62 protein-coding genes (2 of these 62 only partly in view) are annotated in these 55,331 nt (G+C 59.8%); 33 read left to right on the plus strand and 29 right to left on the minus strand.

The window, feature by feature from the left end; genetic code table 11:
* The 5 genes in view from AC2A6O_RS05530 to uxuA are tightly spaced (at most 26 nt apart) and all read left to right on the plus strand, a layout consistent with a single transcriptional unit that may run on beyond the window.
* A protein-coding gene (locus tag AC2A6O_RS05530) for a cupin domain-containing protein (RefSeq protein WP_148582684.1) crosses the window boundary here: on the plus strand, positions 1-48 show its final stretch. 270 nt of this gene lie to the left of the window's left edge; only the last 48 of its 318 coding nucleotides appear in the window; its start codon lies beyond the left edge, outside the window; it ends in the stop codon at positions 46-48.
* A 26-nt stretch (positions 49-74) separates the two neighbouring features.
* Positions 75-899, plus strand: coding sequence for a 5-dehydro-4-deoxy-D-glucuronate isomerase (gene kduI, locus AC2A6O_RS05535; protein WP_148582683.1), 825 nt, complete (start codon positions 75-77; stop codon positions 897-899).
* Positions 896-1,624: a 2-dehydro-3-deoxy-D-gluconate 5-dehydrogenase KduD gene (gene kduD / locus AC2A6O_RS05540; protein WP_498926074.1), complete on the plus strand. Its 729-nt coding sequence runs from the start codon at positions 896-898 to the stop codon at positions 1,622-1,624. The genes kduI and kduD overlap by 4 nt, the downstream gene beginning before the upstream one ends.
* Positions 1,614-3,068: a mannitol dehydrogenase family protein gene (locus tag AC2A6O_RS05545; protein WP_498926075.1), complete on the plus strand. Its 1,455-nt coding sequence runs from the start codon at positions 1,614-1,616 to the stop codon at positions 3,066-3,068. Before kduD ends, AC2A6O_RS05545 begins: the two co-directional genes overlap by 11 nt.
* Positions 3,065-4,252, plus strand: a complete 1,188-nt coding sequence (gene uxuA / locus AC2A6O_RS05550) for a mannonate dehydratase (RefSeq protein ID WP_498926076.1) — start codon at positions 3,065-3,067, stop codon at positions 4,250-4,252. The genes AC2A6O_RS05545 and uxuA overlap by 4 nt, the downstream gene beginning before the upstream one ends.
* A 117-nt stretch (positions 4,253-4,369) precedes the next feature.
* Here the strand turns inward: uxuA and AC2A6O_RS05555 are convergent, their stop codons facing one another.
* On the minus strand, positions 4,370-5,476 hold the full coding sequence (locus AC2A6O_RS05555) for a YeeE/YedE family protein (protein WP_498926077.1): 1,107 nt from the start codon (positions 5,474-5,476) through the stop codon (positions 4,370-4,372).
* Positions 5,477-5,601: 125 nt separating this feature from the next.
* Between AC2A6O_RS05555 and AC2A6O_RS05560 the strand changes: the two genes are divergently transcribed.
* Complete coding sequence (locus tag AC2A6O_RS05560; RefSeq protein ID WP_498926078.1) at positions 5,602-6,540, plus strand: MBL fold metallo-hydrolase; 939 nt, start codon at positions 5,602-5,604, stop codon at positions 6,538-6,540.
* 32 nt (positions 6,541-6,572) lie between these two features.
* Here the strand turns inward: AC2A6O_RS05560 and AC2A6O_RS05565 are convergent, their stop codons facing one another.
* The 3 genes from AC2A6O_RS05565 to AC2A6O_RS05575 form a co-directional block, all read right to left on the minus strand.
* The gene (locus AC2A6O_RS05565) at positions 6,573-7,679 is read right to left on the minus strand and encodes a YeeE/YedE family protein (protein WP_148582677.1); all 1,107 of its coding nucleotides are present in this window, start codon (positions 7,677-7,679) and stop codon (positions 6,573-6,575) included.
* A gap of 144 nt (positions 7,680-7,823) precedes the next feature.
* The gene (locus AC2A6O_RS05570) at positions 7,824-8,174 is read right to left on the minus strand and encodes an ArsR/SmtB family transcription factor (RefSeq protein WP_148582676.1); all 351 of its coding nucleotides are present in this window, start codon (positions 8,172-8,174) and stop codon (positions 7,824-7,826) included.
* Between the two features lie 92 nt (positions 8,175-8,266).
* Positions 8,267-8,641, minus strand: a complete 375-nt coding sequence (locus AC2A6O_RS05575) for a thioredoxin domain-containing protein (protein ID WP_148582675.1) — start codon at positions 8,639-8,641, stop codon at positions 8,267-8,269.
* A 92-nt stretch (positions 8,642-8,733) separates the two neighbouring features.
* Here AC2A6O_RS05575 and AC2A6O_RS05580 point away from each other — a divergent pair, with 92 nt between their 5' ends.
* The 11 genes from AC2A6O_RS05580 to AC2A6O_RS05630 all read left to right on the plus strand — a co-directional run bounded on the left by AC2A6O_RS05580 (position 8,734) and on the right by AC2A6O_RS05630 (position 18,425).
* Positions 8,734-9,468: a cytochrome c biogenesis CcdA family protein gene (locus tag AC2A6O_RS05580; RefSeq protein WP_148582674.1), complete on the plus strand. Its 735-nt coding sequence runs from the start codon at positions 8,734-8,736 to the stop codon at positions 9,466-9,468.
* A gap of 33 nt (positions 9,469-9,501) precedes the next feature.
* Positions 9,502-10,095, plus strand: a complete 594-nt coding sequence (locus AC2A6O_RS05585) for a SoxW family protein (RefSeq protein WP_148582673.1) — start codon at positions 9,502-9,504, stop codon at positions 10,093-10,095.
* A gap of 177 nt (positions 10,096-10,272) precedes the next feature.
* Complete coding sequence (gene soxX, locus AC2A6O_RS05590; RefSeq protein ID WP_498926079.1) at positions 10,273-10,752, plus strand: sulfur oxidation c-type cytochrome SoxX; 480 nt, start codon at positions 10,273-10,275, stop codon at positions 10,750-10,752.
* A 23-nt stretch (positions 10,753-10,775) separates the two neighbouring features.
* On the plus strand, positions 10,776-11,225 hold the full coding sequence (soxY, locus tag AC2A6O_RS05595) for a thiosulfate oxidation carrier protein SoxY (protein WP_148582671.1): 450 nt from the start codon (positions 10,776-10,778) through the stop codon (positions 11,223-11,225).
* Positions 11,226-11,322: 97 nt separating this feature from the next.
* Positions 11,323-11,649 carry a thiosulfate oxidation carrier complex protein SoxZ gene (gene soxZ / locus AC2A6O_RS05600; RefSeq protein ID WP_148582670.1) on the plus strand — a complete coding sequence of 109 codons (327 nt, stop codon included), beginning with the start codon at positions 11,323-11,325 and terminating at the stop codon, positions 11,647-11,649.
* A gap of 173 nt (positions 11,650-11,822) precedes the next feature.
* Positions 11,823-12,653, plus strand: coding sequence for a sulfur oxidation c-type cytochrome SoxA (soxA, locus tag AC2A6O_RS05605; protein WP_148582728.1), 831 nt, complete (start codon positions 11,823-11,825; stop codon positions 12,651-12,653).
* A 194-nt stretch (positions 12,654-12,847) separates the two neighbouring features.
* A complete protein-coding gene (soxB, locus tag AC2A6O_RS05610; protein ID WP_498926080.1) occupies positions 12,848-14,542 on the plus strand; it encodes a thiosulfohydrolase SoxB in 1,695 nt (564 codons plus the stop codon).
* A 33-nt stretch (positions 14,543-14,575) separates the two neighbouring features.
* Positions 14,576-15,850, plus strand: a complete 1,275-nt coding sequence (soxC, locus tag AC2A6O_RS05615) for a sulfite dehydrogenase (RefSeq protein ID WP_148582668.1) — start codon at positions 14,576-14,578, stop codon at positions 15,848-15,850.
* Positions 15,834-16,970, plus strand: coding sequence for a c-type cytochrome (locus AC2A6O_RS05620; RefSeq protein ID WP_498926081.1), 1,137 nt, complete (start codon positions 15,834-15,836; stop codon positions 16,968-16,970). The genes soxC and AC2A6O_RS05620 overlap by 17 nt, the downstream gene beginning before the upstream one ends.
* Positions 16,971-17,056: 86 nt before the next feature.
* Positions 17,057-17,500: a DsrE family protein gene (locus AC2A6O_RS05625; protein ID WP_148582666.1), complete on the plus strand. Its 444-nt coding sequence runs from the start codon at positions 17,057-17,059 to the stop codon at positions 17,498-17,500.
* Positions 17,501-17,678: 178 nt separating this feature from the next.
* Positions 17,679-18,425 (plus strand): Crp/Fnr family transcriptional regulator, encoded by a 747-nt coding sequence (locus AC2A6O_RS05630; protein ID WP_498926082.1) that lies wholly within the window; start codon positions 17,679-17,681, stop codon positions 18,423-18,425.
* A gap of 54 nt (positions 18,426-18,479) precedes the next feature.
* Here the strand turns inward: AC2A6O_RS05630 and AC2A6O_RS05635 are convergent, their stop codons facing one another.
* On the minus strand, positions 18,480-18,848 hold the full coding sequence (locus AC2A6O_RS05635; RefSeq protein ID WP_209000926.1) for a response regulator: 369 nt from the start codon (positions 18,846-18,848) through the stop codon (positions 18,480-18,482).
* A gap of 180 nt (positions 18,849-19,028) precedes the next feature.
* Here AC2A6O_RS05635 and AC2A6O_RS05640 point away from each other — a divergent pair, with 180 nt between their 5' ends.
* Entirely contained in the window at positions 19,029-19,334 is a 306-nt protein-coding gene (locus tag AC2A6O_RS05640) for a hypothetical protein (RefSeq protein WP_148582663.1), read from the plus strand.
* A gap of 279 nt (positions 19,335-19,613) precedes the next feature.
* Here AC2A6O_RS05640 and AC2A6O_RS05645 read toward each other — a convergent pair whose 3' ends face one another.
* The 4 genes from AC2A6O_RS05645 to AC2A6O_RS05660 all read right to left on the minus strand — a co-directional run bounded on the left by AC2A6O_RS05645 (position 19,614) and on the right by AC2A6O_RS05660 (position 22,085).
* Positions 19,614-20,738, minus strand: coding sequence for an AI-2E family transporter (locus AC2A6O_RS05645; protein ID WP_148582662.1), 1,125 nt, complete (start codon positions 20,736-20,738; stop codon positions 19,614-19,616).
* A 42-nt stretch (positions 20,739-20,780) separates the two neighbouring features.
* On the minus strand, positions 20,781-21,158 hold the full coding sequence (locus AC2A6O_RS05650) for a hypothetical protein (RefSeq protein WP_148582661.1): 378 nt from the start codon (positions 21,156-21,158) through the stop codon (positions 20,781-20,783).
* Positions 21,159-21,214: 56 nt separating this feature from the next.
* Positions 21,215-21,559, minus strand: coding sequence for an ElaB/YgaM/YqjD family protein (locus tag AC2A6O_RS05655; protein WP_148582660.1), 345 nt, complete (start codon positions 21,557-21,559; stop codon positions 21,215-21,217).
* Positions 21,560-21,824: 265 nt separating this feature from the next.
* The gene (locus AC2A6O_RS05660; RefSeq protein ID WP_498926083.1) at positions 21,825-22,085 is read right to left on the minus strand and encodes a DUF7218 family protein; all 261 of its coding nucleotides are present in this window, start codon (positions 22,083-22,085) and stop codon (positions 21,825-21,827) included.
* A 432-nt stretch (positions 22,086-22,517) separates the two neighbouring features.
* On the opposite strand from AC2A6O_RS05660, the gene AC2A6O_RS05665 reads away from it, so the two are divergent.
* Positions 22,518-23,033 (plus strand): Dps family protein, encoded by a 516-nt coding sequence (locus AC2A6O_RS05665; protein WP_498926084.1) that lies wholly within the window; start codon positions 22,518-22,520, stop codon positions 23,031-23,033.
* 113 nt (positions 23,034-23,146) lie between these two features.
* Complete coding sequence (locus AC2A6O_RS05670; RefSeq protein ID WP_498926085.1) at positions 23,147-23,383, plus strand: hypothetical protein; 237 nt, start codon at positions 23,147-23,149, stop codon at positions 23,381-23,383.
* A 72-nt stretch (positions 23,384-23,455) separates the two neighbouring features.
* On the opposite strand, the gene AC2A6O_RS05675 is transcribed toward AC2A6O_RS05670, so the two are convergent.
* Positions 23,456-25,258 carry a sensor histidine kinase gene (locus AC2A6O_RS05675; RefSeq protein WP_498926086.1) on the minus strand — a complete coding sequence of 601 codons (1,803 nt, stop codon included), beginning with the start codon at positions 25,256-25,258 and terminating at the stop codon, positions 23,456-23,458.
* A 179-nt stretch (positions 25,259-25,437) separates the two neighbouring features.
* Here AC2A6O_RS05675 and AC2A6O_RS05680 point away from each other — a divergent pair, with 179 nt between their 5' ends.
* A complete protein-coding gene (locus tag AC2A6O_RS05680) occupies positions 25,438-25,635 on the plus strand; it encodes a CsbD family protein (protein WP_498926087.1) in 198 nt (65 codons plus the stop codon).
* A 156-nt stretch (positions 25,636-25,791) separates the two neighbouring features.
* Here the strand turns inward: AC2A6O_RS05680 and AC2A6O_RS05685 are convergent, their stop codons facing one another.
* A complete protein-coding gene (locus AC2A6O_RS05685) occupies positions 25,792-26,592 on the minus strand; it encodes a response regulator (RefSeq protein WP_498926369.1) in 801 nt (266 codons plus the stop codon).
* Between the two features lie 187 nt (positions 26,593-26,779).
* Between AC2A6O_RS05685 and AC2A6O_RS05690 the strand changes: the two genes are divergently transcribed.
* From AC2A6O_RS05690 to AC2A6O_RS05700, 3 genes are all read left to right on the plus strand, one after another.
* Complete coding sequence (locus tag AC2A6O_RS05690) at positions 26,780-26,986, plus strand: NepR family anti-sigma factor (protein ID WP_148582655.1); 207 nt, start codon at positions 26,780-26,782, stop codon at positions 26,984-26,986.
* Complete coding sequence (locus AC2A6O_RS05695; protein WP_498926088.1) at positions 26,983-27,537, plus strand: sigma-70 family RNA polymerase sigma factor; 555 nt, start codon at positions 26,983-26,985, stop codon at positions 27,535-27,537. The genes AC2A6O_RS05690 and AC2A6O_RS05695 overlap by 4 nt, the downstream gene beginning before the upstream one ends.
* A 169-nt stretch (positions 27,538-27,706) precedes the next feature.
* The gene (locus AC2A6O_RS05700; RefSeq protein WP_148582653.1) at positions 27,707-29,017 is read left to right on the plus strand and encodes a DUF2254 domain-containing protein; all 1,311 of its coding nucleotides are present in this window, start codon (positions 27,707-27,709) and stop codon (positions 29,015-29,017) included.
* 205 nt (positions 29,018-29,222) lie between these two features.
* Here AC2A6O_RS05700 and AC2A6O_RS05705 read toward each other — a convergent pair whose 3' ends face one another.
* Complete coding sequence (locus AC2A6O_RS05705) at positions 29,223-29,393, minus strand: DUF1328 domain-containing protein (RefSeq protein ID WP_006937216.1); 171 nt, start codon at positions 29,391-29,393, stop codon at positions 29,223-29,225.
* 158 nt (positions 29,394-29,551) lie between these two features.
* On the opposite strand from AC2A6O_RS05705, the gene AC2A6O_RS05710 reads away from it, so the two are divergent.
* Positions 29,552-29,737, plus strand: coding sequence for a PLD nuclease N-terminal domain-containing protein (locus AC2A6O_RS05710; RefSeq protein WP_148582652.1), 186 nt, complete (start codon positions 29,552-29,554; stop codon positions 29,735-29,737).
* A gap of 123 nt (positions 29,738-29,860) precedes the next feature.
* On the plus strand, positions 29,861-30,790 hold the full coding sequence (locus AC2A6O_RS05715) for a PRC-barrel domain-containing protein (RefSeq protein ID WP_498926089.1): 930 nt from the start codon (positions 29,861-29,863) through the stop codon (positions 30,788-30,790).
* A 228-nt stretch (positions 30,791-31,018) separates the two neighbouring features.
* Here AC2A6O_RS05715 and AC2A6O_RS05720 read toward each other — a convergent pair whose 3' ends face one another.
* The 17 genes from AC2A6O_RS05720 to AC2A6O_RS05800 all read right to left on the minus strand — a co-directional run bounded on the left by AC2A6O_RS05720 (position 31,019) and on the right by AC2A6O_RS05800 (position 47,376).
* On the minus strand, positions 31,019-31,606 hold the full coding sequence (locus AC2A6O_RS05720) for an exopolysaccharide biosynthesis protein (protein ID WP_498926090.1): 588 nt from the start codon (positions 31,604-31,606) through the stop codon (positions 31,019-31,021).
* 127 nt (positions 31,607-31,733) lie between these two features.
* Entirely contained in the window at positions 31,734-32,219 is a 486-nt protein-coding gene (locus AC2A6O_RS05725; protein ID WP_209000925.1) for a DUF992 domain-containing protein, read from the minus strand.
* A 107-nt stretch (positions 32,220-32,326) separates the two neighbouring features.
* Positions 32,327-33,610, minus strand: coding sequence for a TRAP transporter large permease (locus tag AC2A6O_RS05730; RefSeq protein WP_148582648.1), 1,284 nt, complete (start codon positions 33,608-33,610; stop codon positions 32,327-32,329).
* A complete protein-coding gene (locus AC2A6O_RS05735) occupies positions 33,610-34,158 on the minus strand; it encodes a TRAP transporter small permease subunit (RefSeq protein ID WP_148582647.1) in 549 nt (182 codons plus the stop codon). The genes AC2A6O_RS05730 and AC2A6O_RS05735 overlap by 1 nt, the downstream gene beginning before the upstream one ends.
* A 17-nt stretch (positions 34,159-34,175) precedes the next feature.
* Entirely contained in the window at positions 34,176-35,213 is a 1,038-nt protein-coding gene (locus AC2A6O_RS05740; protein WP_498926091.1) for a TRAP transporter substrate-binding protein, read from the minus strand.
* A 25-nt stretch (positions 35,214-35,238) separates the two neighbouring features.
* The gene (locus tag AC2A6O_RS05745) at positions 35,239-36,060 is read right to left on the minus strand and encodes a putative hydro-lyase (protein WP_498926092.1); all 822 of its coding nucleotides are present in this window, start codon (positions 36,058-36,060) and stop codon (positions 35,239-35,241) included.
* Positions 36,061-36,133: 73 nt separating this feature from the next.
* The gene (locus tag AC2A6O_RS05750) at positions 36,134-37,042 is read right to left on the minus strand and encodes a LysR family transcriptional regulator (RefSeq protein ID WP_498926093.1); all 909 of its coding nucleotides are present in this window, start codon (positions 37,040-37,042) and stop codon (positions 36,134-36,136) included.
* A 229-nt stretch (positions 37,043-37,271) separates the two neighbouring features.
* Positions 37,272-38,846: an acyl-CoA dehydrogenase family protein gene (locus tag AC2A6O_RS05755; RefSeq protein ID WP_498926094.1), complete on the minus strand. Its 1,575-nt coding sequence runs from the start codon at positions 38,844-38,846 to the stop codon at positions 37,272-37,274.
* A 219-nt stretch (positions 38,847-39,065) separates the two neighbouring features.
* Positions 39,066-39,521, minus strand: a complete 456-nt coding sequence (locus AC2A6O_RS05760) for a DUF3237 domain-containing protein (protein WP_498926095.1) — start codon at positions 39,519-39,521, stop codon at positions 39,066-39,068.
* A complete protein-coding gene (locus tag AC2A6O_RS05765; protein ID WP_498926096.1) occupies positions 39,518-40,390 on the minus strand; it encodes an amidohydrolase family protein in 873 nt (290 codons plus the stop codon). Before AC2A6O_RS05765 ends, AC2A6O_RS05760 begins: the two co-directional genes overlap by 4 nt.
* Before the next feature lie 16 nt (positions 40,391-40,406).
* The gene (locus AC2A6O_RS05770; protein ID WP_498926097.1) at positions 40,407-42,221 is read right to left on the minus strand and encodes a feruloyl-CoA synthase; all 1,815 of its coding nucleotides are present in this window, start codon (positions 42,219-42,221) and stop codon (positions 40,407-40,409) included.
* A gap of 25 nt (positions 42,222-42,246) precedes the next feature.
* Positions 42,247-42,717, minus strand: coding sequence for a MarR family winged helix-turn-helix transcriptional regulator (locus AC2A6O_RS05775; protein ID WP_209000923.1), 471 nt, complete (start codon positions 42,715-42,717; stop codon positions 42,247-42,249).
* A gap of 19 nt (positions 42,718-42,736) precedes the next feature.
* Positions 42,737-43,504, minus strand: a complete 768-nt coding sequence (locus tag AC2A6O_RS05780; RefSeq protein WP_148582638.1) for a crotonase/enoyl-CoA hydratase family protein — start codon at positions 43,502-43,504, stop codon at positions 42,737-42,739.
* Between the two features lie 10 nt (positions 43,505-43,514).
* Positions 43,515-44,279 carry an SDR family NAD(P)-dependent oxidoreductase gene (locus tag AC2A6O_RS05785; protein WP_498926098.1) on the minus strand — a complete coding sequence of 255 codons (765 nt, stop codon included), beginning with the start codon at positions 44,277-44,279 and terminating at the stop codon, positions 43,515-43,517.
* Between the two features lie 89 nt (positions 44,280-44,368).
* Positions 44,369-45,685, minus strand: a complete 1,317-nt coding sequence (locus AC2A6O_RS05790) for a TRAP transporter large permease (protein ID WP_498926099.1) — start codon at positions 45,683-45,685, stop codon at positions 44,369-44,371.
* Positions 45,682-46,269, minus strand: coding sequence for a TRAP transporter small permease (locus tag AC2A6O_RS05795; protein WP_498926100.1), 588 nt, complete (start codon positions 46,267-46,269; stop codon positions 45,682-45,684). The genes AC2A6O_RS05790 and AC2A6O_RS05795 overlap by 4 nt, the downstream gene beginning before the upstream one ends.
* Before the next feature lie 66 nt (positions 46,270-46,335).
* On the minus strand, positions 46,336-47,376 hold the full coding sequence (locus tag AC2A6O_RS05800; RefSeq protein ID WP_498926101.1) for a TRAP transporter substrate-binding protein: 1,041 nt from the start codon (positions 47,374-47,376) through the stop codon (positions 46,336-46,338).
* A 697-nt stretch (positions 47,377-48,073) separates the two neighbouring features.
* On the opposite strand from AC2A6O_RS05800, the gene AC2A6O_RS05805 reads away from it, so the two are divergent.
* The 7 genes from AC2A6O_RS05805 to AC2A6O_RS05835 form a co-directional block, all read left to right on the plus strand.
* Complete coding sequence (locus AC2A6O_RS05805) at positions 48,074-49,150, plus strand: coiled-coil domain-containing protein (RefSeq protein WP_148582633.1); 1,077 nt, start codon at positions 48,074-48,076, stop codon at positions 49,148-49,150.
* 11 nt (positions 49,151-49,161) lie between these two features.
* Positions 49,162-50,295, plus strand: coding sequence for a hypothetical protein (locus AC2A6O_RS05810; protein WP_498926102.1), 1,134 nt, complete (start codon positions 49,162-49,164; stop codon positions 50,293-50,295).
* A 9-nt stretch (positions 50,296-50,304) separates the two neighbouring features.
* Complete coding sequence (locus AC2A6O_RS05815; protein WP_498926103.1) at positions 50,305-52,254, plus strand: AAA family ATPase; 1,950 nt, start codon at positions 50,305-50,307, stop codon at positions 52,252-52,254.
* Entirely contained in the window at positions 52,251-53,618 is a 1,368-nt protein-coding gene (locus AC2A6O_RS05820) for a DUF6638 family protein (protein WP_498926104.1), read from the plus strand. The genes AC2A6O_RS05815 and AC2A6O_RS05820 overlap by 4 nt, the downstream gene beginning before the upstream one ends.
* The gene (locus tag AC2A6O_RS05825; protein WP_498926105.1) at positions 53,615-54,283 is read left to right on the plus strand and encodes a DUF1523 family protein; all 669 of its coding nucleotides are present in this window, start codon (positions 53,615-53,617) and stop codon (positions 54,281-54,283) included. Before AC2A6O_RS05820 ends, AC2A6O_RS05825 begins: the two co-directional genes overlap by 4 nt.
* A 195-nt stretch (positions 54,284-54,478) precedes the next feature.
* Positions 54,479-55,159 (plus strand): HAD family hydrolase, encoded by a 681-nt coding sequence (locus AC2A6O_RS05830; protein WP_209000922.1) that lies wholly within the window; start codon positions 54,479-54,481, stop codon positions 55,157-55,159.
* A gap of 1 nt (position 55,160) precedes the next feature.
* On the plus strand, positions 55,161-55,331 hold the start of the coding sequence (locus tag AC2A6O_RS05835; RefSeq protein WP_148582627.1) for a sugar-binding transcriptional regulator. The gene runs 786 nt beyond the window's last position; only the first 171 of its 957 coding nucleotides appear in the window; its start codon is at positions 55,161-55,163; its stop codon lies beyond the right edge, outside the window.

Raw genomic sequence — 55,331 nt, forward strand, 5'->3', positions numbered from 1 at the left:
GGACGGCTGATCGACACCTTCACGCCCCGCCGCGACGACTTTCTTTAAAGACAGCCTTCTCCAAGGATTTTGCCATGCTGACCGTTGAAACCCGCTACGCCATCGACCCGGACACCGCCAAGACCCTCGACACCGCTGGTCTGCGCAAACACTTCCACGCCTCGGGCCTTTTCGAGGATGGCAGGATCAACCTGATCTACACCCACTATGACCGGCTGATCCTGGGCGGCGCCGTGCCAGGTTCCGGCGAACTTGTGCTGGACGAGGTCAAGGAAGCCGGCACCCCGTCCCTTCTTGACCGCCGCGAGCTCGGCATTCTCAATATTGGCGAAGCGGGCACCGTGAAGGCGGGGGGCGAAACCTACGAGGTCGGCAAGGGCGATGTGCTTTACATCGGCATGGGCGCGGGACCCGTCACCTTTTCCGGGTCGGGCCGTTTCTACATCCTGTCCGCCCCCGCGCACCGCACGTGCCCCAACCGGCTGATCACTGTCCAGGACGCCCGCCGGGTGGAACTCGGCTCGGCGGAAACTTCCAATGAACGCGTCATCCTGCAGTTTCTGCATCCGGAAGTCGCCGAAAGCTGCCAGTTGCTGATGGGCTACACCCAGTTTGCGCCTGGTTCGGTCTGGAACACCATGCCGGCCCATGTCCATGACCGCCGCATGGAAGCCTACCTCTATTTCGAACTTGGTCCGGACCAGCGTGTGTTCCACTTCATGGGCAAGCCGGACGAGACCCGGCACCTCGTGATGGCCAACGAGGACGCAGTGGTCTCCCCGCCGTGGTCCATCCATTGCGGCGCCGGCACGGGCGCCTACACCTTCTGCTGGGCCATGGCCGGCGACAATGTCGACTTCACAGACATGGACATGGTTGCAATGGGAGACCTCAGATGACCCCCTTTTCTCTTGAGGGCAAACGCGCGCTGGTAACGGGTGCCAACACCGGCATCGGTCAGGCCATCGCCATAGCCATGAGCAATGCGGGTGCCGAAGTTCTGTGCGCCGCCCGTCGCGACTGTGACGAAACCCTGGCCCGGATCGCCAAGGGCCGTCATGTGCCGCTCGACCTGTCCGACCCGATGGCCGCAACGCCGTTGTTCGAAGCGGAACAGATCGACATCCTGGTCAATAACGCAGGCATCATCCGCCGCGAGAACGCGGTCAGCTTCAGCGAGGCCGACTGGGACGACGTCATGGACGTGAACCTGAAGGCGGTGTTCTTCTCCTGTCAGGCCTTCGGCAACGCGGTGTTGAACGCTGGCCGCACGGGCGCGGTCGTCAATATCGCCTCGCTGCTGTCATTCCAGGGCGGCATCAAGGTGGCGTCCTACACTGCCGCCAAACATGGTGTCGCCGGCCTCACAAGGCTGCTTGCAAACGAATGGGCTGCAAAGGGCATCAACGTCAACGCGATTGCCCCCGGCTATATCGCCACCAACAATACCGAAGCGCTGCGCAAGGACCCCGAGCGCAGCCGCCAGATCCTGGAACGCATTCCGGCCGGCCGCTGGGGCGAAGCCAGCGACATCGGCGAGGCCGCAGTCTTTCTCGCCTCACCGGCCGCCAAATACATTCACGGCACCGTCCTGAACGTTGATGGAGGCTGGCTTGCACGCTGATCTCCCACGTCTTTCCAGAACGACACCAATGGCGAAAGCCGGCATCGTTCACCTCGGTCTCGGCGCATTTTTCCGGGCCTTTGGAGCCATCTACATCGAAGAAGCCATGAAGGCATCAGGCAGTGCCGGAGGGGACAATTGGGGCATCATAGGCGTCAGCCTGCAAAGCCCGCGCATGCATGACCAGCTGGCCCCGCAGGACTTTGTCTACACCGCGCAGGAACTCGGCCCGGAGGACGAAACCCTGCGCCAGGTGGAGATCATCCGTGATGTGCTGGTGGCACGGGAGAACCCGGAAGCTGTCCTGGCCGCGATGGCTGACCCTGCCATCCGGATCGTCACGCTGACCGTGACGGAAAAGGGCTATTGCCACGACCCGGCAACCGGCAGGCTCAATGCCACCCATCCAGACATCGCACATGATCTCAAGGCAGCGCAGCCCGTCTCCGCGCCGGGATATCTTGTCCGGGCACTCGCAAGGCGGAAAGCGGCCGGCGTTCCGCCCTTCACAGTTCTTACCTGCGATAACCTGCCGGACAACGGCCGGCTAGTCCGCCGTATCGTACTGGACCTTGCCGAAAGGCTCGATCCGGATCTGGCCACCTGGATTGAAGCCGAGGGCCGTTTTCCGGCGACCATGGTCGACCGGATCGTGCCGGCCACGAAACCGGAAGATGTCGAAGCCCTCGCCCGGAAGACAGGCCGGTACGATGCAGCGCCGGTGATGCACGAACCGTTCCGGCAATGGGTGGTGGAAGACGACTTCGTCCCGGCCTACGGCGCGGACGCCAGACCGGATCTTGGAGCGGTTGGCGTCGAACTTGTCGACAGCGTCACGGTCTTCGAGCACATGAAGCTGCGCATGCTCAACGGCACCCATTCCGCGCTTGCCTATCTCGGCTATCTCGCCGGGCACGAGACGATTGCCGAAACCGTCGCCGATCCGTTGTTCGCCCGTTTCGTCAAAGACCTGTGGCGCCGCGAGATCATTCCGTCCCTCGAAGCGCCCCCGGGAACGGACCTGGAAGATTATGCGGATGCGCTGTTCGCCCGCTACGCCAATCCCGGCATCCGGCACCGCACCTGGCAGATTGCCATGGACGGCAGCCAGAAACTGCCGCAGCGCATTCTGGGAACCGTGCATGACAACCTTGCAGGCGGGCGAAGCTGCCCGGGGCTTTGCCTCGCCATTGCTGCCTGGATGATCTATGTCGGCGGCACCGATCTTGGCGGCAAGCCGATTGACGTGCGCGATCCGCTGAGCGATCGCCTGAAGTCTCTTGTCAACGATGGCGATGGCGACGCTGGCAAGGTAGACGCACTCCTGGGTGTCACTGAGATCTTCGACGCCAAACTGGCCGCAGCCTTGCGGCCGTCCATCACCTCCGCCTACGCTGCCTTGAAGGCCGACGGCGTCCGCAACACAATCGGGGCTCTGTCATGATCGAAGGCTGGCGCTGGTATGGCGGCTATGACCGCATCTCGCTTCGCGAAATCGCCCAGACCGGTGCTGTCAGCATCGTCACGGCGCTGCACGAAATCCCCTATGGACAAATCTGGCCGCGCGAGACCATCGCGAACACCTGCGCGCAGCTTCACGCGGCTGGCTTCGACTGGACGGTGGTGGAAAGCCTGCCGGTTCACGAGGCCATCAAGCGCGGTGAAGGCGATCTGTCCGAGCTCTTCGCCAACTATCGGCAGTCCATGGCCAACCTGGCTGCCGAAGGCATCAAGGTCATCTGCTACAACTTCATGCCGCTGCTTGACTGGACACGAACGGATCTGACTGCCCCGGTCGCGCGCGGAGGCACCTGCCTGCGATTTTCCGCCGCCAAGATGGCAGCCTTCGAGCTCTACATGGTCAAGCGGCCCGGAGCGGAAGAAGACTATTGTCCGGAGCTCCTGACCAAAGCGAAACGCTGGTTCGACAGCGCGACCCAGCCGGATCTCGACCGGTTGACAACAGCCATCATGGCCGGCCTTCCCGGCGCTTACGACCGATACGACGCCAATGGCCTGCGTGAGGCGCTCCTCCCCTATCAGGGGCTCGACCGCGCCGCACTCAGGCAGAACCACAAGCGTTTTCTTCAGGAAGTCGTTCCCACCGCGGAAGAGCTTGGCCTGAAGCTGGCCGTCCACCCGGACGATCCGCCCCGGGATCTTCTGGGCCTGCCCCGTATCGTCTCGGATGCCAACGACATCGACTGGATCCTCTCGGCGGTGGAGAGCCCTTCCAACGGTTTGACGCTCTGCTCCGGCTCCCTTGGTGCCAACCCGAAAAACGATGTGCCCGCAATTGCGCAACGCTTTGCCGGCAAGATCCACTTCGCCCATCTGCGCAATGTCGCAAAAGACCCGGACGGCTCGTTCGAGGAGGCCGCCCACCTTGGCGGCGACACCGACATGCCCGCACTGCTCGGTGTTCTGCTCAGCGAAGAAGCCAGACGCCGGCACGAAGGCCGGTTAGATGCCGAAATCGTCTTCCGGCCCGATCATGGTCACGAGCTTCTGACCGATGCCGAACGCGGGGCGCATCCGGGCTATCCCCTGATCGGGCGAATGCGCGGCCTCGCCGAATTGCGCGGCGTGATCGCGGGTCTGACGGCAGCCCGAGCCGTCCCGGCCTAGCCGCTACACCGGGGGTGCCCGCGAACCTCGTCTTTAGGGCATACGAGCGCGTTCAAAAACGGCGGGTCGATGACAACAGGGTTCGGCGCGGTTCAGCGATTGCTTACTTGCCTGCGGTTACGAGGCCGCTTTCACCGGTTCCACAGCAGACGCTACCCCGGCCACTTGGCCACGCGCATCATAGCTGGTCAGCAGGCGGTCGGCGACGCCGGCGGACAGCCAGATCGCGGTCAGGGTGATCCATGCCGTCAGCGCGAAGATGGAGGCCCCGGTGATCCCCGCCCCGACGGCACAGCCACCGGCCAGCATGCCGCCGAAGCCCATGAGCGTTGCTCCGGTGAGATAACGCGCCATCGACTTGCCACCCTCAAAGCCCTGAAGGGCCAGTTCCCGCGTCAGGAGAGCCGCCAGGAACGACCCAAGAAATACGCCCGGCACCAGGCCGACATCGAAGTCGAGCAGATCGCCCGGCGGGGACAGAACCAGCATCAGGGCGTCGGCGGAGGGACCGGTGAAGGTCACCCCTTCCACCTGCACGGGATCGAACGCCTGCCGCGCCATGGCCGACGTGAACCACCAGGCCAGAGGGATTGCCAGCCCCGCGCCTGCCGCCGCCACAAGCTGCCAGAGCTTCACCCGCGAGCGCCAGGCAAAGACAAGCCCAGCTGCCAGCCACAGGGCGGTGAAACCAAAGGTCACGGATGTGCTCAGGCCCAACATCTCGGTCAGGTCGTTGCCGCCGATGTCCCCTGTCGTCCAAAGGCCCGCGAACCATTCGCGCAACGGCTTCAACAGGCCGCGTAGGCTGGCCTGGGCAACAACGGCAAAGACCAAACCGGACAGGAGCGCTCGCAGGTTGCCCGTGGCCGACAGCACCAAAAGGCGGCTGGCGCACCCGCGCGCCAGCACCATGCCGGTGCCGAACATCAGCCCGCCCAGAAGCGCTCCGGAGAGGCTCTGCGGCGACGCAAGCTGACGCGCTTCATTGGCCTGTATCTCGCCCAGATGGATCAGAAGCTGCGTGCACAGAACAGCAGCGGAAAAGGTCAACAGCCAGACCGGCAGCCGGTCCTTCGGTGCACCGCGCGAGAACTCCAGACTGGCGGCGCGCAGGCAGAAGCGGCTTTGCTGGGCAAAGGCGCCAAACAGGATCCCGACAACGAGACCGCCGATGGCCAGCAGCCAGGGCTCGGAAAATTCATCCAGAAGAAATGTCAGATCCATGAGCCTCTCCCGGCCACATTGCGTCCTCACGTTCCGCCAGCTTTGTGCCGTTTCCTAGCGGCAGGCATTGACCTCTCTCAATGAAACATAGATAAATTCAAAAGTTTGAATGTGTGGAGGATGCCATGTCCGGACAATTTCGGAAAGATCTGACGAGACGCAACGTTCTGGCCGGAGGCCTCGCGCTTGCGGCCACGGGACTGGCTGGACGGATAACACCTGCCTTTGCCACCGCGAACATGACCCTGGGCCCACTCGACATCACGGTCTTTTCCGACGGCCACCTGACCTTGCCGATGAGCTTCATCCTGCCCGAACAAGACGAAGCGGAGATCGCGGCGCTGCTGAAACCTCATGGCCTGGCCACAGACGCGCTGACACCGGACTGCAACATCACATTGCTCCGGACCGGCGACCGCACAGTGCTGTTCGATGTCGGTTCAGGGGCCAACTTCCAGCCAACAGCTGGTGACTTGCCGGACCATCTGGCGGAAGCCGGCATCGACCCGTCGGACATCACCGATGTCATCTTCACCCATGCCCACCCCGATCATCTGTGGGGCATTCTGGACGATTTCGACGACCCGCTTTACCCGGACGCCCAGATCTGGATGCCGCAGGCCGAATGGGTCTATTGGCGCGCCGACGATACGCTGGCCAAGACGCCAGATGAGCGCAAGAGCTTCGTGGTCGGGGCGCAATCTCGTTTCGACGTGATCGAGGATCGGGTGAACATGATCAAGCCGGGTCAGGAAGTGCTGCCGGGCGTTGAGGCCGTCGACACGGCGGGGCACACCCCGGGGCACATGTCCTACATGCTGCACGGCGGCTCCGAGAGCCTTCTGGTGGTGGGCGACGCGATTTCAAATACGGTTATTTCGTTCGAAAAACCCGGCTGGGCTTCCGGCTCCGATCAGGACCGCGACATGGGCATTGCCACGCGCAAGGTGCTGCTCGACCGGCTGGCGCAGGATCAGACCCGCGTCATCGGCTACCACTTCCCGCACCCCGCCGGGGGGCACGTGGAACGATCAGGCGATGCCTACAGGTTCGTTGCGGCGTAAACGCCCACGCCCGCATGAAAGGCGGCGGGGAGTCATTCTGCCGCTGAGTGATGCACACTGCCCTGATTGCGCTGGAAGGCGGCGAGAACGTTGCCTTCCACAAGCCAGGCAAGCCCGACCCGCGCACCGAGCGCCATCGACACCATCACGATCGGCGCCGAGACCGCCAGCGCGGAAAAGCCGGTGATGCCCTGCCCCACCGTGCAGCCCATGGCGAATACACCGCCAACGCCCATCAGCGTGCCACCCAGAAGATGCCGGCCAAGTTCGCGGGCATCGTCGCACGCCTCCCAGCGGATATCCCGCTTCCAAAGGGCAGCTATCACGGCACCGAAAAGCGTCCCGACGATCAGGCCGACGCCATAATCCGGCAGGGTTCCCGTGTAGGTGATCAGCTGCATGATGGTGTCGCCCACTGGCACCACGAAAGACCCGGCTTCGATCTGAATGGGATCGAAGGAACGCCCGGCAAGGAAGGTCGTCGCCCACCAGCCGAAGGCAATCACACTGCCAATCGCGACACCGGTTCCGATCTTGCTCCATTGACGGCGATAGGATGCCGACTTGAAGATCCAGACCAGCCCCGCAAGCGCGATCACGATGGCGACCACGCCCTGCAGCCTCATGCCGAACAGGTTGGAAACAATATCGCCCATGGACTGGCTGCCGCTTGCGCCGAAGGAAACGGCGAGATCATCGACCAGCGGCACCCGCAGCATGCCGACAATGCCGCGTTGGGCAGCGAGTGCCGACAGGCCGATCACCGTCAGCACCACCAGCGCCCGCAGACTGCCGCCGCCCAGACGCAGGACGGCGCCAAAGCCGCAGGTGCCGACAAGTGCCATGCCGATGCCAAACATGAACCCGCCCACGATGGCGCCGGTCCAGCCAAATTCAGGTGACAGATAGAAGGAGGCAGCCGTGTCGGCCAAACCGAAGGCAACAAGCAACTGCGTGCCGACGAGGGCCGATACGGACGCAAGCACCCAGGTTCTGAGCGCGCTGCTGTCGCCCGCATACCAATGTCGCTCCAGCGCGGACAGGGTGCAGAAATGGTTCGACCGGGCAACGAACCCCAATACGCACCCCGCAAGCACACCGAGAATCGGTGTCAGCATCACCGGATCGAGATTGACCATGCGCGTCCTACCCTTCGCCGGATTACCCGGCCGCGTTTCCAGTCATCGCTCTGTCGGCGATTTTCATGAACCGTAGCAGGCTGCTAAAATCGCAGCAATCGGAGACCTTGCTGCAACGCACGCGTGCAGGCACATTGCCTGTGCTTATTTCTCCGGGGCGCGCACGTCCTTGCAGAACAGATCGTAGAGGCTCGAGATGATCGAACTCACTTCGTCATTCATCAGGCTGTAGTAGATCATGCGCCCGTCGCGCCGCGACTGCACCAGACCTTCCAGCCGGAGCCGGGCAAGCTGCTGGGATACCGCCGCCTGAGGCATGGTCAGGATTTCCTCAAGCTCGGAAACCGACTTTTCGCCCTCCGACAGCAAACACAGGATCACGAGCCGTACCTCGTGCGAAAGGGCCTTGAGCAGATCGCTCGCCTTCCGCGCCTGCTCCATCAGCAGGTCGAGGTCCTTCGCATCCAGGTTCTTGTCCATGGCCGGCAGTATCATCCGGAACCCACACCCTCTTCAAGCAACCGCCATTGCAGCGCACAATTCACATTACCAATTCATGCCTTAACTTCAGCAGCGGATCAACAACCTCACTTCGTCGCATCCGGAAGCTTTCCCAGCATATCGTCCAGCATGGGCCAGAAGAAGTTTTCTCCCGGGTAGCCGCGCAGCCGGTCGATCTCAACGCCGTCGGCCAGCAAAATGAAGGTTGGCGTCATGCGCTCCTTTGCGATGCCGGAAAGATCCTGCGGCCAGGTGTCGGTAATGTCGACACGGCGCAACGGGGCCTGCCGGCCTTCCGCCGTTTTCGGATAGGCAATGCCGATTTCCTCATTCCAGCGTTTGCACCATACACACCCAGGTTGTTCCAGCATCACCAGTTCGGCACTCCATGCCGGAAAGGCCTGAAACAGGCCGGAAATCAGCGCTCCGGCAAGGATCATCGCACGAGTCGCGACGGACATTTTGCAATCTCCACATTTCTTCCATTGCAATATATAGGAACTTTTGAATATTTTAAAGCAACCAAAGATCGAGTTTCACTGGGAGGAAATGAATGCTCGATGTTTCTCTGGGCGCTGCCTTTCTGGCAGGTCTGCTCTCGTTCATTTCACCCTGTGTCTTGCCGATTGTGCCGCCCTATCTGTGTTATCTGGCCGGTGTCAGCGTCGATGAACTGAAGGGCGAAACGGCAACCGCGGAAACGGGGCGCCGGGTGATTCTGGCCGCCATCGCTTTCGTGCTCGGCTTCTCGCTGGTCTTTGTCGCCCTTGGCGCGACGGCCAGCGTCATTGGCCAGTCGATTGCCCGCTACTACGATATCCTGTCGTATGTGGCCGGCGCGATCATCATCGTCATGGGCCTGCATTTTCTCGGTGTCTTTCGCATCGGCCTCCTGTTTCGCGAAGCACGCATCCATGTGGAACGCAAGCCCGCGGGCCTTGTGGGGGCCTTCGTCATGGGTCTGGCATTTGCCTTCGGCTGGACACCCTGCGTCGGCCCGGTTCTGGCTGCGATCCTGTTCGTGGCCGGGTCGTCGGACACCATATGGAACGGTGCCGGCCTGCTCGCGGTCTATGCGCTCGGCATCGGTCTGCCATTCATCCTGGCAGCGGCCTTTGCCAGCCGCTTCCTGAAGGTGGCCGGCCGTTTTCGCAAACACATGGGCACGGTGGAAAAGATCATGGGTGGCCTTCTGGTGCTCACCGGCCTGCTGTTCATCACCGGGCAGATGTCGGCCATCGCCTTCTGGTTGCTCGAAACGTTCCCGATTTTCACGCAAATCGGCTGACCGGCCGATATCCGGTCCAGGGAGGACAATGACATGCGTATCTGGAAACATATGATTCTGGCAGTCGAACTCTTGGCGGCCCTGACCACGACGGCGCTCGCCGCAACGCTCGGCGACGATGGCCTTCACAAGCAGCCGTGGTTCACCGTGACTTTTCGCGACATTGGCGAGGACATTGAAACCGCCGCCGGAGAAGGCAAGCGTCTGGCGATCATCTTCGAACAACGCGGCTGCATCTATTGCCGCCAGATGCACGAGAAGATCCTCTCCGATCCGGAGGTGACCGATTACATCAAAGAGAACTTCATGGTCGTTCAGTACAACATGTTCGGCGATGAGGAGGTGATCGATCTGGACGGCGAAGAGCTGACCGAAAAGACCGCCGCCCGCAAGTGGGGCTATGTTTTCACACCGACCATCGTGTTCCTGCCGGAGGACGTTCCAAGCGAAGGAACCGTTTCGGAAGTGGCCGTCGCAACCATGCCCGGCGCCTTCGGCAAATGGACATTCCTGGACATGTTCCGCTGGGTCCGAGAAAAAGGCTACGAGGGCGACGAGCATTTCCAGAAGTATCATGCCCGTAAAATCAACGAGTTGCGCGCAGAAGGCCGTCTCGACGCGGAATGACAGGCAAGGAGAATTCAGGTTTATGCCTCATATGGCAAAAGGCCTATTGCATAACATATGCAAAAAATCATATCTTTTAATATGAGGAGGACAGGCAGGCTGGGGAATCGGACCTGCCGAAGGAACGTAAACGGCACCACAGCCGGCCGTTCCGCACTGAGGAGGAAAGCCGACACAATGTTCAAGGGCGCGACACAATTCAGCCTGCCGGCGGCCTTTGCCGGCCTGGCCATTCTGGCCGCTTCGGCAGCGGCCGCCGGGACGGTTGCTCCGGACAGCGTTCCCATCGAGGATATGGAAATGTCCCAGTCCCTGACGGGCGTTCCGGGAGACCCGCTGGCCGGGCGCGAAGCCTTCGCCGACCGCAAAAAGGGCAATTGCCTGGCCTGTCATGCCAATGCCGATCTCAGCGCGCAGCTGTTCCACGGCGAAGTTGGCCCCGTCCTGGACGGTGCTGCCGACCGCTGGAGCGAGGCGCAACTGCGCGCCATCGTGGTCAACAGCAAGGACGTCTTTGGCGACCAGACCATCATGCCCGGTTTCTACACCCTGAAGGTGGGCATCAACGTCGACGAAAAATTCGCCGGCAAAACCATCCTGTCAGCGCAAGAGGTAGAGGACGTCGTCGCCTATCTCCTGACGCTGAAAGAGAATTGATCTCGGGTTTCAAGGAGCAAGAGATGAGCTTTACAAGACGCCAGGTGTTTGGCCTCACGATCGGAGCCGCCGCATTCGTGGCTGCCGGGTCGCGGGTTTCCTTCGCCGCCACCGACCAGACCGAAGAAGCAATCAAGGCCTTTACCGGCGGAGCTGAGCCCAAGAAGGGCACGGTGTCGCTCGATACGCCGGAAATCGCCGAAAACGGCAACACGGTGCCGGTCGGCGTATCCGTCGACAGCCCCATGACAGCAGACAACTATGTTGAATCCGTCCTGATCCTTGCAGACGGCAACCCGAACCCCGCTGTCGCGACATTCCACTTCACCGCCATGAGCGGAGCTGCAGAAGCCAAGACGCGTATCCGGCTGGCCAAGACGCAGAATGTCATTGCAGTCGCCAAGATGAACGACGGGTCCTCCTTCATCGACAGCAAGGAAGTGAAAGTCACAATCGGCGGCTGCGGCGGCTGATCCGCAACAGTGCAAGCGGCTTGCCCGCAGGACCGGCACCGGCGTTCAGCCGAACTGCCGCCCGGCAAGCAGATCAGGGACACGAAGGAATAAAGTCATGGCAGAACCGAAACCGCGCGTGAAAGTGCCCAAGAAGGCAGCTGCGGGCGAAGTCATCACCATCAAGACGCTTATCAGCCACCCGATGGAATCCGGTCAGCGCAAGGACAAGCAGGGCAACCTCATTCCGCGCCAGATCATCAACAAGTTCACCTGCGAGTTCAACGGACAGGTGGTCTTCTCCTGCGACATGGACCCGGCAGTCTCGGCAAACCCCTACATGGAGTTCAGTGCCAAGGTGAACGAGCCCGGCACATTCAAATTCACCTGGGTCGATGACGACGGCAGCGTCTACGAAACCGAAAAAAAGATCACTGTTGAATAGGCAGCGGCCCAGGATCTGCGGCTGTGCCACCGGAACCGGTTGCGCAGCTGGAAGCAGATTTCTTCGGGAGTGTCGGAACATCCCATCTGCCATCGTTTGACGACGGGCTGTTCCTGGGGTCGCTGAAATCGGGAGGAGACGATTTGGCCAATAGAACGAAACGCATAGCCACCATGTTCGCAGCAATGATGGTCGGCACAAGCGCTAGCCTGGCCGGGGGGCCGGTTGACGATAAGCTCGTTATCGACGGTGAACTGGAAATCAACACCCGGGTTCCGGCACCGGAAGGACACCCTTTCGATGAACTGATCTCCGGTTGGCATTACCGCACGCCCGAGACCCGTGACCTTGAAGCCGACAGCTTCCAGAACCCGGGCATGCTCTATGTCGAGCGCGGTGAGGAAATCTGGAACACGGTGGATGGCGCTGCAGGAAAATCCTGTGCGTCCTGTCACGAGGATGCCGAAACCTTCCTCAAGGGCCTTGGTGCCAGCTATCCCAAGTGGAATGAGGAGGCCGGCAAGCCGTTCAACATCGAGCTGCAGATCAACCAGTGCCGCGAACAGAACATGCAGGCAGAGCCCTACAAGTTCGACGCCGACGATCAGAAGGCTCTGACGACCTACATCAAGCACCAGTCGCTCGGCATGCCGATGCACGTCGACCTGAGCGAAGGCGAGATGCAGGACTGGTGGGAAAAAGGCAAGGAACTCTACTACACCCGTACGGGTCAGTTGAACCTGGCCTGCGCCACCTGTCACGAGAACTACAACGGCAACTACATCCGGGCCGATCATCTCAGCCAAGGCAACGTCAACGGCTTCCCGACCTACCGTCTGAAGCAGAGCGCGATGGTGTCCCTGCACAACCGCTTCCGCGGCTGTATTCGCGATACCCGGGCAGCCTTCCCGCCAGCCTTCTCCGACGATCTGATGGCTCTGGAGGTCTATGTGACCTGGCGCGGGACCGGGCTCGACATCGAAACCCCGGCGGTTCGCCAATAGGCTGACCGTTCCCCTCCGGCGCGGTCACAGTCACCGCGCCGGTTTCTTCTCTGTTGTGGCAACAGGCTGAAAGTGCAGGCTGAAAAGATCACCGTCCCCCACGTGGGATATCCGGGGTGCACGGCGTTGCCGCGCACCAACGGGAAAACTGTGCAACCGGTCCGTCAGTGGCCGTTGGTTTGGAGAAACTGAGAATGTTCTCAAGACGTGAGTTCCTGATGGCGGCAACCGCGACAAGCGCCTTGCTCGGATCGGGCATGGCGGGTTCTTGGTCGCGGCTGATGGCGCAGCAAGCCCTGACAGAGGACCAGCTCCTGGGAATGGAGGCCAAGGGCACGCTCACGCTGGTGCACATCACCGACATCCACGCCCAGCTGAAGCCGATCTATTTCCGCGAGCCGTCCATCAACCTGGGCATCGGCGCTGTCAAAGGCAAACCACCCCATGTGACCGGCGCGGATTTCCTGAAGCTCTACAACATCGAAGCCGGGTCTCCGGATGCCTATGCGCTCACGTCTGAAGACTTTGTCGCCCTGGCCAGAACCTACGGCAAGATGGGGGGCATGGACCGGGTCGCGACGGTCATCAAACGCATTCGTGCCGAGCGTGGCGCTGATAACGTTCTTCTTCTGGATGGCGGCGACACCTGGCAGGGCAGCTACACGTCGAATGTGACCGAGGGCGAAGACATGATTACGATCATGAATTCGCTGGAACCGGACGCCATGACCGGCCACTGGGAATTCACCTATGGCACCGACCGCGTCCAGGAAGTCATCGACAGCCTGCCCTTCGCCTTCCTCGGCTCCAACATCTACGACAACGAATGGGACGAACCGGCCTTCGAAGCCTGGAAGATGTTCGAGCGCGGCGGCTCAAAGGTTGCCGTCATCGGCCAGGCCTTCCCCTATACGCCCATTGCCAATCCGCGCTGGATGATCCCCGGCTGGTCTTTCGGCATCCGTGAAGAAGACATTGCCAAACATGTGGCCGAGGCACGCGACGAAGGCGCTGAGATCGTTGTGCTTCTGTCGCACAACGGCTTTGACGTCGACCGCAAGCTGGCGTCGCGTGTCGACGGCATCGACGTCATTCTGACGGGGCACACCCACGACGCCCTGCCCGAGCCGGTGATCGTCAACGACACGCTGGTGATCGCCTCCGGCTCCAACGGCAAATTCGTGTCCCGGGTCGATCTCGATGTTCAGGACGGCAAACTGGCGGGCTATGCCTACCGCCTGATCCCGATCTTCTCCGACGTGATCACGCCGGATGCGGATATGGCAGCGCTGATCGATGAGGTCCGCGCACCCTACGAAGCGGATCTCGCCCGCGTTCTTGGCAAGACCGAGAGCCTTCTCTACCGGCGCGGCAACTTCAACGGCACCTTCGACGATCTGATTTGCCAGGCACTCTTGAGCGAACGCGACGCCGAAATTGCCCTGTCGCCCGGCTTCCGCTGGGGGACATCGGTTCTGCCGGGCCAGGACATCACCTTCGAGGACGTCCACAACGCCTGCGCCATGACCTATCCGGCGGCCTACCGCTCGCCGATGACGGGTCAGATGCTGAAGGACATTCTGGAAGACGTCGGCGACAACCTCTTCAACAAGGACCCCTACTACCAGCAGGGCGGTGACATGGTCCGCGTGGGTGGCATGGGCTACACCATCGACCCCAACAAGGACATCGGCGAGCGCATTTCGGGTATGACCCTGCTTGCCACCGGCGAGCCCATCGACCCGGCCAGGGAATATGTCGTTGCCGGCTGGGCTTCGGTCAACGAAGGCACCGAAGGCCCACCCATCGCCGAAGTCGTCGAAGCCTATCTCACAAGCAATCCCGTGGTCAGCCTGCCGGACAACCAGTCCGTCAAGCTGGCAGGATGACGCCTTTTCTTCAGAGATCCTGAGGACACGATCATGACTGACAAAACCATTTCCAAAGTGCCGGGCCTGTCCAGGCGCTCCCTCCTGAAAGCAGGGTTCGCAGCGGGAGCCGTTGCAGGCACCGCAGGTGCGGCGCGTGCCGCCGGTGATCCGCTGATCACCGAGATACAGGACTGGAACCGCTATCTCGGCGACGGTGTTCAATCGCGCCCCTACGGCATGCCCTCGGAATTCGAGGCCGATGTGGTCCGCCGCGATGTGGAATGGCTGACAGCCTCCACCGAAAGCTCGGTGAACTTCACCCCCTTGCACGATCTGGACGGCATCATCACGCCCAACGGCCTGTGTTTCGAGCGTCACCATGGCGGCATTGCCGAGATCAACCCGGCCGATCACCGGCTGATGATCAACGGACTTGTCGACACGCCGCTGGTCTTCACCATGGAAGACCTGAAGCGCTTCCCGCGTGAGAACAGGGTCTACTTCCTGGAATGCGCCGCCAATTCCGGCATGGAGTGGCGCGGCTCCCAGCTCAACGGCTGCCAGTATACCCACGGCATGGTCCACTGCGTCATGTATACCGGCGTTCCGCTGAAGCTGATCCTGGAAGAGGCAGGCCTCAAGACCAACGCCAAATGGGTGATGCCGGAAGGTGCCGATGCCTCGGCCATGACCCGCTCCATCCCGATGGAAAAGGCCCTCGACGACTGCCTTGTCGCCTTCAAGATGAACGGTGAGGCCCTGCGCCCCGAACAGGGCTATCCTCTGCGCCTGGTCGTGCCCGGCTGGGAAGGCAACATGTGGGTGAAATGGCTGCGCCGGATCGAAGTCGGCGACGAGCCCTGGCACCAGCGCGAGGAAACGTCCAAATACACGGACCTTCTGGAAAACGGCAAGGCCCGCCGCTTCACCTGGGTGATGGATCCCAAATCCGTCATCACCTCGCCGAGCCCGCAGGCCCCGATCAGCCACGGCAAGGGACCGATGGTCATCTCCGGCGTCGCCTGGTCCGGCAACGGGCGGATCAAACGGGTCGATGTCTCGCTTGATGGCGGCCGGAACTGGAAGACGGCCCGTCTGGACGGACCGAGCCTGTCCAAAGCCATGCACCGCTTTTACCTCGACATCGACTGGGACGGCTCGGACATGTTGATCCAGTCCCGCGCGATGGACGAGCATGGCTTCTTCCAGCCGACCAAGAACGAGCTGCGTGCCGCCCGTGGTGAAAACTCGATCTACCACAACAACGGCATCCAGACCTGGTATGTCAAAGCAGACGGAATGGTGGAAAATGTCGAAGTTTCTTAAAGCCCTCAGCCTTGGAACCCTGATCGCCACCCTGCCCCTGCTTGCCGCGACAGCCCATGCGGGAGACGCCCAAAAGGGGGAAAAGGTCTTCAAGAAATGCGCTGCCTGCCACGCGGTGGGCGAAGGCGCAAAGAACAAGGTCGGACCGGAACTGAACGACGTTTTCGGCCGCACCGCCGGGTCGCTCGGCGACTACAAATACTCCAAGGCGATGATCGAAGCCGGTAACGGTGGCCTTGTCTGGGACGAAGCGACACTGACCACCTATCTGGCCAAACCCAGGGACATGGTCAAAGGCACCAAGATGGCCTTCGCCGGTTTGAAGAAGCAGGACGATCTGGAAAACGTGATCGCCTATCTGGCCACATTCTCCAGCGCCGCCGCCCCGGCTGACCAGCAGGGCGCCGCAGAACCGGCTGCCGAGGAAGCGGCGGCTGGCGAAACGGAAACCGCAAGCGCAGACACTTCAGCGGCAGCTCACGCAGCGCCCGTGTCCGAAACCCGTGATGGCGGTGTCTTGGGTCTCGGCCGCGTGGCGACAGACGACGAGGTTGCAGCCTGGAACATCGACATTCGCCCCGATGGCACCGGCCTGCCGGAAGGCTCCGGCACGGTTGCCGAGGGTGAAGTGTTGTTCACCGACAATTGCGCTGTCTGTCACGGCGACTTCGGCGAAGGTGTCGGCCGCTGGCCGGTTCTGGCAGGCGGGCAGGACACGCTTACCGAGGAACGCCCGGAAAAGACTATCGGCTCCTACTGGCCGTATCTGTCCACGGTCTATGACTATGTCCGCCGCGCCATGCCTTACGGCAATGCCCGCTCCCTGTCGGACGACGATGTTTATGCGTTGACGGCCTACCTCCTGTATCTGAACGACCTCGTTGACGACGAGGACTTCGAATTGTCGAAAGACAACTTCCTGGAGATCCGTCTTCCCAATGAGGAAAATTTCATTGCGGACACCCGGGCCGAAGAGCCGCATTATGCTGCCAAGGCCGAACCTTGCATGAGCAACTGCAAGGACAGCGCTGTCGAGATCACCATGCGTGCCCGCATTCTCGACGTCACTCCCGGCTCCGTCGATGATGACGACGCCTCAGGCATGGGAAGCGTCGACTGACATCGTTTTGCGGCAACGGCCCACGAAAGAAAGGCCGCCCGCGCAAGGCCGCCGCAGGACACCCTGCGGCGTTAGGAGGAAAAACGATGGGACTGTTTTCAAGACTGGCAGTGGCCGCTTCGGCCCTGCTGATGCTTGGCTCTGCCGTATTGGCGGACGATGGCATCCACAAGCTTGCCCTGCAGATCAGCGACAACGATCCGCAGAAGATGAACACCGTTTTGAATGTCGCCGCCAATGTTGCCCGCCATTACTCGGAAATTGGCGAGGAAGCCGACATCAAGATTGTTGCCTTCAATGCCGGCCTGCACATGTTCCGTGCAGATACCTCTCCCGTGTCGGACCGCATGAAATCCTTCGTGCAGAGCATGCCGAATGTCGCCTTCGAGGCTTGCGATAACACCCGTCAGGCCATGGCCAGGAACGAAGGCAAGGACATTCCGTTTCTCGAAGGCGTCGAAGTCGTTCCTGCCGGGGCCGTTACACTGATGGAGCTGGACGCGGACGGCTATACCATTTTGCGTCCGTAAGCCTGTGGTGATCGCCGTGCGGACGGGTTAACCGCCCGTACGGCCGCATTGGATCCCGGCACATGGCCGCCGGACTGTCCGGCGGCTGGGAACCTGCATTCTCCAGCCAGTCCAATTCAAATTGGAACCTGCGGCTGTTCAAGGCGTTTTCATGAATTGCAATGGAGATGCCGTTTGTATGACCGAAACCGTCCCGTTTCAAACCAATTGTCGAGCTTGCCCCCTGAGGCAGAAACCAGCGTTCCGATCTCTGGAAGGCAAGGAACTGGATTTCATTTCGGATTTCAAAACCGGTGAGCTGACAGTCGAAGCCGGGGCAACCATCCTTCAGGAAGAGAACAAGACCCCGCATCTCTACACCATTCTGGAAGGCTGGGCCTTCCGTCACAAGGCTCTGGCCGACGGCAGGCGGCAACTGTTGAATTTTGCCCTGCCGGGGGACCTCGTCGGCCTTCAGCTTGCCGTCCTGAAAGATATGCAGCACTCCGTCACGGCTCTCACAGACACCACATTATGTGTCTTTCAACGCGACAAGGTCTGGTCGATATTCAAGGACCATCCAACCCTCGCCTTTTCAATGACATGGATTGCCGCGCGCGAGGAACAGATACTTGATGGACAGATTATCAGCCTCGGCCAGCGCACCGCACTGGAGCGGCTCTCGTATCTCATCCTGCACCTTTATGACCGGGCGCAGCACGTCGGCTACGCCGGCAATCAGGCGCTCGATGCTCCGTTCTCCCAAAGCCATTTGTCCGACGCGCTCGGGATTACCCCGGTGCACACCAGCCGGACACTTCGAAAGCTTCAGGAAAAAGAGCTGATAAGCTGGGCAAAGGACCAAATTCGCGTCCTGGACAGGGACGCCCTGGAAAAGCTCGCCTCTTATGAAGCCATTTCGGAAGATCCTCGCCCGCTTATCTGAGGCAGGCCTGCATCTTCAACTGCTGCCAAAGAGCAGTCTTCCCGCGCCCGCGGATCAGATCAGGGCGCCGATCTGGGCTTTGGTATAGGGCTTGCTCAGGATGACATGTCCTTCGAAGTCCGTCGGCAGAGGGCCAAGATCGCTGTAGCCGCTGGCAAAGATGAACTTCGTCCCCTTTTCCAGAAGCTGCTTGGCGAAAGCCAGACTTGTGTCGTCACCGATCTTCACGTCCAGAATGACGAAGCTGAACAGATGCGCTGCCAGCGCCTCTGCCGCTTCGGCAAGGCTTGCGAGCGTCTCGACTGGCGAGAACCCGAGCTCTTCCAGCATCATCTGCGTATCGAGCGCGATGATCGGATTGTCTTCGACAACCAGTGCCGCGCCGCGCGTTTGCGCTGCGGCTTGATAAGTTTGCGGTGTCACGAGGGATCTCATTGTCAGTTAGGTTGACTATCCGCAAGATGACACGAAACCAGCCAGCCTGCATTAACATAAGTTATAAGAGCAGTTTATTTTCTACTTCGATCCCGGTCCGTTCGGAAATTATCAAGCGGCATGAAACCTTTTCTTAACTTGGGCGTTTACAGGGTGGAGGTAGACATTATGTTCACGCTACGCAAACGCATTCCGACTAAAGCCCCTGCTGCAATCGCAGTCGCTGCTCTTCTGGCATCCAGCCTGATTGTTGCAGAGCCTTTCTTCACCAAAGAGGCTGACGCAGAAACCGCTCAAAAGGGCGACATGACCGCAGCAGCAGAAGTTGAACAGAAGGCCGCTGCCAAAGGCGACCTGCAGGTTGAACTGGCCGATATTCACGGACGCCCGACGCGCTGTGTCTCCGGAGTTGGCGTAACCACATGCACCGGCTGGCCCATCGCCCACGGAATGCTGGCGTACAACGAAGAGTAAAAATCCTTGCTACCAGAGTTTTGAAAAGCCGCCTCTTCCGGGCGGCTTTTGTTTTGTCTGCGTGCCTCCGCAGTAAAACAGCCGGCACGACATGCCTCCGAACTGCTTTTCTGTCTTTGACTGCTTGGTCACAGATCGTACGCCCTGAATGGTATTCCCAGGTTGCTGACTGGAACAGCGCCGGGCCCAGGATCAAAGCAGAGCGAAATTCCAGCCTGCAAATCAGCCCTGACAAGTTGAACCTTGTGCCGTCAGCGGGCTTGCTGCCAGGTTTTCGGGCTAGGCGTCAGAGTCTGAAGATACAGGCTGTACAGGCTGGCTTGCCTCCGAGGGCTGGCTCACGATCTCAAGCAGCGTCCCCACGACAAGCAGCAAGGGGACGGCGACAAATCCGCCGATTGGCCCCCACAGCCAGATCCAGAAGGCAATGGCAAGAAAAACCAGGAAGGGATTCAACGTCATCGTTCGCCCGAGGACGGTCGGCGTGACGAATTGCGCTTCGATCAGGTTGAGCGCCAGATACGCCAGCGGAGGCGTGAGGATCGCCAACGGCGTGTTTCCGGTTGCCAGGCCGACACCGGCCATCACAAGCACCATGATCGCCGGTCCAAGATAGACAACATAATTCAACACACCGGCCAACATGCCCCACAGCAACGGCGATGGCACACCAAGAAACCACATGGTCGAGCTCACGGCGACGCCCAACCCGATATTGATGAGGCTTATGGAGACGAGATAGGTGGAAAGACGCGCCTCAATGGTGCGAAACGCGGATACGATGCAACGCCTTCCTTCACCGTTGGAGGAAAGCTGGAGCGCAGCCCGGCGCAAATGCGGGCCCGTCAACAGGAAGAAGTAGAGACTGGCCAGAAACAGGATCACCTGCGCCACGAAAGCCGGTGCGAAATAGAAGACGCTTTCGACTGCGGAGTTGTCTTCCACACTGACCTGCATGCCGCCGTTCTGGCCCATGGCATTGCGCAGGTCCTCCTGCAGGCTGGCAACTGAGGAAAAGAACCCTTGCCAGCTGGTCAATTGGGCCTGTAGGCGCGCCCAGATAAGCGGCAACCTGTCCAGCCAGTCGGAAAGCGGCACGACGAAAGCGGCCCCGGCAGTCAGGATCAGGAAGATAAAAACCAGCACCATTCCGCCGGCGGATACCCAGCCGGGTACGCCGAGGCGCGATAGCCTTTCCACGGTCGGCGCGAAAATCGTGCCGACAACCACGGAAAGACAGACAGGTGCGAAAATGACCTGCCCGATGTCCAGCGCGGCGGTCACCGCAATGGCGCACATGATGACCATCGATACACGGACAATAGGGTCCGCTCTCAGGGTCTCGGTCACTGTAGCCACGGCACCTTCTGCGGTCGCGACTGCTCGGTCTGCCTGCGCTGTCATCACTGTTAGCTCCAAAGGCCGGCGAGACCGCGCGGCAGAGTGTTAGCCGCCACCCTCGTCGTCGTCACCCAATGCCTGAGCTGCCAGAAAGGCCAGGCCGCCCAGAGCGGCGGTAATCATCAGGCCCTTGTTCTTGGTAAGCTGTGGCAGAATGGAAACGGCAGCAGCCACTGTAAGCTGCTTGGCAACTTGTGAACGCGCCTTCCGCTTGCGGTCCCTGTACTTCAGGAAGCTGAGCACCGAAACAAAAAACAATCCTGTAACCAGCATGATCGCGGCAATCAGCAAGGCCGCCATGGCAGGGCCGTAAATCGGCGCCAAATAGGCACCGGCTGCCACCACCCCGGCGACGTAAGCCGTTGCGAAACAAACAGCCGCAATGCCGCTCAACACGGCATTGCGCTTGGCACGGCGAACCATGCCATTTATGTCTCGCCTAAGAGCCCCGAACGCCATTGGAAAGGCGCGCATCACCATTAGCGGCGTACCAGCGCTGCGATCAGAAAGCCGATGCCGGCGGCGATACCGATGGACTGCAGAGGACGCTTGCGAACTTCCGAAACGAAGGCCCGTTCATACTTCTGCAATTCGGCGGTCAGGTCGCTCAACGCATCCTGGGACATCTTGGTCAGATCGTCACTGGCGGCAGCGGCCTTGGTTTTGTATTCGTCCGTCTTGCCGGAACCGTATCTCTTCAGCGAACCGGCCAAAGAGGCGATGTCGCCACGAATGCGTTCGATGTTTTCTTCGATTTCGCGGGCGCTTACGGTGTCGTTAGCAGGATTGGAAGTGGATGCCGAGGCAGTCTTCGCGGTTGCCATCTTGTCGCTCCTGTTCTCAATAGCGGGCGGCCCTGACGACGGACGGCGCGCAATGCGTAAATGGGATGGAGCCCGGAATTCGGGCACGTGAAGACCGCGCAATGCAATTGCGCGGACTGAGCTGTAAACGATCTGGCGTTGATTTGGTTCCAGACAAATCAGAATGATTTATCGCCTGGCCTATTGGTATCGCCGAAAGGATAGTTCCAGAGGAAGAAAATGAGACAACGCAAGCGAACCGCGGCCTCATTTTCAGACGCAAATCCTATTCGCGCAGAGCTTCGATCAGCTCCGATTTGGACATGTTGGAGCGACCATCCACGTCCAGCTCCTGCGCCCGTTCGTAGAGCTCTTCCTTGGTCCAGGATTCGTAAGGCGAAGCCTTTCCCCCCTTCACGGAAGGAGACTGGCTGTCGTTTGCCTGGGCATTTGCAATTCTCGCCGACTTTTCCTTGCTGTAACCCTTGTCACGCAAGGCTTCGTAAGTGTCTTCATTCTTGATGCTGGAACTGGATTTCGAAGCCATCTCAGTCTCCTTTCAGTTGTTACCTACGTTGACGAGAACGGCCCTTTGAGCACGCCCCAAGAATGAGATCGACGAAGGCAGAAAAACCCATGAACAAGGGCCAGAGTGTGACCCAACACGTAAGATTTAACGCTGCATCGTGCGCGTAGGTTCCAATTATCGTTGTCCAAGATGTGAAATCACGTAAGCAGACAAAGGCACCTGGAGCACGACACGCAATAGCGCCTTCACTGACCATCAATCGAATACCATTGAACTTCTTGAAGAAATTTCAAGGGATATTCTCCCTCCATGCAAAAAAAGAAATTTTGCCGAAAATATGGAACTGATGGCGAATTGAAGACTTTCCTTACCGAACGATCACAAGGCGCCCTTGTCAGCCATAGAGCTCATCAAGCGATAGCGCCCAGCGACTGAACGAAAGGAAAAACAATGTCGACGAGCAAGGTTCTGAACATCGAAACCCCGAAGGTCGACCAGATCAAGACGGGCGTTTCGGACGAGGTGCGCGAGCAGCTTGCGAAACATCTTTCGGTTATCCTGGCCGAGACCTACATCCTCACGATCAAGTCCCACCTTTATCACTGGAACGTCGTCGGCCCGCTCTTCAAATCGATCCATGATCTGACCGAAGAGCATTATGAGAACCTTTTCGCCGCAACCGACGTGATTGCAGAGCGTATCCGTGCCCTTGGTCACATGGCACCGGTCAATGTCGACGAAGGCAAGCTCAACCTGACCATCAGTCTGCCGGCGGGCGGCATGCCCAACGCCTTCGAAATGATCGAGGATCTGGTGCACAGCCACGAAATGATTGCCGCGGAAATGCGCGACATGGCAGCTTACGCTGGTGAGAACAGCGACCCCGTGACGGAAGATCTGCTGACCCAGCGCATCACTTTCCACGACAAGGCTTCGTGGATGCTGAGGGCTGTCATCACCGAGTGAACGGCCCGGCCGCCAGCTTGAAACAAATTGAAAAAGCGGAAGGGCCGTTTGCCGCTGTGCGGTAAGCGGCCCTTTGCGCGATCGAAGCCCCACATTCCAAATTGTAAGAAATCATGATCAGCGTACCGAAACGATTTGCCGGGTTCAGAACCGCCGCAAGCGTTCTGGAAGACCGGTCCCTCTCGGACAAGCAAAAGCGGACAGCGTTGCTGTCCTGGCGGGCAACCCTGCGAAAGGCGCCACAGGCCAGTTCCGAACAAGGTCGGTCACCACAAGAGCTGATCTCGGAAATCGATGAAGCGCTGAAGGCCCTGCGCCGCGACAAGACCCCGCGCGGAGACGCGTCCTGAACAACAGGCATCAGCCTTGGGAGCTTCCGCTTCCAGGGCATGAGGGTGTGTGCCCCCTGACAGCACGCAAGATCAGCTTTGGGTTTGCTTGACCGGAAACTCGATAACGCAACGCACGCCTTCCGGCGCGAAGTCGATTGTGACATCACCATTGAGGGCAGGCCCAACCAACCGTTCCAGCAACATTCGCCCGAAACCGTTGCGCTCTGGCGGCACAACTTCCGGACCACCGCTTTCCTTCCACACCAGTCGGATCTTGCCGTCTTCCGTTGTCCACGACACGGACAATATACCCCCGAGCACTGACAGAGCACCATATTTGGCGGCATTGGTCGTCAGCTCATGCAGAGCCAGGCCAAGGTTCTGCGCTGCATCCGCCGTGATCGAATGCGGGTCGCCCTTGATCTCGATCTGCGAGCTTCCCGGATCGATGGATTGCGCCAGATGCGCCAGAACCAGCTCCTTCAGATCCGCGCCATACCATGACTGTGACACCAGCAGATCATGGCTGGCTGCCATCGCCTGAAGTCTTGCGGCGAAACTCTCGACGAAATCCTCCGTGTTGTCCGAACGTGCTGCGGTTTGCCGAGCCATGGCCTGAATAACCGCAAGAAGGTTCTTGGACCGATGTGTCAGCTCCCGCATCACAAGGTGCATCTGACGTTCGTTTTCCCGTTGAAGCGTCATGTCGATGGAGATGCCGATCAGGCCGGTAATCCGGCCCTCCGTGTCTCTCGCCGGCTCGATACGCATGTTGTAGCTGCGATTGACTCCACCCAATTCCATGTCGAATTCGATAACGGTGCTTTCGCCAGTTTCCAGCACCTTCTTCTTTGCCGGAATGAGCTTTAACTGGCCTTCCTCCGGAAACAGCTCAGCGTCGCTCTTGCCAGTGAAGAAATCCGGTGTAAGGCCCGGTGATGGATTGACGACCTGAACATATTTCAGGTCGAGATCCTGCTCGAAAACGGTTGTGAGCGAGCCGTCGAGCGCCTTCTCGAAGCGCCGGTTGGCCTCCGCAAGCTGCCTTGCGAGGGAACCGAGCCGGATTTCGTAGAGGTTCTTTTCGGTCATATCGATGGCCGTACACAGGACGCCGTCGATATCGCCGCTGTTGTTGCGCGTCGGATGCACGATCAGATCCAGGGAGATCGTTCCCGTCTCTTCGCTGTCCAGCGCAAAGTAGGTCGAAGCGGTCTCGCCGGTTTCCAGAACCTGTCGCTTCACCTCCTCCAGGTCAGCAGCAGTCTCTTCCGGCAGTAGGTCCTGATCCGTGCAACCGATGACCTCTTCCGGGTTCCTGCCGAACCGCGGATTATGGATCCAGGTGTAGCGCAGCTCCTTGTCCTGGGTGAAAACGGAGATGTTGGATCCGGTCAGGGCGGTCTCAAAACGCTCGTTGATCCGCTTGATCTCCCGCCGTGTTCTGCCGACCTTGTCGGAAAGCTCGATATTTTCAGCTTTCAGCGTGTCGTTATCCTGCTCAAGATCCTGCAGCGAGGGAATGGCGAGCAGCATCGGCCGCACCCGCCAGATGACGACCGCGGTTGCGACCGAGACAACAGCAGTGAGCAACTTGACCAGGCCTTGCGCACCGTAAACGGGCCACCAGAGTGTTACCAGGGCAGCCAGATGGCTGAGAGCACAGGCCAGGATGAATGCGATGAACAGATACGCGACCCTGCGGGAATTACCTTGAAAGTCCGGACGTTTGCGCAGGAAATCGAGGATCATCAAGGGAATGGTAAAATAGGCCAGCGCGATCAAACCGTCCGAGATCGCGTGAAGCGCCACGAGATCCGGACGCCAAAGCAGGCAATATCCGTGCGGCATGAACGACGCCGCGCCAAAGAGATAAGTAAAAATATCAGACATTTCGGTTTTGCTCCGTTATCCGGGCATATGTCCTTGCGCAAAAGTTCCGCAAAAAGAACGCCGCTTTTGCATCAGTGTGCCAATCCATCCTCGACGCTCGCGCTGACCGCAATTCATTGGGAACCATTGACCGCAGCAGTCGTTTTCCTGGTGTCATCAAGACAAGGAGAGAACGACCAATGAATTGGGACCGGATTGAAGGAAACTGGAAAGAATTCAAGGGCAAGGCTATCGCCCAGTGGGGCAAGCTGACCGACGACGAAGTCGATCGGGCCAACGGCCGCCGAACCGAACTTGCTGGCCTCATCCAACAAAAATATGGCAAGACCCGCGAAGAAGCCGAGAAGGACATTGACGACTGGCTTTCACGGCAATGAGGGAAAAGGGCGGGCCTGATGCCCGCCTCTTCCTTCGGGATTGACTTTGCTCCGTTCTGAAGCGGCAGAAAAGCGGCTCTCAAGTATTTCGTGCTTCGCGCTCGAGGAGCGCATGTGTGAAAATCAAGCGAGCTCGCTCAGCTTGAACCAGTTGCCTCAGGCAGCGACGACCTCGTCGGCCCCCTTGAAAAACAGTGCCTGGCTGATGCCAGCCTTCACCGTGTTCGGGTTGAACGGCTTGGTGATGAGGAATGTCGGCTCTGGCCGCTCCCCAGTCAGAAGACGTTCGGGGAAGGACGTGATGAAGATCACCGGAACGGACATTTCCGAGAGGATTTCCTTTACCGCGTCAATGCCGGACGAACCGTCCGCGAGCTGGATATCGGCAAGAACGAGACCAGGCGTGTGTTCCTTCGCGGCAGCAATGGCGTCGCTTGCCGTACGGGCCACGCTGGTGACGCCATGACCAAGGGATTCTACGATCTGGATCAGATCCATGGAAATAAGCGGCTCATCCTCGATGATCAGCACATCTGTCTTGGTCTGACGATCGATTTCCGCGATTGCATCTTGAACCAGCCCCGTAACGTCTTCTTCGCTGCGCTGGATGATGAGCGCCGTATCAGAAAGCGAGAAACCTTCCAGCGTGGAAAGCAGCAGTGTCTGCCGGCTTTCCGGGGCCATGTTGGCCAGCCGCTGCTGGGCAGTCTGCTCGAAGATGGAAACAGTTCCGTCGTTTGCGGTTGGTGGAACCACACTTGCGTTCCACAGAACGTGGAAAAGCCGGTACAGACCAATTTTCACCCCATCGGTGGTGTCGATAATGGTCTGATCTGCCACCAGTGCCTGCAAGCATGCCCTGACATAGGCATCGCCACTTTTCTGGCTTCCCGCCAAAGCTCTTGCATATCTGCGCAGGTATGGAAGCAGCGGGGCGATCTCTATCGAAAGGCTCACGGACATAAATAAGTTCCTTAATGTGTTGCCGCCCGGAAGCGGCCGAACGGCGCACTTTCACGCGCGCCCGTAACTCGAAAATGCATTCGGCAAAAAAAAGTTCCCAACGCGAGGAACTTTTTTTTCGTCACTGCGTTTACATCGCAATAAAGCCCATCTTCGAAGAAGCGAAAATCGGAAATTTGTCATGGCAACCAAGCTCAATCCCGAAGTGCCTGACGCCGCCTTCGGTGTCATCACGCCGGCTGCGGGATCAAAGTCCAAAGAGGACTGGATCGGCAGCCAGCTCAAAAAAGTTTATGACGAGGCCCTGTCGGAAGACATACCCGACGATATGATGGATTTGTTGTCCGCTCTGGATTCCAGAGGGTCGGACGAGGAGGCCGCAGAATGAACGTCGCACAGTTCAAGCAGGATCTCGTCGACGCCATTCCCCGATTGCGCGCCTTTGCCAGATCCATCAGTGGCGACCGCGACCGCGCGGACGACCTGGTTCAGGAAACACTGGCGAAGGCGATCGCCAACAAGGACAAGTTCACCGAAGGCACCAATCTCACTGCCTGGCTCATCACCATTCTGCGCAACCAGTATTATTCTGTCGGCAGAAAGATGCAGCGCGAGGTTTCAGACCCGGACGGTGAACACGCCGCCAGTCTGGAAAGCAAACCGCAGCAGACGGGTCATCTGGAACTGAAGGATTTTCTGAGTGCCCTTCAGGTGCTTGCCGACGATCAGCGCGAAGCCCTTATTCTGATCGGGGCCAGTGGCTTTTCTTATGAGGAAGCTGCCGAAATCCTCGGCGTGAAGGTTGGCACGGTCAAAAGCCGCGTCTCACGTGCTCGCCTGCGCCTGGAAGAACTCATGAACGGGACCGAACAGTTCGAACGGTCCGAAATTGCCGCCGCCGCATCCGCATCCCTGATCAGGGACGCCCTTACCGTCTGATCAGTCTCGACCAAACGAGAACCTCCCCCATTGACCGCTTCTGCGCCCGGAAAAGACCCGCGCATGGTTTCCGGAGCGGGCAGGCGAGATTGACTGGAGCGCGCAATAGAAACAGCGACAAACAGGGTTCCATCCAGGATGGAGCCCTGCCTGTCTGAGGGGAACCGCGATGCAGATGATCTATCAGGAGAATGCCCGCGAACATGCGCTTGTTCGCCTGACCAAGGGATTTCTGTTCATCCCTATTTGCATCACCCTGTTAGGAGCGATGCTCGCGTTTGCCGCCTTCCTGATAGACGACATGGGTCTGATGGACGGTGCTTTTAAACTCTTCAGCTATGACACCATAAGCGTTGACGGCGCGCGGTCGGTCCTGTCGACCATTGCCGGCGCCATGATGTCCGTCATCAGCTTGGTCTATTCCCTGACGCTTGTCGTGTTCACACTTGCGGCCGGCAATATTTCGGCGCGTCTTCTGGAAACCTTCGCCAGCAACCGGACGACGCAGATCACCATCGGCCTGTTGGGCGCGACCTTCCTTTATTCGATGATCGCCTTGTTTGGCGTCGACGAAAACGAGGACCTGCGTTTTTCCGTCATCCTGTGCATCATCCTGGCCTCCGCCAGTTTTTTCTGGCTGGTCTATTTCGTAAACGACGTCGCCGGACGGATCCGGGTCGATGCGGAAATCGGCAGAATCCATTCCTCGCTCCGGTTCTCGATCGATGACCTTCTGACCAAAGAACCGCGTGAACAACCGAATGACTGTAACGAGATTCCCGATCTGCCGATCTGGATCTACAATGCCACGTACAGCGGCTACATAACCTTCATCGACAGCAACCAGCTCATTGAAATCGCGAAGTCTCTCGACGGTTTCATCGAGGTTACGGTCAGCCCCGGAACCTACGTCATCGAAGGCATGCCGATTGCGAAGGTCCGCACGGCCGAAGAAGAGCCGGATCTGAAACGACTAGAGAAAACGTTTCAGATCGAGAAGGCGCGGGCTCCTGAAGGGGACATCCAGTTTTCGGTCCACCTGATGGTGGAGATCGCCCTGCGCGCGCTATCGCCCGGCGTCAACGACAGCTACACGGCCATCAGCGCAATCGATCACCTGTCAGCCTCCGTTGCGCGGATCCTTCAGCGCGGCGCTCCGAGCTCGCTCATCACAGATGACGAAGACACACCTCGCCTCTGGCTGACCATCCTGGAAATGCATGACCTGCTGGACACGGCAGTCGGCCCGCTGCGCCAGGCCGCGAGAGGCAATGTCCTCGTCCTGCATCACTTCATTTCCGCTCTGGAAAAGGCATCGCTGGTTTGCCGCAAGGAACATTTGCCACTTGTTTCCACGCAATTGTTCAATATCGCGCAGGACGCGGTCTTTTCCATTGAAGGCAAGCCAGACAGACAGCAGATAGCCCGAAAGCTCTGGGCCGCGCGCAAGACGTTGCACGAACAGGAAAAAGCCGGCTAGCGCATACTGCGAAGAGCAGGTTCTGATTTTAGTGAAAGAAAAAGCGTGCCGCACGCTGAAACACGCTGGACACGCTTGGGATGTGACGCGGTGGAACCATTGCGATTGGAGACAAAGAAGGGAAGCGAAAGCGGTCTGCCCTTCCCTTCCATCCGAGCCTGAAGAAGACACAAAAAAGGGCGCCGAAGCGCCCGTTTTTCTCGTGTTAGACCCTGCGGCCTCTGATCGCGTGTGCGACTGCCGAAATCAGGAACAGCGCAATAGCGACGAAGAAGATCAGTTTTGCGATGCCGACTGCCGTGCCGGCAATACCACCAAAACCAAGTACGGCTGCAACGATAGCAACCACCAAGAACAACAGTGCCCAAGAAAGCATTGGAACCTCCGATATTTAAGATATGCAGGTTCAACGCACCGTTCTGAAATTGGTTCCCAATATTTTTTCAGATTTATTTTGGCCACCCATAAGAAGAACACGGAACCTTCTGCACGCCTGACCGTTTCCAATCCAGTTACACAACCCGGAGATCTGTCATGGAATATGGAATCGTTGGCCTCTTAATTCTCGTCGTGGATGTCTATGCGATCATCCAGGTTCTCGGAAGCGGGTCCTCCACCGGTGCAAAGCTGCTGTGGGTCCTCGGCATCCTGATCTTCCCGGTTGTCGGCTTTATCGTCTGGCTGCTGGCAGGACCGAAAAGCGCCGGCAAGCTGGCCTGAATTCCCGCGCCATGATTACGCACGAAAGTGCGTCTCATCGTGGCGCGGTTTCTGGAAGTTCCTGAAAGTTCAATCTTCTTCCAGGCACACCCAAAATTTCCAAATCCAAAGGGAGATGCTTAAATGCTTCGCCATCTACTCGCCACCACCGCACTTGTTGCAGCCATTTCGACGGCCGCCGTCGCCGGTGACACCGCTGCGATGAAGGACGGCACTCAGACCGGTGCAAAAAATGACACCGGCGTCTATGAATTCGAACTTCACACCCTTGCTCCGGACATGACCACCGGCATTCTTGCCACCAACATGATCGGCAAGCCGGTCCTGACCAGCAGGAATGCTGACGGCGAAGAAGTCGGCGACATCAACGACGTCGTCTTTGGCCGCGATGGAACCGTGCGTGCGGTCATCGTGGGTGTCGGAGGGTTCCTCGGCATGGGTGAAAAGGAAGTCGCACTCGACTTTGCCCGCCTCAACTTCGTGTCCGGCCAGGATAACCAGCTTCTTGTCGTCACCGACGTTTCTCGCAAGGAACTGGAAGATGCGACCGCCTATGAGCGTCCGGACTATATTCCGCACTGGATGACGTCGGAAGGCGCCCGCGAGCAGATGGACAAGGTCGCTGCAAGCGCCAAGGACACCTATGAAACCGTCCGCAAGGAAGCAATCGACCCGGCAAAACAGAAGCTGGATGAAGCGATGGCCGATCCCTGGACCGCTGAAAAAACACAGGTCGACACGGCCAGTGTATCTACCGATGAGCTGATCGATTCCCCTGTCTACACCAGCCAGGACAATGACATCGGCGAAGTCGCCGAGGTTCTGATCGGCAACGACGGCAAGGCACAGGCGGTTGTCATCGATGTGGGTGGTTTCCTTGGCTTCAACGCGAAGCCGGTAGCCGTGTCCTATTCCAGCCTCAAGATGTTCGAAACGGAGAATGGCGACCTGCTGGTGACCGCTCCCTTCACCAAGGAACAGCTTGAAAATGCACCGACCTATGAGCCGGCCGTCTACAAATCCAATCCGGATGCGGTTCTGCTGAAAGGCTGAACGGCAACTACGGAAAACTGAAAGAAACGGGTCGCTTCAGCGGCCCGTTTTTTTTGTGCCGAACGTCAGGCGACGCCTCAACAACCAGAATGAAGCGGCTTGGAGGTGGTGAAATGGCACTTCTTCGGGGCTGTGACGCGCAAAACGCCAGCCTCACCCTCCATATGCCCTCCAGCCCGTTACGGGGGAGGCTTTCCCGATCCGCGATAGAGGCTCGGACAAAATGGCTCAGGCGAGCCAATATACGACGGTCCCGACCGCTGCCAATGCCACGAGCAGGCCCACCAGCGTAACAACGCCATCGCGCACGAGAAGTCCGAGGCTCAGCAGCAGGATTGCGGAGCCGGGCAAGGCGACGGCAAAGGGCAACAGGGTGGCCGGGTAGACAAGAAGAGACAGTAATATGCAAAAGGCCGCGACGATCCGCGCGGCGGTCTCGCCGGCGAAAAGGGACAGGCGCTGTCCGAGATAACGGTCGGCGCGCTCCGCATAAGGCGTGAGCTTGTCGATGGTCGACGTCACCTTCTGTTTGGGAAGACCACGATTGCGCACGAACGACGGCAACCAGATCGAGCTTCTGCCAACAACGAGCTGGCCTGCGACCAGAAGGGTCAACGTTGTGAGAACAATAGGCACGCCTGGTATGGCGCCGATGGGAGAAACCATTATGAGGGCCGGCAGAAATAGCAAGGGCCCCGCCACACGGCTGCCGGAGGCCTTCAGCAGCGAGCCGACATCGGCGCGGCCTTCCTCTTCGATTTCGTCTTCCCAGTTGGTGAGAACGCCTTTGATTGTCGTCGCCTGACCGGACGCCATCTCGTTACCCCTCGAGTTCGATTTGTCTTTTGGAGCGCTGCAGCCTGTGCGGCCACGCCTGAAACCGGAAAAAGAAAAAGGGCCGGCAAAGCCGGCCCTTCCTGACAAAATGTCTATGTCACTTGGTTCACTTGATCGCTTCCAGCGAAAGCTTGCTCACACCAAGGGTAATGTTCGTGCCTGTCTGGCTTTCGACACTCACCGGGTTCAGCGCGATCGACTTGTCGAAACCGCCGACAAGAGCGTTGGCCTTCACGCCTGCACCCAGGCTGGCGCCTGCCGTTACGCCGGCGTATGTCCCTTCAAGAGCACCAACTTCCAGATCGGCAGTCGGGGCAACGACACCCCACACAAGCGTGGCCGAGTCCGTGGTTCCGATATCAAGACCGTATTCGCTCACGGTCGCCGTGTAGTAGCTGGCAGCGCCGCCACCGGCCCGGTCGAAGGTGCAGTTCATGACTGTCTTGGAACCGACGATGAAATTGGTTTCCTCTTCGGTAACACAGGTCAGTTTTCCGACCTCAACGCCAGCAGGCTTGTCCTGAGCCATGACAGGGGTCGCCAGAAGCGACACACCAGTCAGCATCAGCGCGAGTTTGGTAAACTGTTTCATCAAAGTCTCCTTCGTGTATGAGCCTTCCGGAGTGCTCCGGTCCGCCTTCATCACGGTGGAAACGCCTGCCCCGTCAGTCAGTTCCAAAATAATTTGCAATTATCTCGTCAGCGCATGGCCATCGGCAGATACAGCGCAATTTGCGGCAGGGCGATCAATGCCACGACCATGGCCAGCATCGCCAGCACATAGGGAATGGCTCCCAACATCACCTCCGCAATGGAGCCCCCGCCCCGCGCGCTCTGGACCACGAACAGATTGAGGCCGACGGGCGGGGTGATAAGGGCCATCTCGATCAGCACGATCATCAGAATGCCGAACCAGACCGGATCATAGCCGAGACTGATGACGATCGGCACCACGATCGGGATGGTGATAACCATCAGTGACAGCGTTTCGATGAAGAAGCCGAGCACGATATACATCGCGACGATCACCAGCAGCGTCTGCAGGGGATCGAACCCGAGACCCTCCAGAAATCCGCGCAACTCCTGCGACAAGCCAGCGGCTGAGAGCGTGAAGTTGAGAAACGACGCCCCGATCACCACCAGCATGATCATCGCCGTGACCCGCACGGTGCCGATCAGCGCTTCACCGATCATGCGCATGTCGAGACCGCCGAAGAACGCGGCAATCACCAACGCTCCCGCAACACCGACGGAGGCAGCTTCGGTCGGGGTGGCCCACCCCTTGTAAATCGACCCGATGATGGCGCTGAACAGCAGAATGATCGGCACGAGATCGGCAAGCCCCAGCGCCATCTCCCGCAAGGGGAACGTCCGCCGTGCCCCGCCAAGCTTCGGGTTGACCAGGCAGACCAGCGCCGTGACGGCCAGAAAGGCAACCGCCAGAAGGATGCCGGGCACCAGCCCGGCCAGAAACAGTTGCGGGATCGATGTCTGCGTCAGAAAGCCGTAAACGATCAGGTTGATCGACGGCGGGATCATGATGCCGAGCGTTCCTCCGGCGGCAATCGCACCGGAAAAGAGCTTCTGGTCATAGCCCAGCCGTTCGGCCTGCGGCATGGCCACCGTCGCCACCGTGGCAGCGGTTGCCACCGACGAACCCGAAGTGGCCGAGAACATGGTGGCGGTCGCAACATTGGCATGCACCAGCCCGCCGGGCAGCCAGGAGACCCAACGGTCGAGTGCCGAATAGGTGCGCGCGGCAATACCTGTGCGCACCAGGATCTCTCCCAGCAGCACGAAGAACGGAATGGCAATCAGCGCCGCATTTTCTGAAGTCGACCAGACCATTGAGCCCAAGCCGCGCGTGAGCGGAAAGGCACTGAAGAACTGGTCGATGCCGAACCCCAGCAGAAACAGCACGATGCCGACGGGAATGGAAAGGCTCAGGAGACCGAGAAGACCGACGGAAACAAAGGGAAGCATCAGGCGGTCTCCCCTTCCGGAAAGGCGCCAATGGCCTGTTCGGATTTGGCAAATTCGCCGCGCGATACCAGCAGCACACCGGCGATGAAGGTGAGCCATGCGCTGATGGCAAACCACACCCAACCGGCGAACCAGGGCAATTGCACCAGAGCCAGCGGCGTTTCCAGTGGCGTATTGGCTCTGGACGAATTTCGTAGGCTCGTCTCCACCACCGGCCAGCATTTGATCGCGATGATGGAAACGGTCGAAGAGAGAGCGAAGATGGACAGAAGATCCAGCATCGCCCGCCATTTCGGAAGGTTGACGGAGCGGCGCAGGAAATCGATCCGGATGTGCGACAGTTCGCTCAATCCGAAAGCCATGGCCCAGGCCGTACCGATGGCCATCACGTAGCCGGATATTTCGTCAGTGCCGCCGAAGGAGGCGCCGACGCGGCGGAGACAGATATCAATCAGAACAAGACCTGCACAGGTGAGGAACAGAACACCGACCGAAATCGCAATCGTCCGGTTGATCCTCGACAGGATTGACAGGAGTTTCTCCGCCACCTCGATGTCTCCCGAGACTAGTTGGTCTTGATCTGAACGCCGACGACTGTGCCAACACTGTCGTTCCAGCGTGCAGCCCAGTCACCACCGGCCCGCTCTGCCCATTCCGGCAGAACCTCTGTTTCCAGGATCTGGCGCGCCCGCTCGATGTCGCCATCGCTGGCTTCGACCAGAACCATGTTACGCGCATCGCCCGAAGCGCATTCCCCCTTGCCGGTCAGGCAGGCAATGTCATTGGACAGTGCACCTTCAGCCGATGCCCAGGCGGGGGCCTCGAACTTATCGGCAATTTCCTTTTGGATCAGGGCCTGGGTCTCGCCGGACAGGGAATTCCACTTGTCGAGATTGATCGCGGTCACCACCGGATCCCAGCCACCCAGCGGGATCGGCAACAGATGGGTGCTCACTTCCCACCACCCGGCACTATAGCCGGAGCCTGCCCCGGTCACGGCGCAATCAACGACGCCTTTCTGCAGCGCGCCGGGAACTTCGGAAAAGGCAACCGTAATGCCCTCCGCGCCCAGCGCTTCCAGGAATTTGGCGGTCATGCGGCCGGATGCGCGGATCTTCTTGCCCTTCAGGTCATCCAGCGAGCCGACTTCCGCGTTGCAGAACACCACCTGCGGCGGATAGGGCGCAATGGCGAGCACCTTGGAATTGAACCGTTTCTCGAAGATCTCCTCCACCATCGGCCGGGCGGCGTCGACAGCGGCATGGGCCTTGTCTGCCGACATGGCCACCAGCGGCACATCGAGGCCTTCCAGTTCTGGCGCATCGGCAACGGCATAATCGCCCACCGTCATGCCGACATCAAACACGCCCTGGCCCAGCAGGCGGAACACTTCACCAACGCCGAGGTTCATCTGGTTGTGGGTGGTGACAGTGGTATGGATGGTGCCACCGGACGCCTCAGGCAAGGTGGTTTGCCAGAACGGCGCCTCATACTCCTTGTGCAGCGGCAGGCTTGACCAGCTGCCGACGACAGACAGGTCTTCCGCGGCGGCGGCCGAGGACATGGCGGCACCGGCCATGAGGAAAGTCAGAAATCTTTTCATGTGTCCACTCCGTGAAGGTTCGAGCTTACAGCGTCTTTTTTGTTATGATTGGAATTTCAGCATCATCCGGGATGTCGGTGATCAGCATGTGTCCCGGTTTATGGGTAATCAGCAACGGCAGGGCCGCGTTCTGGATGATCGCCTGCGGCGTCACTCCGCAGGCCCAGAAGACGGGCGTGTGTCCGGCCTCCACCGGCACCGCATCGCCCCAGTCCGGCTTGCCGAGATCCGAAATGCCGATGGCGGCGGGATCGCCGACATGCACAGGCGAACCATGGGCCAGCGGAAAGCGGGCTGAAATGGCAACCGCGTCCCGCACCCGCTCATCCGGGATCATCCGCATGGACACCACCATTGGCCCCTGAAACGGACCGGCCGGTATCGTTTCCAGGTTCGAGCGGAACATGGGTACGGTCACGTTGCTGGAAATGTGCCAGAGGTCGATCCCCGCCTCGATCAGCGCATGTTCGAAGGTAAAGGAACAGCCCAACGCAAAGGCAACAAGATCATCAGACCACAGGGCGCTGATATCCGTGACGGACCCTTCCAGCTGTCCGCCGCGATAGATGTTGTAGGCCGGTACGTCAGTGCGAATATCCAGGTCATGTCCCAGGGTGGACAGGATCGGATCTCCCGTATCCGAGGCACCGATCAGCGGACAGGGCTTGGGATTGCGCTGGCAGAAGCGCATGAAATCCAGCGCGTAGGCTTGCGGAATGATCGCCAGATTGGCCTGAAGAAGGTTCTTGCCGAGCCCCGCCGTGTGCGAGCGATAGTCGCCGGACCTTATCTGCGCCCGAAGTGTTTCGATGCTTTCCTGTCGTAGGGCTTCATAAGACTGCAACACCGGGGCTCTCCTTGACTGGAGAAATGCTCCCGCATTGCACATATAAACACAAATAGAATGAATTTAGCAGATCTTATAAAGGTTTTTTATAAGATGAGTAGGCCATGGCAACCTCAAGCGCTTTTTGAGCCGCGGTCGCCACAACGTGGCTGCGCGGGTCACCAAGGTAGCTCGCGGAGAACCTCAGGGCGTCCGGCACCCACCCCGGCTCGAACTCGACGATAGTCCCGGCCTCCACATAGGGCCGCGCAAGCGCCTTCGGCAACGCCGCAACCCCGAGCCCGGCTTCCACCAGTCGGAAACAGGCCGAAAGCGAGGACGACGGGAACATCTGCACGTCGGGGGCCACCCGTTCGAACAAGAGCGTTTTCAGCTCGCGGTAAGGGCGCGTGTGCCTTGCATAGGTGATCACCGGTTTTTCGAACAAAAGCGCCTTGGCCCGCTCTGCCTCCACCGGACAGCCAGCTGCAACATACCAGCCGAGGTCGAAGCCCGGCAGCTCGATATTGTCGATGGAATATTCGGAAATCGGCCCCAGCAGCAACGCGAGGTCTATTTCCCTGTCGAGCAGCCCAGCGCGCAGGTTCACCGAGATATCGACGTTGATTTCCACGATCAGGTTCGGAAAGTCGGCCCGCAGCGCGGCCACCAGATCCGGCAGCCAGCACTGCGCAATGGTTTCCGAGGCCCCGATGCGCAGATGCCTGTCAATCCCCTCGCGGGAAACCACAGTCTCCTCGACCTTGTCCGACAGACGCTCGAACTGCTCGGCAAAGGTCTGCAACAGCTCGCCGCGCTTGGTCAGCTTCAGCCTGCCGGGAGAACGCTCGAACAACTCGGTGCCCAGCGATTCTTCCAACCGCTTGATCCGCGTCGTCACCGCCGGTTGGGTCAGGTTCAAACTGCCCGCCGCCTTGTTGACGCCGCCATGGCGGACAACGGCCAGAAAGGCCCTGAGCTGATCGAGATTGAGCGGATGCATGAAAGGTCCCGGCGTGATCGGTTTCGGCTACTGTGCGCGAAGCCGCGGAAATTGAAAAGCTTTCGAGAAAAGACCGGGGTTCGAAAGCGATCCTCCAGGCAACCTAACCCCTCACGCACCTTACCTCCGCCTCCCCCTTGCAGGGAGATATCCGCCGCTCGGAAAGAAGGGCCCGCTGCAACGTATTCGGCGTAACTGCCGAAACCCTGTCCCTGTGTTTTCCGGAAGCTCAGGCGCTCAGAGCCAGATCGGATTGCGTCAGCATTTTCTCCGCCAGACGCCGGATCCGATCCGGCTCCGGATGGTGGTCTGCCTTTTCCGCCATACGTGCCCACAGGACTTTCAAGAGAGCAGCGCTCGTCACTTTCATGAAATCATGGGCAACAGCCGTCGCGTCCTCGCTCTGCAGCACCAGGTCGCGGGCCCGGCACCAGTTGGACGCGACCTCGCCTAGTTGCGGATACGCCGTATCATTGCGCTGGCATTCGGCACGCAGGAAGTCCTCAAACGCCTTGCCTTCCTTGCCCGCCAGCAGGCGTGTCACCAGCGCCCGTTCGTGAATGGCGTTGGCACCTTCATAGATCGCGGTAATCCGCACATCCCGGTAGCACTGTTCGAGGAAATACTCCTTCAGATAGCCATAGCCGCCCAGCACCTGCATGCCGAGTTCCGTTGCCTGCATTCCAGCCTGTGTGCAATAGGTCTTCGCAATCGGGGTCAGGAATTCCGCCAGCGCCCGGTTCTCGCCCGCCTCGACCGTCACCAGCGCCAGATGCGCGATGGCCCGGCCCCCAAGGGCCAGGGCGTCGATCTCGTCCAGCATGCGCCGGACATCCGCATGGCCATCCAGTGTCACGGGCTTGCCCGCCGCATCCCGGCCCTGCTTGCGCTCCGCTGCATAGGCGCTGGCAATATCCGCGGCGCGGGCGGCATGGGCGACACCCTGCAAGGCCACATCAACGCGGGCGTGGTTCATCATCGTGAACATCGCCTTCAGGCCCTCGCCTTCCCGGCCGATCAGCTCGGCCGCTGCCCCATCAAAAGCAAGCTGGCAGGTGGGTGAGGCATGAAGACCCATCTTTTCCTCAATGCGAGTGACAGTCACCGCATTCCGGTGGCCGTCCGTACGGGTACACGGGCACAGAAACAGCGACAGCCCCTTCACACCCTCGTCTGAGGTCCGTGCCAGCACCAGATGATGGATCTTTTCGCTCATGTCCTGATCGCCGCCGGAAATGAAGATCTTCTCACCGCTGATCAACCAGCCGTCGTCCGCCTGCACAGCGCGGCAGCGGATGCGGGAGAGGTCCGACCCGGCGTCCGGTTCGGTCAGGCACATGGTGGCAAGGGCCTCACCGGAGGCAAACTGGGGGATCACCCGTGCCTGCTGATCTTCCGTTCCGAAGGCAAGCAGGGTGCGGGCTGCCCCGGCCGCAAGGCTCGTCACCATCTGCAGACTGTGGTTGGCACCGGTGAAGATTTCAGACGTGATCGCAAGCGCGCCGGCATCAAGCCCCTGCCCGCCAAGCTGTTCCGGAATTGTCAGCCCCGGCCAGCCCTGCTCCGCATAGGCTGCATAGGCCTCGCGGAACCCGTCCGGCATCCGGACCCGCCCCTCCTCCAGCCGGCAGCCCTGGCTGTCGCCCGGCTCATTCAGGGGCGCCAGTTGCCCCTCGGCGAAGGCGGCGAAGTGGCCGCCGATCTCGGCGGCAAGGTCTGCGTCGAAGTCGGGCAGTTCTCCCGCCCCGACAACGTGGGTCAGGCAGAACAGGATATCGTCAAGCGGTGCGGCAAAGGGTTTCATGGGCTACAGGCTTTCAATGGATCGGCAATACGAGCAGTTGCTGCAATTTCCCCCTCATCCTCAGGAGGGCGTTAGCCCGTCTCGAAGGATGGGCGGCAAACTCTGGCGCAAGTGGCCCATCCTTCGAGACGGACCTGAAGGTCCTCCTCAGGATGAGGAGATAGGTGGCCAAGAACTTCGTTCCGGGAACTTGCGAGACCCTGGACATCATTCACTCCCTCACTCCACCCGAAACAGCGACACCAGCACGGCAGACGCCAGGCGGCGGCCGGTGCCGAGGAACAGGGAACGGTTCACCCAGTCGTAACGCGGGTCACCCGTTTCCAGCCGCGCCACCGTGCGGAAATAATAGAGCGCCGGGTCAACATCGTCGCCGCGGGCAAGGGCTTGCAGAACCTCCGGCGGACCGTGGCGCACACCCTTGTTGATGATCTCGATCACCGCGCCGTCGTCTGTCTCAAAGGCATAGCGGGTGTCGATGTCGGCCGAACCGTCATCAAGGATGGTTTGCCAGTCGGCGCCCATGTCGAGCACCGTTCCGGACACCTGACCGGTCACACGGCCACCGATGATCGGGATTATCCGCCGCGTTCCCGCCCTGCCCTTGCCCATTTCCCGGACAGGACCCAGCTCGACCTCGAGGTCGCAGAAATGGGTAAGGTCCGGGGCGATCATGCCAGCCCCAGCAGCCTTGCCGCATTGCCCTTGATGATGTCCGGACGCAGTTCGTCCTTGATGGCGATCTTCTCGAAATCCGCCAGCCAACGCTCCGGAGTGATCATCGGCCAGTCGGAGCCGAACAGCACCTTCTTCTTCAGGATCGAATTGCAGTATTTCACCAGGATTTCCGGGAAATACTTCGGCGACCAACCGGAGAGATCGATATAGACGTTCGGCTTGTGCTGAGCGACCGCCAGAGCCTCTTCCTGCCAGGGGAAGGAAGGATGCGCGAGGATGATCTTCATGTCGGGAAAGTCGACCGCGACATCGTCCATATACATCGGGTTGGAGTATTTCAGCCGCATGCCGTTGCCCGCGCGCATACCGCTGCCGACCCCGGTCTGACCGGTGTGGAACAGCGCAATGGAGCCTTCTTCCGCAATCGCTTCATAAAGCTCGTAGGCCATGCGGTCGTTCGGATAAAAGCCCTGCATCGTCGGGTGGAACTTGAACCCCTTGATGCCGAAATCCTTCATCAGGCGGCGCGCCTCGCGCGCACCCATCTTGCCCTTGTGAGGGTCGATGGAAGCGAAGGGGATCAGCACATCGTCATTCTCGGCGGCAAGCTCCGCCACTTCCTCGTTCTTGTAGCGACGGTAGCCGGTCTCACGTTCGGCATCGACCGGAAAGATCACCGCCGCGATGTTCTGTTCGCGGTAATGGGCCGCCGTTTCCGGCACGGTCGGCGGATGGTTCCACGGCGCGCGGAAGTATTTTGCCATCGTCGCCTGCAGATCGTCATAGCCATCGTCCGAGTGGCAGCCGCAGGGCTCTTCAGCATGGGTATGGATGTCGATGGCGCGAACCTTGGTGATATCGACCATTTCAAGCGCTCCTCAATCAGAGTGTGACCACAGCCGGGTCATCGTCGGTGTAAAGTCGTTCCAGCAGCCGCTCGCGGCGTGCCAGAACCTTGCGGATGTTCAGATTGCCCTTGGCGGTCATTTCGCCTTCCGGCATGGACGCCGGCTCGGACAGAACGATGGCGCGGGACACCAGCGTCGAGCTGCCGCTGATTTCGCGGGCACGGGCACTGAGCCGCCGGTGCAGTTCCCCCTGCAACAGCCCACAGTGAAAAGCGCCGCTGTCATCCTGCAGGTCGAACCCTTCCCGTTTCAGTTCCGCAATGTTTGGGAAGATCATTACGCCGATCTGCTTGCGGTCGGCGCCGGTGATGATCAGATCGGCCGCCAGCGGCGCGAGGCGGGACAGCATGTCGATCTTGAGCTGCGCTGCCCGCACCCATGTGCCGGACTGCAGCTTGAAGTCTTCCGATATCCGTCCATCGAAGCGCATGCCCTTGTTCGGGTCTGCCGGATCGACGAACAGCATTGCATCCCCGGTGATGAAGAAGCCTTCGTCATCGAAGGCGGCAGCCGTCTTCTCCGGATCGTTGAAGTAGCCCGGCATGATGTTGGGGCCCTTCACCCGGACTTCGCAGCGCATGTCCGCATCCGGGATCAGCTTGACGGTCACCCCGTTCACCGGAACACCGACAATGCCGGAATATGCTGCCGGCTCCTGCTGCATCATGGCCGAGGGAGCGGTTTCCGTAAGCCCCCAGGAAGATGTCATCAGCGGCACCTCGCCCTTGACCTCCATCGCCATGCGCTCGAACCCGGACCAGACCTCCTGCGGCAGGGACGCGCCGGCGTAGAAGACAAGGTCCAGATCCTCGAAGAAGCGGCGGCGCAGATCCGCATCCGCCTCCAGCGCCTTCTGCAGCATGCCGAACCCCAGCGGCACGTTGAACACCAGCGTGCCGGTCTTCAGCTTCAGGTTCTCTACCGTGCGCTCGAACAGGCCCTTCACCGGCTTGCCGTCGTCGATATAGAAGCTACCGCCGTTGGCCAGCATCATGTTGAAATTGTGCGAGCCGCCAAAAACATGGTTCCACGGCAGCCAGTCAACGATCACCGGCGGACGTTTGCGCAGGAACGGCAGGGAGTCAGCCAACTGCACCTGGTTGACACACATCATCCGGTGGGTCGTCAGAACACCCTTCGGGCTGGACGTCGAACCCGAGGTCATCAGGATCTTGCCGACCGTATCCGGCGTGACAGCCGCAAAGGCGCCGTCGACATCAACGCTGCCGTCCCCCTTCAGAAGATCGGCGAAGGCAGTGACGTTCCGGCTTCCTGTCCTGCTGGCAACGATCTCGACCGGTGCCAGTTCTGCAAGGTTCAACGCTTCGCCATATTGGTCGGCATCGACCACATAAGCCATTTTCGGCTTGATCAGGTTGATCGCCTCGCGCAGCCGGCCATGGGCACCGTGGATGAGCGAATATTGCTCGGCCACCGGCACCACCGGCACCCCGACGTATTGCGCGGCAAGCGCAAGAATGCCGTGATCGACGCCGTTGCCGGACATGATCAGAATCGGTGTATCGGCTCCCATGCCCCTTGCCAGAAGCGCAGCGCCAACCGCCCGCACCTTTTCCAGAACACCGGCATAGCGCTCCTCCCGCCAGCCTGCTCCGCTGCGCTCGGCCAGGAACACCCGCTCCGGGGCCTCCTCGGCCCATTTATGCAGCCAGTCGCCTGTGCGCTCTGCCACCGGGCCGAGCGGATAGGTCGACCGCAGCAAAATGGTTCCATCCGGACGGTCTTCCCGCTCGACCGAATGGCGCAAAAATTCTTTCGTGCGCTTCATGATCGTCTCCTCCCGAAACGTCTTGTCAGTCTTCCCGTTGGCGGTTGCTTTCGATCATCTGCATCACCTTGGTGGCCCCCTTCAATGCATCCGGGCTGATGCCCGCCAGCAGCATCTTCTCGTGTGCCAGGACCGCGGCCATCGCCTTTTCGCAAAGCCGCCGTCCGGCAAGCGTCGGCTTCAGGGCATAGGCCCTGCGGTCGCTCGGCAGCCGGTCGCGGATGATCAGGTCCCGCCGCTCCAGTTCATCGACGATCACCACCAGGTTGGGCCGTTCGATATCCATGGCCTCGGCCAATTGCGACTGGCGCAGGCCCGAATTGTCGACAATCAGGACAAGGGCGGTGTAGGTCAGCATGCGCAGGTCGAACGGCTTCAGGGTACGGCTCAGGTCCGACTGAATGACGTTGAACGTCCGCTTCATCTGATAGCCGTATAGCGAGCGAAGGGACCTGTCGCTGACGTTCACAACTCCGGTCTCTGTCTCCGGTTCCATCGCGGTTTTCCTCATGAGGTCACCTGAAGGTCGGATTGCGCTTTTCCAGGAAGGCGGCAAGGCCTTCCTGCGCATCCGGGCTGGTTTGGCTGATGGCGGCGCACAGGCTCTCGGTGAACAGACCATCCGTCTTGGACATGTCCTCAATCCGCGCCAAAGCCTGGATCATGATGTAGTTGGAGAGCGGTGCATTGGAGGCGATCCGGGCAGCCAGCTCCTGTGCTCTCGCCAACGCCTCTCCCTCCTCCACGGTGTAGTGGGCAAGTCCAAGGGCAAGACCTTCGCTCGCGCTGTATTTGCGCCCGGTCAGCATCATCTCGGTCATCCGGTCCGCCCCCAGAATACGGCCGACCCGCACGGAGGCCCCGCCGCCGACGAAGATGCCCCGGCGCCCTTCCGGCAACTGGAAGAAGGCGGACGGCTCGGCGACACGCACATGGGTGGCACTGGCCAGCTCCAGCCCGCCGCCGATGACGGCCCCGAACATGGCGGAGACCACCGGCAAACCGCCGAACTGGATCCGGTCCATCACCTGGTGCCAGCCGCGCGAGTGGCGCATGGTGCCTTCCGCGTCGCGGGCGACATGCTCGGACAGATCGAGGCCCGAGCAGAAATGCCCGGCCGTGCCGGTGATGACCACCGCCTTCACCTCGGCAGGCGGGGCTAGGAAAAATCCGTCGATGGCTGCCAGCAGCTCGTCGCACATGGCATTGCGCTTGTCCGGACGGTTCATGGTCAGGGTCGCGACGCTGTCGGCAATCTCGATTTTCAGGATCGGTTCTGTCATGGGGGTCTCCTCAGCGCGGCGGCAGACGTACGGCGCCATCCAGGCGGATGGTCGTGCCGTTCAGGAACGGGTTGGTCACGATGTGACCGGCAAGCAAAGCGTATTCCTCCGGCTCACCCAGGCGCGGCGGGAATGGAATGTTGGCGGTGATCTTGGCCGCGACCTCTTCCGGCAGGCCTTCCATCATAGGTGTGCGGAACAGGCCCGGCGCAATGGTCATCACGCGAATGCCGTGCTGGGCGAACTCCCGCGCCGCCGGCAGACACATGGCCGCGATGCCCCCCTTGGACGCCGAATAGGCGGCCTGGCCAAGCTGCCCGTCCTCGAAGGCAACCGATGCGGTGTTGACAATCACGCCGCGTTCGCCGGTTTCCAGCGGCTCCTCGTCCATGAGGCGCCTGGCGGCATGGCTCATGACGTTGAACGTGCCGAAGAGATTGACCTTCAGCGTCTTTTCAAAGGTATCGAAGGACAGCTTGCCTTCCCGGCCGACGATACGGGCAGCAAAACCGACGCCGGCGCAATTGACGATGATGCGGGGCGTCATGCCGAGCAGCTCAGTCGCTTCGTCGAGCGCGGAAGCGACTGCCGCTTCGCTGCCGACATCGGCCTGGACGGCAATCCCGCCAATGTCTTCCGCAACAGTGCGGGCCCGGTCGATGTCGAAATCAAGGATCGCGACCTTCGCGCCCTGGCTTGCAAAATAGCGTGCGGTTGCAGCGCCAAGTCCGCTGCCGCCCCCTGTGATGAGCGCCGCTTGTCCGGATATCAGCATGGCACAGCCTCTGAATTGGTTTTAGTCATCATTGTTATATCTCATACCTATTTTGATACACCGAAACGGCGCACGCCTTCCGGCTGGGGTTAGCCAGCCAGAAGGAACAGGGTGATTGACGGAAACAGGACCAGCAGGATCACGCGGACGATGTCGGACGTCACGAACCAGAGGACCGCCTTGTAGGTGTCCTTCATCGGCGTTGATCGGTCCATCGCGTTGATGATGAACAGGTTCATGCCGACGGGCGGCGTTATCAGCCCGACCTCCACAACGATCAGCACCAGGATGCCGAACCAGATCGCGACGTGTTCCGGGCTCATGCCGAAGTCGAGCACGCTGATCACCGGGAAGAAGATCGGGATGGTCAACAGGATCATCGACAGACTGTCCATGAGACAGCCGAAGACCAGATAGAACAGCAGGATCAGCGTCAGCACCGTCAGCGGGCTGAAGCCCTGGCCGACGACCCAGCCTGAAAGTTCCTGCGGCAACTGGCTGAGCGCGAGGAAGCTATTGTAGAACCCGGCGCCGAGCACGATGAAGAAGATCATCGCCGTGCTCAACGCGGTCTGGATCATGCTGTCGACAAAGATCTTCCAGGTCAGGTTGCCGGAGATGAGCGCGATGACACCCGTTCCTGCAGCACCGACCGCAGCCCCTTCCGTAGGCGTGAACCAGCCCAGGTAAATGCCTCCGACCACAAGTCCGAACACCAGCAGAACCGGCCACACGTCCATCAGAGCGCGCATCCGCTCGGCATAGGGCACCGGTTCACGCGTTCCGGCGGAGCCGGGGTGAAGCCGCACATAGATGGAGATCGTGATCATGTAGCCGATGGCGGCCAGCAGGCCCGGAATGAAAGCGGCCAGGAACAGTTTGGCGATGTTCTGCTCGGTCAGGATGGCATAGATCACCAGGATGACCGACGGCGGAATGAGAATGCCGAGCGTTCCACCGGCGGCCAGCGTTGCCGTCGAGAAACCGCCGGAATAGCCATAGCGGCGCAGTTCCGGCAGAGCGACACGGCTCATGGTGGCGGCGGTCGCCAGCGACGATCCGCAGATCGCGCCGAAGCCTGCGCAGGCCCCGACAGCCGCCATGGCGACACCGCCCTTGCGGTGGCCGAGCCAGCTTTCGGCAGCCTTGAACAGGGACGATGACATGCCCGAATGGGTCGCGAACTGCCCCATCAGCAGGAACATCGGAATGATCGTCAGCGAATAGCTGGAGAAGGTCGAATAGGTTTCCGACTTCAGCTTGGCGAGAATGATGTTGGGACTGCCGGTCGCAAGATAGAGACCACCCAGGCCGCAGATCATCATGGCAAGGCCGATGGGCGCGCGCAGGAAGATCAGCAGCAAAAGAACGGGAAACGACAGATAGCCGAGTTCAAGCAGGCTCAATGGACCCCTCCCTCGGCATCGGGCGTGAAACGCCGGCCGGTAAACAGTTCAAGCACCTTGGCAACCGCACAATAGAGCGCGACGACGGAGGCAACGGCAGCGGCGGCAAAGCTGAGCGCGAAGGCCCACCAGACCGGAAACTGGAGCAGAAAGGTGGTTTCGTTGTAGCGCATCTTGTCTTCCATACCGACGAACAGCCGCCAGGTGATCAGGAAGACCAGCAAACTGAGGAGAATCTCCCAGAGCACTTCAAGACCCCGGTTCAGCCAGTTAGGGAAGCTGCCGGCGAAAACGTCCACGGTGGCGTGTCCACGCTTCAGCTGGCAGATCGGCAAAAAGGCGAAAATGGTGAAGCTGATCCCCGCCTCGACCAGTTCAAAATCGCCGGAGACCGGACCGACGCCGGTCGCGATCAGCGCGTTGGCGGCGCCTTCGGACAAAGAGGTCAGAAACTCGGAATGACCGAATGTGTTCAGCCCGCGGCCGAGCACGCTGACGCAGGTCAGCCCGATCAGCGCCGTCAGAACCAGACCGCCGAGTATCGCCATGAAGCGCGCGAGACGCTCCACCAGAGTGAGCAGCATTTTTCATGTATCCTGTCGAAGAACGCTCTCCGGAAACAGTGTTTCCGGAGAACTGCTTCATGACGGTCAGTTGGCCATCAACTCGTCGGCACGCGCCTTCAGCGCCTTGCCATCGATGCCCTTGGCCTCCATTTCGGCGTACCATTCGTCAATGGAACCCTGAGCGGCGGCTTCCCATTCGGCAGCCTGCTCGTCCGTCAGCGTGATGATGTTGTTACCCATCTCCACGGCAGCCGCACGCGGGCCGGCATCGTCCGACTGCATCTGCTTGCCGGCAAATGCGGAGAACTCCTCTCCGGAGTTCGCGTCGATAATGGCCTTCAGGTCATCCGGCAGGCTGTCATACTTGTCCTTGTTCATCGCGAAGATGAAGGACGTGGTATAGAGCGCCTTGCCCGGAAACTCCGTGTGGTTCTTGACCAGCTCGTTCACCTTCAGCGCGCCGACAACCTCCCACGGGATGACCGTTGCATCGACCACGCCCTTGCTGAGCGCTTCCGGAATGGCCGGAACCGGCATGCCGATCGGCGTTGCGCCGAGGTTGGAAAACAGCTTGTTGGTCACACGGGTCGGCGCGCGAAGCTTGACTCCGTTGAGATCGGACACGGTTTCGATCGGCTTGCTGGAATGGATCACGCCGGGACCATGAACCCACAGGCCCAGCGGCTTGAAGCGCGCAAAGTCCTCGTCCATCATGGTTTCTTCGGCAAGCTTCCAGTAGGCGCGGGACATGGTCTCCGCATCCGACATCGTGAACGGAAGCTCAAACACCTCGGCGCGCGGGAAGCGGCCGGGCGTATAACCGGCAACGGTCCAGACAATATCCACGACACCATCAACGACCTGGTCGATCAGCTCCGGCGGCTTGCCGCCAAGCTGCATGGCCGGATAGCGCTCGATCTTGATGCGTCCATCGGATTCGGCTTCGATCTTGTCGGCCCAGGGGTCGAGCACGTTCTTGGGAACATTGGCCTGTGCCGGCAGAAACTGGTGCAGGCGCAGTGTGACTTCCTGCGCCAGCGTGGTCGATGCGGTGCCTGCAAGCGCAAGTGCGGATACAGTCGCAGCCACAGCCAGTTTGGCAAACTGCTTATGCAAGTTGATCATTGGTTTCCTCCCTGTTCGATCAACTTCAAGATCCGACCGGAATCCTCCCTCCGATCAGATGATGAGTTATAATAGTTATACTTCATAACTTTTTTCAAGCTATATTTCTGACGTCAGTTCATTCCCTCCATGGTCAGCTTTGCATGCACGCAGCCATTCCGAAAGATATACATTCTGGTCAGCCGCAAAAGCATCACAACATCCTGTAAAACTTGCCGGAGTTTGTGACGGCTCATTTCCAAAGGCAAGACTTTCCGCAAGAACAATGGACAAAAAACGCCGGTATCCTCAACCCTGCCAAATCCCGCAAAGAAATGTCAGGCAGGCAAAATGAACTGTCGCGTCTTGCCGATAAGAAAAGCACTGACAATTTCTACGGTATCAGGCGGCCCGGATTGTCGAGGAGCACCACATGCGGTCCGGGCGACAGCTTCAGCCGATATCATGGTGTTGACCGCGCAGTCGTTCGAATAATGAACCTGCCTGATCCCCGCTTCGCCGTGAGGGCCAGGGCCGAGCGACCCCGTTTCCGTTTCAAGGCAGGCAGACAAGCCGGGCAGGCCTCGGTCACCGCTGATTGTCCAGCCTCCGCAAGCAACCGGAGCCATAACGTTTCGGCAAGCGCGTTGTAATTGTATTTCCACACAGACTTGCTAAATAAGACCCACATTACAAAAATTTTATCCGGAAGAGGCACATGGCGGATTTCAGCGCTCAGATTGAGAAATCAAAAAAGGAAGTGGCCACGGCACGGCAGAAGATCGACGAGCTGACCTCAAAGATCGAAACCGCAAAGTCCAAACTGAACACCGGCCAGGATATTTCAATCGACATCGAGAACGCGTCTCTGGACGATGTGCACAAGCACACCGAGCTCATGGGGGCCAATATCGCCGAGCTGATCATGGGTCTCGATGATGTCACCGCAACCTTCTCCAAGGACTTCGATGCCATGCGCACGAAGACCGGATGGGAAAGCTTCATCGGCATCTTTTCCCAGCAACGCTCCGACAGCATCCGCCAGGAACGCATGCGCTCCGCCAGCATCGACGACAAGCTGCAGGACCTGATCTCCAAGTCCAATGTCATCGGCCAGTTGTTGCAGGAACAGCTCAACACGCTGAACGAACATTCCAAGCGCGTGGAAGCCAACCTCAGCGAGACGCTGAACCAGCGCGAACAGACCGTCAGCACGCTGGAAGACATCAAGGCCAAGCTGATCGCGATGGACCCGGACGTGATTGCGCTGGAAAACAAGATTTCCATGGAAACCGACGCGGCCACCCGCACCAAGCTGGAAAGCCAGCTTGCCGAGATGAACGCCGAATACAACCGCCTTGCCCAGGAAGAACAGGTCAAGCTTGCCGAAAGCCAGACGCTGGAACGCTACATCGAAAAGGGCAAGACCTGGGTCGACAGCCTGCAGAACCAGGCGGCCACCCAGATGGTGCTGATCAACAAGCTGCAGACGGACACCAAGCAGCGCGTCGTGCTTTACGATGCCCTTGTGAAGTCGCTCAAGACGGCGCAGCAACAGGACATCGCCCACAAGATCAACGAGATCGGCGTGGCCACCGACAAGGAAGCCCAGTCCGCCATGGCTGCCATCGGCTCGGCAACCAACCAGCGCATGGCCGACATGATGGAAGCCCACGAGGACCACATGGTGTTCGCCCGCAAGGTGCTGGAAGAAAAGGCCAAGTCCGACGAGCGCTTCGCACGCCGGTTCCAGCAGATCGTCGAGAAACACGACAAGAACACGTACGGGGCCTGAGGGTCTGAACGGTGGATCTGACCCTGGACCACAGAACCCTGGAAGAAGCGCATGAAACACGGCGCTACTTTGCCAAGTTCGAGCGGATCATCTCGCACTTGCAGGGTGTCGCGGAAAGCGTCATCAACGAGAACACGGCGCTTCCCACGGAAATTCCGGTTCTGAAGGAATATCTGGAAGCGCTGTCGGGAACCTTCACAGCGCTTTCCTACAAATACCTGCTGGCGGGCCGTGTCTCTGACATGCTGCCCTCGCTCCTGAACATCGACCGTCAGGACAGCGGCTTCCCGATCTATCAGGAGCTGCTGCAGATGGCCAACGATGCCATGCAAGCAGACAAGCATTTGCGCTCGCTGCCGACGATGCGTGAGCTGAAGCTGGAAATGGTCAACCATATCCTGCGCGAGCAGTCCACGCCGACAAACCTGCAATTCGCGGCGTCGCAGCGCCAGTATTACGAAGAGCTTGCCAAGGGCACGCTGTTCTGGGCGCGCAACGATCCGCGTCTGGCCTGGATGGGCAACGTCGCCGACAACCGGCGTCTGTACCGGCTGCATTGGGCGGTTTATGACAGCCAGCAAAATATTCCGCTGATCTATATTCTGGACCTGGAAGACAGCGGAAAGTGGCCGTTGGCCAAGGACGAGCGCCGGTGGCCACGCGTCCAGAGCCATCTGACCGCGCAATCGTCCGCTTCCCTCAAGCTGGTGACGATTGCCCGCGGTTTCGACCGTGACTTCGACGACCTCCACCCCAAGCGCCTGCGCCGGTTCTTTCTTGGCCCCATGTACAGCCACGCGTTCACCCAGCAGTCCGGCCCCTTGCGCGACGTGCTGGCCGAAGTTGCCGGCCGGCCGGGCGAGGACTGGGCACTTGCCTGGACGACCGAAACGCTGGTTGCCTCCGGCTCCGAGTTCGAAGCCGCCGGATTTTTCTCGTCCGTCGAACGGCAGGTCTACCAGCTCGATCCGCTGTCGGCCCAGAGCCCCGCGTCACAGGACGTGGCAGGCCACACCCACCAGCAGCGCTCGCTCATCCTGCCCCAGCGCCCCTATCAGGTTCTGGAAGAGCGCAACCCGCCAGGCTTTGCCAATATCCGCAAGTATGCCGTCAGCCCTTCGGGCAAGATCCTCAGTTACAAATAGGTTTTCCGCGTGACCCTTTCCAACGATCTCATGGAACTGAAAGAAGACAAGATCCGCGAGAAATATGTCTTTGCTGAAACGATGCTGCAGGGCTTTGACCACACGCCCCGCATCGCCAGGAAATCTGAAGCGCCCGTTGCCCAGGAGCGCTCTCCCGGCCTTGGCGCGCGCCGGCGGTTCCGCTCCACGACACCCGGCCTCGTCACACGCTCCACCGCCCGCCCGGAAGGCGTTCAGCTTTCAACCCGCATTTTGGAGTGTGACGACGACGCCCTGACCACACCGCTGCAGGCCAGTGTCCTGCGGTCCCTGCGCCGGGCACTGGCCGTGGCCCAGGTGACCGCCGACCAGTTTGCCGAGCAAAGCGGCCTTGCCGAGCTGAAACGCGCCAACCTTGCCGGAACGCTGGACGCCTCGCAGAAGACGCGGTTCCAGGACCTGTTGTCGGCAACCGCCATGATCGCCCTACATGTCTTTGCCAACATGACGGATTTCCTCCTGTCCGGCCTGTCTGCCGAAGCGGGGGAAACCGACATCCAGTGCGGCGAGGTCGAGGAAATCCTGTTCGACAACGACCAGCTTGCGCTTCATGGCATTCTCTGGGAACTGGATCAGGAGATCGCCGCGGCCGCGATTGAAACCGACGCCCAGCTCATCAGTCTCGTCACCTCCTTCTGCGAACAGCTGATGGAAAAGGTAACGCTGCGCGCGGAAGGCGTCAGCGTGTTGCAGCCCTTCTCCGAAAGCCGCTACCGGGTGGAAGCGGACAATTTCGAGATCACCGGCTTTACGCCCTCGGGGCGCGCGCACTCCACGACGCTCGCCATGGCGTTCAAGAAGCCGGAAGAAGTCGTCGGCAACCACATCGCCAAATACCAGGCGATGAAGCTTGCCAAGATGCTGATGGCCTATGATTTCGACCGCAAGCTCAACCCCTTCGCCGAACTTGGCGGTTTCATCTTCACCTTCATGGGCGACGGCAAGCCGGGCACCGGCAAGACCACGCTGATCCAGATGATGGCCGGCATGGTCAACGACTATTGTCAGGTCGCCGGTTATCCCTTCCGCTACCAGAACCTCTCCACCGAGAGCATCGACAGCTATCAGGGCAAGTCGGCCCAGAACGCCAAGGCCTTCATCCGCAACGTGACCGACCCGAATGTGATCGGCTTTGGCACCATCGACGACATCGACCAGCTTGCTGGCAAACGCGGTGACCGCCAGTCGTCCGCCGGCCAGCTGGAAATCACCGCCGTTCTGATGGAAAGCTTTGCCGGCGCGAACACCGTGGTGCGCGGCAACAGCACGTTCGGCATGTTCTCCAACTATCCGGAAAACGTCGACGATGCCCTGCGCCAGCGCGCCGGCGCCCGCTTTCTGGTCGATGGCCCGAAGAGCCGAGAGGACTACATCGACATCCTGCATCTGCTGATGGGCAAGAACCACTCGATCCCGGTTGGCGACCATGACCTTTTCGAAGCCCAGGCCCTGAAGAAAGCCGTTGCCGCCTCCTACGACCGCCATTCCCGGCCGCAGGAAGACGCACTGCTCAAGGTGTTCGAAGCGGTGCAGGCGGAAACCGGCGACCTGGACACGATCGCCAAGCTCGGCACCTATCTGAAGGCCATCCAGCAGGCGGACGAACGCTTTACCGGCCGGGCGATCAAGAACATCACCGATGCGGTGAAAGTGCGGGCGATGGATTTCGAACTGCCCGACGAATGGATGGAAGATCCGGAACTGTTCCTGTTCAAGGACTACGACACAAAGAAGGCGATGATCGCCGAACTGGCACAGCCGATCACCGTCGACATGGTCATTCAGGAAATAAACCGCTACGCGGACAGCGAATTCCGCTACGCGGACAAGTCCGACGAAGTCGCCATCGAAAACGCTGTGCGTGAAATGCAGCGCATGGAAGAAGCCAAGCGCCGGTATATGGAAATCACACGCCCATGATGAGGCTCGTCAAACATCACCTGATGTTCGGCAACCTCTATGAGGTGTCCGCACCGTCCATGGTGGCCCGTTACAACCGCGCGCTGGAACATCTGACCGGCAAACGGACGGCGCTTGAGGCCTTTCACATCGACATCTCCGGATACTCACCCGAGATCGGCGATGAGCTGGACGATATTCATTACCTCAATCCGCATGGCTGCAACCGGCAGTTCATCCTGCTGTCGATCGAACAGAAAACAGGACCACTGCTGAACGCCAGGTTCTCGACATCCCGTTCGATCCTGAGACGCTTCATCGATGACAACGAGGAGCAGCTCTTTGCCCTGTCGATCCGCGATTGTGTGGTCGGCGAACTGGTCAACTCGATCTATTCCATTTCCTCGCCGCAGGACCTTTTCTATATCCGGGCCATCGAGGTGGAAGCCGATACCGTTGGCGGGCATTCGGAAGCGGGCGAGGAACTGGCCGACAAGATCGACGCCTTCATGAGCGAGCCGGATGCCTGGTGGGACGATGTCCTGATTGCGGAGATGATCGAGCTTTCCAAGCAAACCGGCGACATCATCCGAACCCCCTTGTCGATCGGTTCGAAAAGCTATGAGCAGGGCAACTTCTACACGTCGCACTTTGGCGGGCTGTATGTCTTCCGCGATGTGAAGGAAACCGCGTGCATTGCCTCCAAGCTAACGGAAGCTGTCATCGACCTGCCGGTGAAACATGTCTTCAGTCTGGAAGACCGGCATGAAGTCGCCGATTTTCTGAACCGCAACCAGCTTGTGGAACCGATCCTCGACGCGGGCGGCGGCGTTGCCAGGAGCCTTCTGAAACAGAAACTCGACTTCATCGTCATCGACACAGCTGCCAGCCACGGCGAGGACCTGTCGGATGTCTCGCGGCGCGATCTGCGCGCGCTCAGGCGCAAATATCATCAGCAGCTTCCGGCCGAATATCATGCGCTCAACGACATCGTGCAGAGGCTGGACCTGAAACCCGAAAAACTTTGGGTCGAACCGGAAAACGCGGCTTACTTCTACCTGCTGCGCTCACGCAATCACCGCGACAAGAACCTGGTCAACATGCTTCTGTCCGAGCTGACACCGCTTGACTTCCGCCAGCTTTTCATTTGTCACAAGGACGCTTTCTACGATCAGTACCGCACCTGGGGCGAGTCCAAGAAGGACTATGCGGCCCAGTTCCTGGCGGAAGAATATATGGTCGACAAGGTCGGCACCCGGCTGGAACTCTTCGGGCCGGAGGCCGGCATGGCGGAGGAAGACCAGGCCGATTACGGCTTTGGCAGGAACATGGGTCCGTGGGGCGCAATCCCCGGGGAACGAGACGGTGAGGACGGCGCACGATGAAATGGATCAAATGGATAATCGGCATTCCGCTCCTGCTGATCCTTGTCGCTTTCCTCCATTACACGCTGCCCGGCCGCGACGTCGTGCGGATTGTCGGCACTGACGTCAAACGCATGGACATCGGCTCCTCCTCCCTGTTCTGGGCAGCCCCCGACGCGGGCACCAACCAGAACTGGACCAGGGACGTCCGCTTCATCAACACGGTCTGGCCCAATGGCAAACCGAGGGTCTACCGCAACGAGGACACGGACTGGGGCTGGCCGCCCTATTTCAAGTTCGACAGCAGCAACATCACCGCCCAGGCGCAGGATCTGGCCAAGAAAAGCGACGATGTCTGGATTGCCGTCACCCATTACGGCTGGCGGGTGGAACTGTTCACGATCTTTCCCAATGCGATCAGCATTGAGGTCGTCTCCGGGCCGGATGTGTTCCTGATCCCCTGGTTCAACATCCTGTTCATTGTGGTGCTGGTGGTCCTGGCCTACCTGATCATCAAGACCGTCAATGCCTTCAAGAAAAGGCGGATCGACCCTGTGGTCGACGGTATCGACGACTTCATGGATGACGTCGGCGACAGCGCCGAGCAGGCCCGCGCCAGCGCCCACCGCCGTGCGAGCGAAGCCACAAGCGGGTTCCGCCGCTGGCTGAAGCGCTGGTTCGGTTGACGCGGCCGCGACGGTGTGCCCTTTTCCCGGCCATGTCGCCTGCACCACCCTCATCCTGAGGAGGACCGTAAGGTCCGTCTCGAAGGATGGGCCTCACACACCTGAGCAAGCGGCCCATCCTTCGAGACGGCGCTGGCGCGCCTCCTCAGGATGAGGTCTTTTGTTGTAACATTCCAATTGCCAGGAACTCCGAGCTTGAATCAGCCAATCGACCTTGTCATCTTCGACTGTGACGGTGTCCTCATCGACAGCGAGGTCATCAGTGCGCGCATGCTGGTGGCAGAGCTTGCAACGCGCAATGTTCATATCACCATGGACTATGTCGCTCACCATTTCCTGGGCCGAAGCTATCCGGTTGTCCTGCAGCAGATCCGCCAGGAATTCGGCGTCGACTTGCCACCGGAATTCGAAACCGCTTACCGGGCCAATCTTCTCAGCGCCTTTGAAACGGAGCTCCGGCCGGTCAAGGGTGTGCGGCAGGTGATCGAGGGTCTTGCCGTGAACTATTGCCTTGCCACCAGTTCCAGTCCGCCGCGGCTTGCCAAGTCGCTGGAAATCACCGGGCTGACGGACCTGTTTGCCGGGCGCACCACGACGGCCTCCGAGGTTGCCCACGGCAAGCCCGCACCGGACCTGTTCCTTCTGGCAGCAAAAAAACATGGCGTTTCACCCGAGCGCTGCCTGGTGATCGAGGACAGCGAAAACGGCATCAAGGCCGGGCTGGCCGCCGGTATGGAAGTCTATCGTTTCATTGGCGGATCACACCTGACAGGCCTTGCGAATTCCCCCGACGCCGGGGCCGGTGCCGCGCAACTATTTGCATCTTTCGGCGAATTCTTTCAGCTTAGGCCGGATCTGAAGAAGAACGGCACCTGAAATGAAACATAAAATTCCTGCCGAGGCATCACGTCTCGATGATGCCGCCCGCGCCGGCTGGTTATACTATGTTGCCGGCAACACCCAGGACGAAATCGCCCGCAAGCTCGGCGTTTCCCGGCAATCGGCGCAGCGGCTGGTCTCGCTTGCCGTCAGCGAGCGGCTTATCAAG

Source organism: Labrenzia sp. ATLA3 (genome assembly GCF_057180185.1).

Bases quoted from the DNA above. Each gene is read 5' to 3' on its own strand.
- kduI (WP_148582683.1), top strand. From the start codon at position 75: ATGCTGACCGTTGAAACCCGCTACGCCATCGACCCGGACACCGCCAAG.
- kduD (WP_498926074.1), top strand. From the start codon at position 896: ATGACCCCCTTTTCTCTTGAGGGCAAACGCGCGCTGGTAACGGGTGCC.
- uxuA (WP_498926076.1), top strand. From the start codon at position 3,065: ATGATCGAAGGCTGGCGCTGGTATGGCGGCTATGACCGCATCTCGCTT.
- AC2A6O_RS05555 (WP_498926077.1), bottom strand. From the start codon at position 5,476: ATGGATCTGACATTTCTTCTGGATGAATTTTCCGAGCCCTGGCTGCTG.
- AC2A6O_RS05560 (WP_498926078.1), top strand. From the start codon at position 5,602: ATGTCCGGACAATTTCGGAAAGATCTGACGAGACGCAACGTTCTGGCC.
- AC2A6O_RS05565 (WP_148582677.1), bottom strand. From the start codon at position 7,679: ATGGTCAATCTCGATCCGGTGATGCTGACACCGATTCTCGGTGTGCTT.
- AC2A6O_RS05570 (WP_148582676.1), bottom strand. From the start codon at position 8,174: ATGATACTGCCGGCCATGGACAAGAACCTGGATGCGAAGGACCTCGAC.
- AC2A6O_RS05575 (WP_148582675.1), bottom strand. From the start codon at position 8,641: ATGTCCGTCGCGACTCGTGCGATGATCCTTGCCGGAGCGCTGATTTCC.
- AC2A6O_RS05580 (WP_148582674.1), top strand. From the start codon at position 8,734: ATGCTCGATGTTTCTCTGGGCGCTGCCTTTCTGGCAGGTCTGCTCTCG.
- AC2A6O_RS05585 (WP_148582673.1), top strand. From the start codon at position 9,502: ATGCGTATCTGGAAACATATGATTCTGGCAGTCGAACTCTTGGCGGCC.
- soxX (WP_498926079.1), top strand. From the start codon at position 10,273: ATGTTCAAGGGCGCGACACAATTCAGCCTGCCGGCGGCCTTTGCCGGC.
- soxY (WP_148582671.1), top strand. From the start codon at position 10,776: ATGAGCTTTACAAGACGCCAGGTGTTTGGCCTCACGATCGGAGCCGCC.
- soxZ (WP_148582670.1), top strand. From the start codon at position 11,323: ATGGCAGAACCGAAACCGCGCGTGAAAGTGCCCAAGAAGGCAGCTGCG.
- soxA (WP_148582728.1), top strand. From the start codon at position 11,823: ATGTTCGCAGCAATGATGGTCGGCACAAGCGCTAGCCTGGCCGGGGGG.
- soxB (WP_498926080.1), top strand. From the start codon at position 12,848: ATGTTCTCAAGACGTGAGTTCCTGATGGCGGCAACCGCGACAAGCGCC.
- soxC (WP_148582668.1), top strand. From the start codon at position 14,576: ATGACTGACAAAACCATTTCCAAAGTGCCGGGCCTGTCCAGGCGCTCC.
- AC2A6O_RS05620 (WP_498926081.1), top strand. From the start codon at position 15,834: ATGTCGAAGTTTCTTAAAGCCCTCAGCCTTGGAACCCTGATCGCCACC.
- AC2A6O_RS05625 (WP_148582666.1), top strand. From the start codon at position 17,057: ATGGGACTGTTTTCAAGACTGGCAGTGGCCGCTTCGGCCCTGCTGATG.
- AC2A6O_RS05630 (WP_498926082.1), top strand. From the start codon at position 17,679: ATGACCGAAACCGTCCCGTTTCAAACCAATTGTCGAGCTTGCCCCCTG.
- AC2A6O_RS05640 (WP_148582663.1), top strand. From the start codon at position 19,029: ATGTTCACGCTACGCAAACGCATTCCGACTAAAGCCCCTGCTGCAATC.
- AC2A6O_RS05645 (WP_148582662.1), bottom strand. From the start codon at position 20,738: ATGACAGCGCAGGCAGACCGAGCAGTCGCGACCGCAGAAGGTGCCGTG.
- AC2A6O_RS05650 (WP_148582661.1), bottom strand. From the start codon at position 21,158: ATGGTTCGCCGTGCCAAGCGCAATGCCGTGTTGAGCGGCATTGCGGCT.
- AC2A6O_RS05655 (WP_148582660.1), bottom strand. From the start codon at position 21,559: ATGGCAACCGCGAAGACTGCCTCGGCATCCACTTCCAATCCTGCTAAC.
- AC2A6O_RS05660 (WP_498926083.1), bottom strand. From the start codon at position 22,085: ATGGCTTCGAAATCCAGTTCCAGCATCAAGAATGAAGACACTTACGAA.
- AC2A6O_RS05665 (WP_498926084.1), top strand. From the start codon at position 22,518: ATGTCGACGAGCAAGGTTCTGAACATCGAAACCCCGAAGGTCGACCAG.
- AC2A6O_RS05670 (WP_498926085.1), top strand. From the start codon at position 23,147: ATGATCAGCGTACCGAAACGATTTGCCGGGTTCAGAACCGCCGCAAGC.
- AC2A6O_RS05675 (WP_498926086.1), bottom strand. From the start codon at position 25,258: ATGTCTGATATTTTTACTTATCTCTTTGGCGCGGCGTCGTTCATGCCG.
- AC2A6O_RS05680 (WP_498926087.1), top strand. From the start codon at position 25,438: ATGAATTGGGACCGGATTGAAGGAAACTGGAAAGAATTCAAGGGCAAG.
- AC2A6O_RS05690 (WP_148582655.1), top strand. From the start codon at position 26,780: ATGGCAACCAAGCTCAATCCCGAAGTGCCTGACGCCGCCTTCGGTGTC.
- AC2A6O_RS05695 (WP_498926088.1), top strand. From the start codon at position 26,983: ATGAACGTCGCACAGTTCAAGCAGGATCTCGTCGACGCCATTCCCCGA.
- AC2A6O_RS05700 (WP_148582653.1), top strand. From the start codon at position 27,707: ATGCAGATGATCTATCAGGAGAATGCCCGCGAACATGCGCTTGTTCGC.
- AC2A6O_RS05705 (WP_006937216.1), bottom strand. From the start codon at position 29,393: ATGCTTTCTTGGGCACTGTTGTTCTTGGTGGTTGCTATCGTTGCAGCC.
- AC2A6O_RS05710 (WP_148582652.1), top strand. From the start codon at position 29,552: ATGGAATATGGAATCGTTGGCCTCTTAATTCTCGTCGTGGATGTCTAT.
- AC2A6O_RS05715 (WP_498926089.1), top strand. From the start codon at position 29,861: ATGCTTCGCCATCTACTCGCCACCACCGCACTTGTTGCAGCCATTTCG.
- AC2A6O_RS05720 (WP_498926090.1), bottom strand. From the start codon at position 31,606: ATGGCGTCCGGTCAGGCGACGACAATCAAAGGCGTTCTCACCAACTGG.
- AC2A6O_RS05725 (WP_209000925.1), bottom strand. From the start codon at position 32,219: ATGAAACAGTTTACCAAACTCGCGCTGATGCTGACTGGTGTGTCGCTT.
- AC2A6O_RS05730 (WP_148582648.1), bottom strand. From the start codon at position 33,610: ATGCTTCCCTTTGTTTCCGTCGGTCTTCTCGGTCTCCTGAGCCTTTCC.
- AC2A6O_RS05740 (WP_498926091.1), bottom strand. From the start codon at position 35,213: ATGAAAAGATTTCTGACTTTCCTCATGGCCGGTGCCGCCATGTCCTCG.
- AC2A6O_RS05750 (WP_498926093.1), bottom strand. From the start codon at position 37,042: ATGCATCCGCTCAATCTCGATCAGCTCAGGGCCTTTCTGGCCGTTGTC.
- AC2A6O_RS05755 (WP_498926094.1), bottom strand. From the start codon at position 38,846: ATGAAACCCTTTGCCGCACCGCTTGACGATATCCTGTTCTGCCTGACC.
- AC2A6O_RS05760 (WP_498926095.1), bottom strand. From the start codon at position 39,521: ATGATCGCCCCGGACCTTACCCATTTCTGCGACCTCGAGGTCGAGCTG.
- AC2A6O_RS05765 (WP_498926096.1), bottom strand. From the start codon at position 40,390: ATGGTCGATATCACCAAGGTTCGCGCCATCGACATCCATACCCATGCT.
- AC2A6O_RS05770 (WP_498926097.1), bottom strand. From the start codon at position 42,221: ATGAAGCGCACGAAAGAATTTTTGCGCCATTCGGTCGAGCGGGAAGAC.
- AC2A6O_RS05775 (WP_209000923.1), bottom strand. From the start codon at position 42,717: ATGGAACCGGAGACAGAGACCGGAGTTGTGAACGTCAGCGACAGGTCC.
- AC2A6O_RS05780 (WP_148582638.1), bottom strand. From the start codon at position 43,504: ATGACAGAACCGATCCTGAAAATCGAGATTGCCGACAGCGTCGCGACC.
- AC2A6O_RS05785 (WP_498926098.1), bottom strand. From the start codon at position 44,279: ATGCTGATATCCGGACAAGCGGCGCTCATCACAGGGGGCGGCAGCGGA.
- AC2A6O_RS05795 (WP_498926100.1), bottom strand. From the start codon at position 46,269: ATGCTGCTCACTCTGGTGGAGCGTCTCGCGCGCTTCATGGCGATACTC.
- AC2A6O_RS05800 (WP_498926101.1), bottom strand. From the start codon at position 47,376: ATGATCAACTTGCATAAGCAGTTTGCCAAACTGGCTGTGGCTGCGACT.
- AC2A6O_RS05805 (WP_148582633.1), top strand. From the start codon at position 48,074: ATGGCGGATTTCAGCGCTCAGATTGAGAAATCAAAAAAGGAAGTGGCC.
- AC2A6O_RS05820 (WP_498926104.1), top strand. From the start codon at position 52,251: ATGATGAGGCTCGTCAAACATCACCTGATGTTCGGCAACCTCTATGAG.
- AC2A6O_RS05825 (WP_498926105.1), top strand. From the start codon at position 53,615: ATGAAATGGATCAAATGGATAATCGGCATTCCGCTCCTGCTGATCCTT.